The organism is Aquimarina mycalae (genome assembly GCF_029906345.1).
Classification (GTDB): Bacteria; Bacteroidota; Bacteroidia; order Flavobacteriales; family Flavobacteriaceae; genus Aquimarina.
The window spans coordinates 97,381-155,051 of the sequence record NZ_JARYGY010000002.1; the positions used below are offsets into that span (position 1 = coordinate 97,381).

The following is a 57,671-nucleotide window of genomic DNA, read 5'->3' on the forward strand; positions in this document are numbered from 1 at the left end:
ATCGAAATCATCACTACCAAGGATTTATCCTATACACAATATATAAAACACTTCCAATCCGCGCAGATTATTCTGGATCAGGCGCACGCACACGATCAAGGGTATAATGCGCTAGAAGCAATGGCTATGGAAAAAGTAGTATTTACAGGAGCAGGTTCAGCTTTCAGCAAATACTATAATTTAGATAATATCGTAGCTATTGACACAAGCCCAGACAGCACCAAAATTGCTGAAAAATTAGAATATTTAATCTTAAACCCTTTAGAGATTGTAAAAATTGGCAAAAGAGCCAGAGCTTTTATAGAAAAAGAACACCACTATATAAAGATTGCAAAAAAATATGAAGAAACATGGAAAAACCATAGCTAGCATCATACAATTATAAATCTAACTTATAAAAATCCTGAGTATAGATTTCACATCCCAACTCTTCTTTTTGTTTAAGCAATCCATAATTGTTATCCGTAACCGTACCCATATCAAAAAATGAATACCCTTCTTCTTTATATTTATAGATTAAAGAGATAAAGAGAAAATCCAGTGCTCTATACTTTTCACCCTTATTTGTAACCGCTCCATACTGAGATTTTACAACATCTTTAGTTTTAAAAACTGTTATTCCAGCCAGAATTTCGTTATCGATACTAATAACAAACTGTTTTATCGATTCTGGAAATTTCTTTTTAAGTGCATTTATTTCTTCTCGTGTGTGTACGGGTTTAGTATTATGTTTTTCTTCTAACCTAGGAACTAAAACTTCTTTCCAAAAAACATCACAATTCGCCACTTCATCAATACAAAAACCTACACCTTTTCTTTTTTCATAATGCTTTAATTTATTCTTATGAATACTTAAAGGCTTATTATAATCTATAGCCAGATTAAGATCTCTATTATATAACTGGGCTCCACGTTCTGAAAAGAAAAAAGCAAATTCATTAGATGGTTTTTGATGATAAAAAACGGGAATTGATTTTACATATAAATTCTGTATCCCTTGAGATCCGAGAAAATCCATCAAAGAAGACAACATTTTTTCAATTCTTTCTCCTCCTGTAGTATACGGTAGTATTAGTCCTCCGTATGTCAATCCCTGATGAGAATATATTGTCTTATCATTAATATTAGCTGGAAAAACGGCAACCAATTTTGTTTGATCATATATCAATAGAGAAAAATCCTGAAATCGATCTGAGTGATATTCCATAAAATCTCTATGAAAAAGAAATGTACCATTTTTAGCACTATCAATAAAACTATTCCACGCAGTATAATCGTCTCTTTGATATTTTTTAATCGAATACTTCTGCAAAATAATTATTTAGAAAAGTGAAAATAGTTAATTTGTTTGAGTATCTAGAATATAAGTCTTATTTTTAATTGCAAGAAAATAAGTTATGCTTCTTTTCTTACGAAAAGGTAATAAAAATTTATACCTGCAATTGCCGTATTAGTTATTATTATTGGTAACGACCAATTGAGTAATACCCCATAAATTACAAAAGCCACACACCCCACAGTATTTATTAGTCGAAGTTTTTTGATGTTACGCATTAGAAAAGATATTAGCACCATAAATGATGCGAAATACCCAACTAATTCTATTAAAAAATTTTGATCTGAAAACATATATTTTGCGTTTTTTATCGTTAAAAAATGTATTTTACCGATATTTTAAAAGAATTTACAAGTTAGTAATTGGTTTAATAAGCTATATTTGCCCAAGATTAAAAATATCGGAACAAACTAATTTTGCCCCTCAAAACGAATTGATCCCAAAACCATAATTACCCCAAAATTTTGACAAAAAATCCCGAGTTTCCTCGGGATTTTTTATGTCTATATAAATAAGATAGATTATACAATCTTATTTCTTTTACGCTCTACTTCTGTCAAGAATACTTTTCTTAACCTTAAGTGATTAGGAGTTACCTCTACGTATTCATCTTTCTGGATATACTCTAAAGCTTCTTCTAAAGAAAATTTAATTGCTGGAACAATCTTCGCCTTATCATCTGCACCAGAAGAACGTACATTACTTAACTTCTTCGTTTTTGTAATATTTACGGTCATATCATCTCCACGAGAATTCTCTCCGATTACCTGTCCTTCATAAATATCTTCTCCTGGATCTACAAAAAACTTTCCTCTATCCTGCAACTTATCAATTGAATAAGGTATTGCGGATCCTTTTTCCATAGAAACTAATGAACCATTGATACGTCCAGGAATATCACCTTTAAGTGGTTGGTATTCCTTAAAACGGTGTGCCATAATTGCTTCACCTGCTGTAGCCGTTAACAATTGATTACGTAACCCAATAATTCCTCTTGAAGGAATCAAAAACTCACAAATCATGCGCTCTCCTTTAGCTTCCATGCTTAACATTTCACCTTTACGCATAGTAACCATTTCTACAGCTTTACCAGATACGTGCTCTGGTAAATCGATAGTCAATTCTTCAATTGGCTCACATTTAACACCATCAATCTCTTTAATGATTACTTGTGGTTGTCCTATTTGTAATTCATATCCTTCACGACGCATTGTCTCAATCAAAACTGATAAGTGAAGTACTCCTCTACCAAATACTAAAAATTTATCCGCACTATCTGTCTCATTGACTCTAAGTGCTAGATTCTTTTCTAGTTCTTTTTCTAACCTTTCTTTAATATGTCTAGAAGTAACGAATTTACCATCTTTACCAAAAAACGGTGAATCGTTAATAGTAAACAACATACTCATTGTTGGCTCATCAATTGCGATCGTTTTCAATCCTTCTGGATTTTCAATATCTGCAACGGTATCACCAATTTCAAATCCTTCTAGTCCGACTAAAGCACAGATATCACCTGCTTCTACTTTAGAAACCTTCATTCTTCCTAAACCTTCGAATGTATGAAGTTCCTTTATTCTGGACTTCTTTATGGTTCCATCTCTTTTTACCAAAGAAACTTGCATTCCTTCAGTCAATATTCCTCTCTGCAAACGACCGATTGCAATACGACCCGTAAATGAAGAGAAATCCAAAGATGTAATTAACATCTGTAGTGTACCTTCTTCAACTTTTGGAGAAGGAATATGTTCCATCACCATATCTAATAAAGGCTCTATATTATCAGTTTCTTTTTTCCAGTCATCGCTCATCCAGTTATTCTTAGCAGAACCATATACTGTAGGAAAATCCAATTGCCATTCTTCTGCTCCTAATTCAAACATTAGATCAAATACCTTTTCGTGTACCTCATCTGGCGTACAGTTTTCCTTATCTACCTTATTTACTACTACACACGGTTTTAAACCAAGATCAATAGCTTTTTGTAGTACAAAACGTGTTTGTGGCATTGGCCCTTCAAAAGCATCCACTAGTAATAATACTCCATCGGCCATATTTAATACACGTTCAACTTCTCCTCCGAAATCGGCGTGACCTGGTGTATCAATAATGTTAATTTTTGTTCCCTTATAGGTAACAGAAACGTTCTTAGAAGTAATTGTAATTCCTCTTTCGCGCTCTAAATCATTATTATCCAAAATTAAGTCTCCTGTATTTTCGTTTTCACGAAACAGTTGACAGTGATACATAATCTTGTCTACCAAGGTAGTTTTACCGTGATCTACGTGAGCAATTATAGCAATGTTTTTTATAGCAGTCATATACGCCTGATTTTAAGGGTGCAAAGGTACACTATATTTTAACAGGTTGTATGTTAAAATGTAATTATTAAAAAAGCTTCAAAATCAAGGACTTAAATCTCTCTTATGAAGTTTTTAAAATTTTTAAGAATAATACTTGTTAAAGAAAACATAGTTCTATAATTGGATCATAACAGGAACTCACAATAGGCATTATAAAATTATTATACTCCTTACACTTCTTGCCAGATAATCTTTTTATTCGACTACTAAAAGATATATCTTTGCATTTCTAAAATATGAATATGGAACTTTCTAAGATTAAAAACATAAAAAATCTTGATGCGAATAATTTTTTCCTTCTTGCGGGCCCTTGTGCCATCGAGGGTGAAGAAATGGCATTACGAATTGCAGAAAAAGTGGTAGAAATCACTTCTAAGCTAAAAATACCTTATGTTTTTAAAGGTTCTTTTAAGAAAGCAAACCGTAGTCGTATAGATAGTTTTACTGGTATTGGAAACGAAAAAGCACTAAAGATTCTTAGAAAGGTAGCAGAAACGTTTGAAGTTCCAACTGTAACTGACATCCATGAAAATGAAGATGCTGAGATGGCAGCGGCATATGTTGATATTTTACAAATCCCTGCTTTTTTAGTTAGACAGACTGACTTAGTAGTTGCTGCGGCTAAAACAGGAAAAACAGTAAATCTAAAAAAAGGGCAATTCATGAGTCCCGAAGCCATGCAACATGCAGTTAGAAAAGTAAAGGATAGCGGTAGCGACCTTGCAATGATAACAGATAGAGGAACTATGTTTGGATATCAGGATATGATTGTGGATTTTAGAGGGATACCAACTATGAAACAATATGCTACCACCGTTTTGGATGTTACCCATTCATTACAACAACCCAATCAATCCAGTGGAGTAACAGGAGGAAGACCTGATATGATCGAGACTATTGCCCGTGCAGGAATTGTAACAGGTGTAGATGGATTGTTTATGGAAACTCATTTTGATCCAGCTAATGCAAAAAGTGATGGAGCCAATATGTTAGATCTTCAATATTTAGAAAAACTACTTAGTAATTTAGTAGCTATTAGACAAACGGTCAATTCGTTATAAATTTTTCGTTTCTAAAAACATAGGCTTGTTTTAAAATCTCTACAAAAACCTGCTCATCTATTTCATCCTGATTGCGATAGCGAAGAGATTTTACATATTTCCTTTTATCTGATTCTAGCTTTTCTATATGCTTCGTAAAATATTGAGCATTCCAGAATCCTACATCTACGTACCCTTTTGTTACATTTAAATAGCAAATCGGTGATTTACCTATATAATAAAAAGGCACTCTCCATTTAAATAATAGCTCAACTTCTGGCAATGTAGCTTCTATAATTACCTGTAAATGTAGCAATATAGTCCTAAATGGTTCTGGTTGATTAAGAATGTATTGTTCTGCAGGTTTCATATGGCATATAATCTATCTAAAATTATACTTTTTTCAACTAATAATTATACCCTAATTAATATTCTTTAAAATTAATTTACTTTCTAATAGTAACAAATTCTATATACCTGACATAAACATCTATATATCCTAATAAACGCTATAACTAATTAACCATGGAAAATCTTTACAAAAAAATTACCGTAGATATCCCTGAACATCTTACAAAACCAAGCCTTTCTTTCAAAAAACATACTTGGTTAGCAATGGCAGGACTTATATTATTTGTGATTTCATATATCGCTTTATCCTGGTGGTTTGGGTATACTGCGTATCGATTGTTTTCGGATTCACTAACAGGAGGAAAAGATGCATTTATGAACTTTCTAATAGGAATTCCTAATTTGTTTCTATTCATATTCATGATAAAGGCATTGTTCTTTATTAAACGAGGAGGTGATCCAAATCAACAACAAATCACCGAAAAAGATGAACCAATATTATTTAACTATTTATACCAACTTGCTGATGAAGCTGGAGCCCCAAGACCGCATAAAGTATTTCTATCAAGCAGAGTAAACGCAAGTGTATCTTACGATTTATCAGTACTTAATTTCTTTTTTCCTTCAAAAAAAAACCTAGAGATTGGTATTGGTCTTATAAACGTGCTAAACCTTGGTGAATTTAAGGCTGTACTTGCACATGAATTTGGACATTTTGCTCAGAGATCTATGCTTGTTGGGAGATGGGTATATATGTCACATCAAATTGCAGCACATATCATTGGAAGAAGAGATGCACTGGATAACATCCTTCAAACCATTTCTTATTTAGACCTAAGAATAGCCTGGATAGGATGGATTCTGTCAATTATTGTGTGGTCAATTAGAGCAGTCATAGAGATTTTCTTTAAAATAGTCGTTATTGCTCATAGGGCACTTTCCAGAGAAATGGAATTTCATGCGGATCTTATCGCTGTTTCTTTAACAGGAAGTGATGCTCTTATACATGCGTTGCATCGACTACAAGCCGCAGATGATGCATATGACAAATCATTAAACATGGTTCATCTTGCTCTTAATAAAGAAAAGGCAGTTGTAGATATGTTTGCTTTACAGACCAATGCAATAGAAAGAATGGCGTTTATCTTAAACGAGAAAGATTATGGAGCTTCTCCTGAAGTCCCGTTAAAAAATCCTGAGGAAAATAGAATATTCACATCAAAGTTAGCTAACCCACCAAAAATGTGGGCAACCCATCCAGCGGATCATGATCGAGAAAACAATGCTAAAAAAGTATACATAAAAGCTGCTATCGATAATCGTTCTGCTTGGGAGTTATTCTCAAATCCAGAAGAAACGAAAAAGAATATCACTGCGGCCTTAATAGAAACTGCAAACATAAAAACAACTCCTCTTCCTACAGAAGAGAGTATTATCGATCAGAATAAGATATTTGACAAAGTATATTATCATCCAAAATACAGAGGTGTATATCTAGATCGAGAGTTTCTTAGATATTATGAAAATCCAAATGATATTTATCTTCAAAATTCGACCTTCTCAGATTTAAAAAAAGAAATAAACGCTTTATATCCAGAATCTTTAAATGAGGATCTGGAAATCCTTAAGACCATCAATGAAGAGCAGGTAATGCTTACCGCATTAAAAGAAAAAATTCTTACCGCTCCTGGAGGAGTAATTATGTATCGAGGAGAACAAATCAACAGAAAGGATTTGCCAGAAGTAATCCAAAATGTCGAAAGAGAATTGACAGAAGCGCAAGAAAAAATTCAATCTCACGATAAATTGAGTCGATCGGTATCTCTAAAAGCAGCCAAACAAATAGGAAATGGATGGGATCAATACTTAAATAACTTGGTGAATATTATACACTATTCAGAACATAACAGAGCGAATGTTGAGGATTCTGAAAATGTACTTTATAACGTACTGAATGTTGTAATGGCGGATGGAAGAGTTACTTCATCAGAATTAGACAGATTATTAAGAGTGGCGAATGATCTCCATGGAGTTTTGCAAAAGGTATATTCAAATACCAATAGTATTAAATTGTCAAAAGAATTTTTAGACAAATTAGAAACCAAAAACTGGGAAGAATTTATTGGAAAATTTGATTTAGTCCATGCAGATAAGGATAATATCAACGAATGGATGAAAGTTATCGAAAGTTGGATAAATACTGCAAAGTCTTCGTTATTTACGCTACGTTCTTTAGCTCTAGAAAGTTTATTAAAAGGTGAAGAATATGTCAACAACCTAGTTCTTCTGGATGAAATTTCTAATGATTCAGCTCCTTCACTTTCCACATTACCCGAAAAATACAACCTACTCAAACCAGGCATGGAAAGACCTATACAAAAAAAGCTTGGATGGTGGGATCGTTTTCAGACATCAGATGGAATCATTCCCTCAATTGCCAAATTAGCAGTTGCTGGAGTAATTGTAGGAGCAACAGTTTTTGCAGGAAGTTATGTTGGCACTTCGTCTCTTGCTATTTATAACGGTTTAGCAAAAGATGTAATTGTTCAAGTTAATGATAAGGAGATTGAATTATCCCCTTATTCTTCAGAAAAAATAGAACTTACCATATTAGAAGATCTTAATATTCGAACAACTTCTCTTGATAATGGAACAGAAATAGAAACATTTTCTCCTGAAACAGAATCCACATCTAAGACCTATGTTTACAATATTGCTAACGCGGCAGCTTTAGTTAAATGGACAGCATTTTACGGAGGCCAATCCTATAACAACGATAAACGTTTAGGGGCTTCCAGATGGAGTATTACCAATGCAGATTATGTTTTAGAACAACCACCTAATACAGTTTCGACAAGCGGTGGATCTACGACAAGAGATGTACTGGAAGCTTACAGCAACTATGACCCTGTATCTTTGATCAACATGGTATCATCTGAAGATGAAATCAATGCTATGATATCGTCACACGCTATATGGGATAGCAGGGAATCTGTTCATATTATGACTTGGTTGGCAGTGGCACAAAAACTGGATAATTTTGATACTATTCTTGAAGAAAGACTACAAAAAAACCCTGATGATCCAATGCTACTTAGAATGCAACAAGAAGGAGCTGAAGGGGAAGAAAAGGAGAAAATATGTGCCAATCATAGTGATTTAGCAGTGTCTAATCCAAATAATGCTAATTATTATTACCTAAAAACACGTTGCTTACAAGAAGGATCTATACAAAATGATGCCTTTAAATCGGGTTATAAAAAATGGCCAGATAATCCGTGGTTAGCCTTTGCTTCAGGATATATATATGCAGCAGAAGAAAATTGGGAAATGGCCGAAAAAAGCATGAAAACAGCTATAACAAAAGAACCCGCTCTTAGCTATTACATTAGTATGGATTTAAAGAGAATTCAAAACATGTTAGGGAGAGATACCAAGAATTCTTTCAAGAGAAACTTTCAGGTAGACTATCTGGATTACGTGGAAAAACTGGAAAAAGCAAGTTTTGATATTAAATCTTCACCTGATTATGCATACAGTCTGTTAAACAAGGGACAGCTAAAGGAGGCCATCAATCACACTAGAAACGATAAATTACAAGATTTTATTATTAGATATGCTGCCGCCTCTGATGGCGCAGATCAATCTATTATAGAATCTGCACTTTCGCTAGGAATAGAAAAAGGAATCAATGCGTATACAATCTGGTCTGCATTGGGATTAGCGGTTAGAGAAAATAAAGATATAGCACTATACAGATCCAAAATCAAGGAATTTTATCCCGAAGATGAGAACAAAATATTCGAATTCATTGATTTAGTAAAAAGCAATAATCTAAAAGTAGCCAAACAAAAATTGGGAGATATAAGGCCTTTGGAACTGGGTTCTTTTTATTCTTTAGGAACTATCATTTTAAAAGACAAAGCACCGAAACAATGGAGAGCAAATGCTAAAGGATTATTGTTTCTTAACGAAGGTCCTTATTTTAAGTAAATAACAATACATATTTCTAAAAACGATGATGGTATACACTGTCATCGTTTTTTTTATTGTCTAAAAAACGAAGGAAAAACAGGTCATAACACGGGAAACAAAACTTAATTACTTTTAAAACTTGCACAATTCAATATTTTGATTTTACTTTGTATTTCAAAGTACTTTATAATATGAGCACAGAAGATTATTTAAAAGATATCACTGAAATCAAAGATATGATGAATAAGTCATCACGTTTTTTTTCGCTCAGTGGTTTATCAGGAATACTAGCAGGAATCTATGCATTGATAGGAGCAGCTGTTGCTTATTATCTGGTAAGTGTTAGCGGAAGAGAATATCTAATCTTAGATGGTAAAATATTTAATTACATTTTAATTGATCTAGCCGCAATCGCTTTTTTAAGTGTACTTACTGCTGCTATATTAAGTAGTAGAAAAGCAAAAAGAAACAATGAATCTTTATGGAATTCGGCTTCTAAGCGATTATTAAGTGCTTTTCTAATCCCGTTAATCACTGGTGGAATCTTTATCCTCATAAAAATCTACAACAATCATTATGGACTTACAGGTTCATTAATGTTGATTTTTTATGGATTAGCGTTAGTAAATGCTTCCAAATACACTATTGGCAATGTAAAATATTTAGGGTATATAGAAATTGTACTCGGTTTAATATGCTCTATATTTCCAACATACGGATTTTGGTTCTGGGTGGCAGGATTTGGAATCATGCATATCATATACGGCAGTCTCATCTACTTTACACACGATAGACATGGATAAGGTTTCAAAAATTATTATGATAGTACTATGTGCTACTATAAACTCTTGTACTTTTTTTAACAAAGAAGAGATTCAGTTTGAGATCATAAATAATTCAGATTTTGCACTTAAAAATGTAAAAGTATCTACTTCAGAAAAATTAACAACGCAAAAGTTTGATAGTATTGAACCTAAAGAAAATATAGTGGATTTTCTTTCTATGAAAAATAATACTCAGGATGGAAGTTACACTATAGAATTTACCAGAATTAATAACAACAAAGAAGAAAACAAGTATGGCTATTACACTAATGGAACGCCTTTAGAAGATAGTATAAAGTTTAATATTCAAAATGATACAATAATTGTTGAATTTAATTGAATTAGTTACACACAAATATTTATTTTGCCAATCATTGTAAAGGTCAAAAAGTCTCATCTACGATGAGAAATGATATGAAAAATATAATAGGAAATATAAATAAAGCTTTTGATCATAGAATTCGATTAGGGATTATGTCAATCCTTATGGTAAATGAATATGCAGATTTTAAAACACTAAAAGAACTCCTTGGAGCTACAGATGGTAATTTAGCAAGTCATACCAAAGCTCTGGAGAAAGAAGAATACATCATAGTAGAAAAATCATTTATTGGCAGAAAGCCAAACACCAAATATAGTACCACTAAAAAAGGGCGCGAAGCCTTTAAAAAACATGTAGAGGCTATTGAAAAGTTACTAAAACAATAGCTATATTTTTTTATTAATTTACTTTGAATTTCAAAGTACTTTTAAAACACAAAATGAGATCAATATTATTAGAATTTTTATATGAATGTAGTAAAATCCCTTACCAAAAATGGTTTAAGAAAGAGGAGCCTTGGGATATATCCATATCGCAATTATTGAAACACCCAAAATCCAGCCTGGGATTTCATTTAGGAACTTTCTTGCTACAACATGATTTTACTCCTCAACCTAAATTAGAAAATCACGATGTATTTCATGTACTCACTAAAACTGGAATCACAGTTCCTGAAGAAATATCTATGCAATACTATCTTATGGGTAATGGGAAAAGAAGTATATACCTATATACCGTAATTTTTATTGGCACGCTACTCTATCCAGACAAATTTCGATTATTTAAGACTGCATATAGAAAAGGCAGAAACGCGCTTACATTTCATCAACTGGATTTCAAGAAATTATTAAATCAATCACTAGATACTATACGAATAACATTTTTAATCACTATCAAATGAAAATAATACAATCCATAAATAAAAATGCACTTATTATAGCTACTATTAGCTTTTTAATAGGAACTATACTCCTATTATTACAATTGATTATAGGTTGGGAGCAACTGATCTTTATTGGTATTTTTTATGTACTAATTGCTAGCGCACTTAACGGAATTACCTTTATAGGATTATTAGCCAACACAATAATCAACTATCACTATTATAAAGAAAATCTAGTAACCATTTCTATATGCTTACTCAATATTCCTATTGCAATTGGATACATTTCTTTAGTAATCAACAATCCTTTTCATAATACTTTTTTATAATGAATACCATATATAAACAACTGCCTTTTATCAAAGGTTTTAGTATTGCTGTATTTTTCAGTATCCTTCTACTCTTCATCAGAATTGTAAGAGTTGAATCCACATTTTTTCTATTTCTAGTATGGAATCTATTTTTGGCCTGTATTCCTTATGTTATCACTACTGTACTAAGTTTTAAAAAAGTACATGAAAATCGGTTCTTATTTGGAATAGGATTCATGGCTTGGTTAGCTTTTTTACCTAATGCACCGTATATTCTAACTGATTTTCAGCATATTCGAGTAAGCACATTACATTCTGTATGGTTTGATGTACTGCTTATACTATCTTTTGCTATCAATGGTATGATCATCGGTTTTGCATCCCTAAAAACCATGCAACAATTACTTCAGAAACATTGCTCAGTTAAAACCACACATATTATAACATACTTAGTACTATTATTATGTGGTTTTGGTATCTATCTAGGCAGAGTACTGCGCTGGAATAGTTGGGATATCCTTCAGCATCCATTAGATATTTTGGCAGATATAGCCAAGCGTGTTTTATTTCCGATAGAACACATAAACACTTGGGGATTTACCATTGGATTTGGTGGATTTCTAATCATTACTTATCACCTAATTCAATATTACCACAAAGAAAATAGCTAAAAATATAATCACTATAAATTTTAAAAACTATGGAAACTCAAAAACAAAAAAAGTCTTTTGGACAATGGGTAAAAACATCAATTACTGTACGCATGCTTATGGTAGGAATACTAATCTTGGTATTATTAATTCCACTTTCGTACATTAAAAACTTAATTCAGGAACGTTCTATCAGACAAGAACAAACTGTAGTCGGTGATATCAATCAAAAATGGGGTAACGAAGTGTTGTTGTATGGCCCTATTCTTAAAATTCCTTATCAAACTCATAAGATCAAAAAAATATGGGATGAGAAAACTAAATCTTATAACGAAGAAGATATCATTACAATACGACATGCCTTCTTCTTCCCTAATCTTTTAGATATTAAAGCTAATGTCACTACGGATACATTAAAAAGAGGTATTTATAAATCTCCAGTATACACTTCTAACATGAAGATTAATGGTTCATTTGCTACTCCTTCTTTTGATACAAGAGATATTGCCGAAGAGGATATTTTATGGGATAAATCTACGATCATTCTAAACTCTACAAATCTAAAAGGAATCAAAAGCAATCTACAATTACAATTAGGCCCAGATAAATATATTCTTCAATCAAGGTATTCAAAAGACTCATACACCAATACATTAGAAACAAAATTTTTAAGTGAAAATTCCTGGCCAAAAGAAAAAACAATAGATTTCAATCTAGATCTTATTATTAACGGAAGTAACCAATTAAAATTCATACCTGTAGGTAAAGAAACTAATGTAGCCATAACCTCCGATTGGGCTTCACCAAAGTTCGATGGAAACTATTTGCCTGATCCAAAAACCAAGACTATTTCAGATGAAGGTTTTAAAGCAAACTGGAAAGTATTACAAGTAAACAGAGAGTTCGAACAAGAGTTTTTTGGCGAACTACCGTACATCAATTCATCGGCATTTGGAGTAAAATTTATAGTACCTGTAGATGAATATCAAAAGAGCGAGAGAACTGCTAAATATGGCTACTTAGTAATTGCATTGACATTTTTAGTATTCTTTTTAATACAAACCATTAGTAAAATAAGTATTCATCCATTTCAATACTTAATGATTGGATTAGCTTTAACGATGTTTTACACTTTACTAATTTCGATTTCTGAACATTCCAGTTTTTTAAACGCGTATCTTATTGCAGGAACATCCGTAGTCTTACTTATCTCCGTCTATTCTAAAGCGATTCTTAGGAGCTTCAAATTTATGGCAATGATATCGGCATCTCTAACCGCTTTGTATGCCTTTATATTTGTTATCATTCAGTTAGAAGATTATGCGTTATTAGTAGGAAGTATTGGATTGTTTTTAATACTGGGAACTATTATGATGGTATCTCGAAAGATTGATTGGGGAAATGACGGTGTTTAACTATAAAGCATAATATAATTAATACAGATATAGTGTAGAGAAAAGCTCAAAATTTTAAAATTTAAATTCATAATTCAAGAATGCTGGTTAGTTAGTTGAGAAAAGTCGTGCTTCGGATTTTTGAAGTTCGGCTTTTTTTAACAAAGATTTGTCTCCTTTCGAAATTGTGTTTAAAAAATAAAACTATTACTTTCCGATTCTAAATAGATCGACATACATTTAAAATGATATCATAAAAAACATACTAATGAAAAAGAACATTTTTATAACACTTCTGGCAGCTTCAACTATATCTATTTTCTCTTGTAAAAAAGAGGCTGATAAGAAGATCATCACCGAAGAAATAAAATTCACCAAAGAAGGAGAACTTTCTATACACAACTTAAAAGATTCTATTCCTAATCAAATTGTTGCTTTGGACATTGAAATTGCTGATAATGACTACGAAAGAGAAACGGGTTTAATGTACCGTAAATCTATGCAAGAAAACAGAGGTATGTTATTTATACAAGAAAATTTTAAACCTCAAAGTTTCTACATGAAAAATACTCTGATACCGTTAGATATCATTTATATAGATGATCAATACAAAATCGTGAGTTTTCAGAAAAATGCAAAACCATTAGATGAAACTTCACTTCCTTCAGGAAAGCCAGCAAAATATGTTTTAGAAATAAATGGAGGATTATCTGATCAATGGAATCTAAAAGAAGGTGATTCTATTTCCTTTAAGAAAAACTAAAGTATATAGCTAACAAATAAAAAACCCTTGAAAAGAATAATCTCACAAGGGTTTTATCTAAGGGTATCTTGGGAAAATTTATTTAATAATTTTCACAACTTTATGCATCGTTTTATTACTGAATTTCACAAAATACATTCCTTTAGCAACGTCAAGTGGTATTGATATCTTTCCATTCTTACTAGATATCATATCCGAGTAATACAAGGCACCTTTCAAATCTCTGATAGTAACGTTGAGTGACTTCACCTCTCCAAATAGATTAAAGTTAATTTCATTCTGAAAAGGATTAGGATATGGTGAAGAAATTCGAACAGTATTTGTACCTGATTCTTTATTTAATGGATTACTCACCCAACCATTATCATACCATCCTTCTCCACAGATTTCCAAATCGTCTGTTTGTTGTCCTCCATTGGTGCTAAAAATAACTTTTGCGCATTCTACGTCAGACAATGTGTATTCATACCATCCATCACCATCTGGATCTGTCATCAAAACACCGGGCCAAGAAGTGGTTAACGACACAGGAGTTGTTTGCCAATAATATAATGTTACAGGATTCCAGTTTGTATTTTTATTATTATAATGGATTACCAAATCATTACCAGAAACATCACCTGGGCAAACTGCTGGGCATTCATCATACCATTGATTTGTTAATGTATCATACCATCCATTTGTAGCTCTAGTTAAATCATCTGACTGTCCTCCATTGTTATTATTATTAAAAACAATCCCAATTTCCACAGTTTCTTCAACCAAAAATGAATACCATTGAGAAGATTGTTCTCTATTCATTGATCTACCTGGCCAATTCCATCCAGGTAATGGTTGATTTGTATTTTTATCATACAAATAAACATAGACATCATTCCAATTAGATACGTTTCGATAATAAATAGTGTATGATTGTATTTCAGTAATATTATAATTGTCAGAAATGATCTCTGATTGACCACTACTGTTATATGCAACAGCTTTTAACGTAGTATTTTCAGTAAAAACTAACTCATTCTGATATAAGGTACTAGAATCAGAAGGTTCTGTTCCATCAATAGTGTAATAAATAACCCCTTGATTCGTAGTAGTTAAATTGACTGATATACTTCCTTCATAAGATCCTCCTGGAGGAGTAACGGATAATTCGGGTAATCCCAAAACTCCTGGGCAATCCGAAGGACACTGGTCATACCAAATATTTTCTGAATATACGTACCATCCATCTCTATTTCTAAATTGATCATCCGATTGTTCTCCGCTTCCGTTTGTAAAAACTAGACCAACCTCTACTGATTCTGCAATTGTAGCAATATACCAAGGTGAATCTTGTTCTTTAGTCATTTGTTTACCTGGCCAATTCCACCCAGATAATGCGGTATTATTATTCTTATCAAATGCATATACGAATACCTGATTCCAATTAGAGGTATTTTTAAAATGAATATCGTAAGAAGGTAAATCGCCAAATGTATAATTCCTTGTAATTACCTCTGAAGCGTTTCCATCTGCGTCGTACGCTATAGCTTTTAGTGTGATAGGTTCACTATCACTGCTTCCAAGACTGAAAGTAGTGGTAAACTGCACGCTAGATTGGTTTGGTTCCGATCCATCCAGTGTATAATAAATAACTACTCCATCATTATCAGCTGTTGTAGAACCTTCCATCATAACAGTCACGGCATCATCATAATTTCCAGAATCTGGAGTAACAGTAAGAGTTACCTCATCACTACTATTAAATCCTCCAACATACACGTGCTGAATAGGTGTTTTAAACACATTCCCTTTAGTGTCTACAACTTCTACATAATAATCTACTAACACATCAGACAATCCTTTAATCTCTGCATAACATAAATCTGCAATTGCAGTAGGTTCTATAAAGAAATCAATTTCTGGATCTTGTGTTATATTTCCTTTAGGGAATTGTTTTTGAGTCATCGATTGACTATTCCAAGAACTTACTCCTTCTCCTCCTGAATAGGTATCATTAACAGTATCAGATATAGGGTTTTTACCATCATCGTCTGTTCTATATTTTAACTCTACAGATGCTAATCCACTCACATCATAAGCAAATGTCCAGACATGAAAATCAGAAGTATTTTGAACTTCTTGATATGCATATATAGGACCAAATCCTTTACCTCCTGGATTATACGGAAAACGCTGTGGTATAAATACAGAAGGAGCAGTATTATCCTGATTTGGTGTATCTCCTATTTCTTCTTTAGCATGTTCTATTGCAATATTACCTGCCAAGGTTTGTTTCACCTCCATATCAATTGCCTTCCCATAATACATATATCCACTAGTTAATGATGGTAAGAAAAAATGCCAAGCTTTTTCTGCATTTGATGCTCCAGAAGAAGGATCAATAACTTTAGCTATATCTACTCCTCCACTATTATCCTCTGCAGTTAGCACATAGTTCTCTGCAGCGGTAATTACTGCCCAATTTCTAGCATCTTCTGTCCATCCATCTGGATTAAATCTATAGTCTGTGGTATCATATAATGGCCATAACCAATTAATAAATTGAGGATGCCCCCAGTCATTAGCTGCATTTACCCATGATCCATCTTCTACTTTTACGATATCATTCTCTGGAACAGGATAAGAATTCAAGAATTGCTGAATTGTAGTGGGGTCGTATCCTTTAGAAGCTGCTGCATTAGCAAAACCTGGAACTGATTCTTGATAATAACTGTCTCCACCACTCCAAGCGTTATCTCCATCATGAGCAAGTAATACAATCGATGGCTGATTAGGATCACTAAAAGGAGCGATATTAGCATCAATCTCTCCTGTTCCCATAGAACTAAATCCATTTTGGTAGCTTAATAAATCTGCCATTGGCACTACATCCATTTTATATGCCTGACCAGTTTCAGGATCAACATATTGAGCTTTGTGTGCCTGATAACAATATGGAGCTGCAAAAGTACCTCCTCTTCCATCAATTTGACCTTTCCACCAATTCTGACCATTTGTGGCCACTTTATCAGCTCCGTTTGGTGGATCTATATTTACTCCAGATGTACCATAATCTAATGGATAATCATTCAATGTACGCGACAAGTGACTATTGGCAACTACAGACCACTGAAAACCTTCTTCTACCAAGACTTTAATAATCCTTTCTGAAAAGGAACACTCTGCTGGCCAAAACCCTTTAGAATACTCTCCTCCAAAAGTTTCGCTCATAATTAATTTATGTGTTTTTAGTTCCATTCTTAATGCACGTTCGCTTATCAATGGCGCCAATGCATGGTGAAACGTAAATCCAGTAAGATCCATTCTAGGTTGTCCACCAGATGTTTTCCAGTTTTTAGCCTCTATAAAATTGTTTTCCCAACCTTGACTATACCCCCAAACGCCAGCATTCCCTAAACTGTTTACGTTTTATATCAAACATCCTGAGTAATTAACTTGTGCGCCACCATTTGGTAATCCTAATAATGTTTGAACAGAATTCTTAGGTCCATATTGATATGCTTTTACACGATCATATTTTCCAAAAATTTCTTCTAGGTTATTTAGCGGATGGCTTATGCCGTCATCATATATATTCCAGGAATCGCCCGATATTTTTAAATTATGAGACTCTAAAACCGTTTGATATCGATTAGGGTTCTCTTTACTTTTTTCTGGCCAATAATTTGGCTGTTGCATATGCCACAAATAAGATGTGTGGACTTGTTGTCCTGCTATCCCAGAATAGATAAATAGCAGTAGTAAGAATAAGTTAGTGTTTTTCATGAATCTTGTGTGTTAAATATATAATTGTACTTCGCTGTAAAACAGCATTTATATATTCCAACAACAACTAACCCAAGCAAAAAAAGCTTCCCAAATCTTATATTTGCAAATTACTTATACATATTTCGTATCACTATGTGAACCAAAAATTAATGACTCAAATTTTAGATAACACATAATTATATGTTACTAAAAAGGATATATACCCCTTTTCAAAACAATATCTTCAACTATCAATAAATCAAAAAATTAACTAATTGATAATGATATTTTCAAATGTAAGTAATTAAAAAAGTAAACTTCTTACTCGATTATCACTCAAACGATATAGTGTTAACAAAAAAGACTAAGGTTGCCAAAACCACAACTTAATTAGTACAATGAAGGTTCATAAAACAAAAAATCCATCGCTAAAGCGATGGATTTTTTAATATTTAAAACCTAAAGGTTTCTACTCCTCAGTTTTTTTTTTCTCTTTCAATCCTACTTTCTTCACAGTATCATACATTACAGGTGTTGCAATGAATAATGAAGAATACGTACCTACAAGTACACCAATAATTAATGAGAACATAAATCCTCTTAATGGCTCTGCAAAAATAAATATAGCGATCAATACTAATAAGGTAGTTAATGAGGTATTTAATGTACGACTTAATGTACTATTTAATGCTCCATTAATATTCTTATCCAATGGCCACATTGTATGTTCTACAAAATACTCACGAATTCTATCAAATACTACCACCGTATCATTCAGTGAATATCCAATTACCGTAAGTATCGCTGCTATAAATGCCTGATCTATTTCCATATTAAATGGCATGAATTTCCAAGTTAATGAGAACACACCTAATACTACTAATACATCATGGAATACTGCCGCAACGGCACCTAAACTAAACTGCCATCTTCTAAATCGCAATAAGATATACAAGAATACTACAATTAACGAACCTATTACGGATACGAAAGCAGCTTGTTTAATATCATCTGCAATCGTTGGTCCTACTTTCATAGATGACATAATACCTACTTGTTTATCCTCTGCTCCATCAGAGAACTGCTCATAGGTTAATCCATCTGTTAGATATGGCTTTAATGCAGTAAATAATGAATTAGAGATTTCAGAATCTATCTCTTCACCAGTTTCATTTACTTTATACTTTGTTGTAATTTTTAATTGATTGTTCGCTCCTAAGGTTTTTGCCTGTGCGCTACCAAATACTGCTACCAGATCTTTTTCCACATCAGTGGGCACAACATCTTGAGCAAAACGAACAGTATATGTTCTACCTCCAACAAAATCAACCCCTTGATCAAGTCCTTGAGTAAACAAAGAAGCTATACCAGATACTACAATAACCGCAGAAATAGCATATGCAATCTTTCTTTTTGCAAGAAAATTAATATTTATATTCTTAAATAAGTTTTTAGTAGCAGCTGTAGAAAATGCTAACTCTTTACCATTCTTACCATATCCATCTATAAATAATCTAGTAATGAATATTGCTGTAAATAATGATGTTAGAATACCTATTAATAAAGTAGTTGCAAATCCTTTAATTGGACCTGTACCAAAGAATAAAAGTATCAAACCAGTAAGACCTGTAGTAATATTTGCATCCAATATCGACGATAATGCATTATTAAAACCATCTTTTATAGCATCTACTTGTGACTTACCTTTAGCTAACTCTTCTTTAATTCTTTCGAAGATAAGTACATTCGCATCTACAGACATACCAATGGTCAATACAATACCTGCAATACCTGGTAATGTCAATACAGCTTTTAATCCTGCTAAAACTCCAAAAATAAATAAGATATTCACCACCAATGCAACATCGGCAAATGCACCTGCTTTACCATAGTAAAACATCATCCAGATTAATATCAATACTAATGCAATTCCAAAAGACATGATTCCACTATCAATAGCTTCTTGTCCTAAGGATGGTCCTACTACTTCACTTTGAATAATATCTGCTGATGCAGGTAATTTACCAGCTCTCAATACATTTGCTAAATCCTGACCTTCTTCTACATCAAAGTCACCAGAGATTTCACTTCTTCCTCCACTAATCTTACCACTAGACACTCCAGGAGCAGAATATACTATATCATCAAGAACAATTGCAATCTGACTTCTTTGATTAAAGGCACGCTCAGTCATTTCTTCCCATTTCTTAGCTCCTTTACCATCCATTTGCATGGATACTATAACATTGTTTAGTTGACCATATGTCTGTGTCGCATCTGTAATCACTCCTCCACTTAACTCTGGAGTATTGTCACGATTTCCTTTAAGCGCGTATAGATCTACAACTTCAGAATCCTTTGCTTGTTTACCCCATACAAATCTAGCGTAACGTTGATCTCCTGAAAGTAATGATCTTACTTTAGGATTTCTAAGGTATGTATTAAATTGAGCTGTATCTCTAACTGCAATTGTAGCAAGAATAGGACCTCCTTGATATACGTTAGATTGATCAGACAAAAGATCAAAAATTGGATTTACTACAGTTTCTACATCAGTAGAATCTTCTGCATCTTCTAATAGATCAGCAATAGCATCATCTTCGCTCGTTTTAGTAGTATCTACTTGAGTAGAATCAGACGCTTTCTCAGCAGTTTCTTCTACCGCTTCTTTTACTTCTTCCTTAACTTTTTCAAGATCTTGTTTTAGCACATTATTAGCCGCTCCAAGAAAAGTAGACATGTCATTTATACTAAATACATCCCAAAACTCTAATTGAGCTGTACTCTGTAATAACTTCTTAACACGATCTACATCTTTTGCTCCTGGTAATTCAACCAAAATACGACCAGACTCTCCTAAACGCTGGATATTAGGTTGTGTAACTCCAAATTTGTCAATACGCTTACGTAATACTTCAAATGCTGAAGTTACAGACTCATCAATCTTTCTTTTCAGAACAGGCTTTACAACATCATTAGACATATCAAAAGTGATATCATCGCTCAAGTTTTTATTTGCGAAGATATCAGGAGAAGCAAATTGCGCATCTGGGATGTTCTCGAATTCAATAAAGAAGTCTTCTACATAAGTATTCTGACTATTCTTTTGAGTTTCATCTGCAGCATTTAATGCCTGAACAAATGCTGGATTTTTAGAATCATTTGCAAGACCTTCTAATATATCTCTTACAGAAATCTGAAGAATCACATTGATTCCTCCTTTAAGGTCAAGCCCTTTATTAAGTTCTTTACTTTTTGCATCGTTATAACTAAAACCAGCAAAAATTGGTTCTTTACCAATAGAATCAAGGTAATTACGTTGCTCTATTTCTCTTAGACTAGAAGCATCAGCTTCTGGGTATTTAGCTAAGGCATAACTCTCAGCTTCTTTCTCTTTTGTGTACGCTAAATATGTAAACGATAATTGATAAATACATACCAATCCGAATAAAATCGCAAACATTCTAACAACTCCTTTATTTTGCATTGTTTATTTGTTTTGGCCAAACCTATAATAAGAGTGTATATAAAACATACTCAAGGCCCGACAATTGTTTTTAATTATTGAATTTTATTATTGAATTTTGTGCTATCTCTATAGTTAAAACACCATATAAAAAGACAAAACATCTTCTTTTTTTGGTTAAAAAATTGAAATAGTTTTATGGAATTTCTTGTAAGTTTTAAATCCCAATTAAGAAATGGGTCCAGCTCTTACTTCTGGAATATTACGTGAAGTATTATCTATTGCAATTGCAATGTTTCTATTTACTTTTTGGGCTATTTTTACAAGCCTATCTAAATCATTAGTAGTTATCTCTGAAACATAACTATATGAATTTGTACTAGAATGTCTATTCTGCTTTTGTTTTATTTCTAAAACATATTTACCATTAAAGTCAGTATCAACATCTGTACTTTTGTAGATTTCGTATATGTCAAGATTATAATCTTTAGAACGTTCTTGTATAGGAAATTCACCATTATCTCCAGTTTGATTACTAAGGACATAATCAAGATTAGCGCTTTGTTCTTTAGAAAGGGTTTTTCTTATAAACTCTACATCAGCATCACTATAATATGTAATCTTTAGTGTACCTTCTTTTAGTTCTTTTGATACTCTTGTATTCTTAGCCCCAACAGATTGCAACTGTTTTTTTACAATTGCAATAGCATTTTGAGCTTCCAGAGAACTAACATCTACATTGGTAAACTCTAATACAATTTCTTGATTAGGTACAACGGCTTGTTGTTGCATTACAACTAGTAACGCAAACGCAGCAAGTAAAGTTCCGAAATACCATTTCTTCATCATGGGGGCAAATATAGAAAAATTAAAACTGCATTTCTAACGTCTTCAAATAAATATCTACAGCAAAAGATTAGATATTATAATGCTCAGACTTTTATTCTATCTTTTTTACCTCAAAACTTAACAATTTCATGCCTGGAATAGATCCTGAAACTAGGATATTTGCAAAATCCTGAGCTTCTTCAATAGTAAAATCACCAGATATTTCTGACTTCCCACCTACTATAGGTCCAGAAGAAACGCCAGGCGCACTATAAACTTCATTATTAAGAACGATTGCTATTTGTGACCTTTGCGCATATGCTTTTCCTGTTAAATCCCTCCATCTCTCTGCTCCTTCTTCATTCATTTGCATAGAAATCACTGGCATATTCAAGGTATTATAATTCATAAAGGCATCTATCACCACATCTCCGCTAAGTGCTGGCTTTCCTAATCTATTCTTCTTTAATGCATACAATGGAAAGTTACCCGTTTCTTCTTCCTTAACGCCCCATAAAAATTTCACAAATCGTTTTTTATCCAATAATGCCAATTCTGCTGTTTTTGAAGAAATATAAGTCTTAATCTGTGCAGTATCTTTTTCTTCTACATAAAACAAAACAGGTCCTCCTTGATATCCTGCATTTTTGATTAAATCAAAAAACGGATCAACTTCCGATTCTTCTTCTCTTTTTGCTTCTTCATTAACTTTCACTAAAAAAGTAGTAAAATCTTTAAGTCCATACGTTTCATAAAAATCCAGTTTACCAGGATTTAAAATATAATTTTTAAATCTTTCGGCCTCATAATAGGTAGCAACTTTAATCTTAATTCTATTTCCGTCTTGTATATGCACTACCTCAGCTTTATCTGTAATTTTTTGTAATCTCTTTTTTAAAACATCAACTACTGAATTAATTTTTTGAATAGAAGTATCACCATCGTTAAGTTCTATAGTGATTTCAATAATCTTATCAGGTTGTGGCCCAAAATTACAGGAACCTAGTAGTAACAAAAGAAAAAGGCTCGTAATTAAAATCGAAAAATTATAAGAGCAAATTTTAAGCATATATTTTTATTTTAAAAAACAAAGAGCTGCTATGTGATAGCAGCTCTTATTATATCTAATCAGAAAAGAAACTAATTATAATTCTAATAATCCATTAGTTTTCTTAACACCTTCAGCACTTTCAGCTAGTTTTGCCTTCTCTGCATCACTTAGTTCTATTTCAACTATTTTTTCAATACCATTTCTACCCAATACAACAGGAGCTCCAATACAAAGGTCATTTAAACCGTACTCTCCTTCTAATAGTGTTGAACAAGGGAATATTTTTTTCTGATCACAAGCAATTGCCTGAACCAATCCTGAAACCGCTGCTCCAGGAGCATACCAAGCAGATGTTCCTAACAATCCTGTAAGTGTCGCTCCACCAACTTTAGTATCAGCAGCCACTTGCTCTAAACGCTCATTAGAAATAAACTCTGAAACTGGCACACTATTTCTAGTCGCCAATCTAGTTAAAGGGACCATACCTTTATCACTATGTCCTCCAATCACCATTCCATCTACATCAGAAATAGGTGCTCCTAATGCTTCTGCTAGTCTATATTTAAAACGTGCACTATCTAAAGCACCACCCATACCGATAATTCTATTTTTAGGAAGATCAGTAGTCTTATGCACTAAATAGGTCATCGTATCCATTGGGTTACTAACAACGATAATAATTGCATTTGGAGAATGCTCTATTAAACTAGAAGAAACGGATTTTACAATCCCTGCATTAATCCCTATCAATTCTTCACGTGTCATTCCTGGTTTACGTGGGATACCAGATGTAATTACAGCAATATCACTTCCTGCAGTTTTAGAATAATCTCCTGTAGTTCCTGTAATTTTGGTATCAAACCCATTCAAAGATGCTGTCTGCATTAAGTCCATTGCTTTACCTTCTGCATATCCTTCTTTAATATCTAACAACACTACTTCTGAGGCAAAATCCTTTATGGCAATATATTCGGCACAACTTGCACCTACTGCACCAGCTCCTACTACTGTAACTTTCATTATATCTATATAATTTTGATTAATATTTTACTTAGATATTGAATTCCTTCAATATCAGCGCGAAAATACAAATTCTTTAAGGATTTTGTTTGTGAATTCTTAGTTAAATTACCAACCAAAATTCAATCCAATAGATAGATTTTGATAGTTCTGAAGTGTGTAATCCAAATTAGCTCTGAAGAATCCTAATTTCACATTAGCACCTATAGTTGCTTTGAGACCTGAAGTTTTATTATCTACCGAAATAGGATCTTCTACTGTTTGTGTTGCCAGCGGTCCGTTTTGTACTTCATATGTACCTAGAATATCTGCTTTACTGTTTCCAAAATAATATCCAAAACCTCCATAAAAGTTGAATTTAGAGAGCTTAGTAGAAATAATACCACTAACCAACCACGAATTGGTTTTTAATCGTATTTCCTGATCTGCTCCATCAGTTCCACTGTCTTCTGTAAAATCATAAAACCCTCTAACATTGGTATACCCTATTAACCCTGAAAATCTAAACGGAAGTCTTTTCCAAGAAAAAATCCAATCTGTTAACTCATGTTGTACCGCTAATCCATAAAGAAAAACCTCTGTATTTTCTCTTATCGCGATTTTTGGTAAAAACCTAGCTTTAATTTCTGTGCTTTTTGATATCCCCATAGAACCTTGTAAAAATCCTGTTGGTGCAATATTCACTTCTTTTTCTCCAATTCCATCAGGTAATGTCACTTCTATTTGTGCCAATTGGCCTTGATTAAGCAATACCACAATATCTCCGCGATCACCACCAAAAGCATTTGCAACTGTTTGACTAGAAGGACCTTCTCTAAATGTTACACCATCATATTCTGCGGTATTAAGTATAAACGATTGCTTTTCTTCTCTTACAAAGGAAAGGTTTCCAATAAAGCCAACCTCAAAACGCCATAACTTCTTAACCTTAGCTGTTTTATACCAACCATTAGACATACTATTCACTAATACTTCTCCAGCTGGCGCAAAATAATTCGAGCTAAAACGCTGTGCATTTGCGATACCTAATTCTAATAATTGATCCACATTGGTTTGAGAGTATGATACCTGCAGCAGAAGCATCATAAGAAGTATAATGATTTTTTTCATGAGATTTGGGTTTTATCGGCGCAACAATATATAAAAAAATCCGCTATACATTGTATAACGGATCTCTTTCTAAATTATTTAGCTATACTAGTTAAGCATCTATATTTGCGTATACAGCATTCTTCTCTATAAACTCTCTTCTTGGCGGTACCTCATCTCCCATTAACATAGAAAAAATTCTATCTGCTTCTGTTAAATTATCTATCGTTACCTGACGCATTGTTCTAAACTCAGGATTCATGGTAGTATCCCACAATTGCTCTGCATTCATCTCTCCAAGACCTTTATATCGCTGTATTTTAGAGTTTTCTCCAAATTCCTTAACAATTATATCTCGCTGATCATCATTCCAAGCATATTGTTTTTTTGCTCCTTTTTTCACCAAATATAATGGCGGAGCTGCAATATAAATATGTCCTGCTTCTATCAATTCTTTCATATAACGGAAGAAGAACGTAAGAATTAGTGTAGAAATATGACTACCATCCACATCGGCATCACACATAATCACAATCTTATGGTAACGCAGCTTAGAAAGATTCAATGCTTTACTATCTTCTTCTGTACCTATAGTAACACCAAGAGCAGTAAATATGTTTTTGATTTCTTCATTTTCAAAAACTTTATGATGCATTGCCTTTTCTACATTCAGAATTTTACCTCGCAATGGAAGAATTGCCTGAAACATACGATCACGACCTTGTTTAGCAGTTCCACCTGCCGAATCTCCCTCGACCAGGAACACTTCACACAAAGCAGGATCTTGCTCTGAACAATCCGATAGTTTTCCAGGAAGACCTCCTATACTCATTACAGTCTTACGCTGCACCATTTCACGAGCTTTCTTAGCTGCGTGACGTGCTTGTGCTGCCAAAATTACTTTCTGAACAATAGTCTTGGCATCATTAGGATTTTCCTCCAAGTAGTTTTCCAACATTTCAGAAACTGCTTGAGAAACTGCAGAAGTAACTTCCCTGTTTCCTAATTTAGTTTTAGTCTGACCTTCGAATTGAGGCTCGGCTACTTTTACAGATACAATAGCTGTAAGTCCTTCTCTAAAATCATCACCAGCTACTTCAAACTTTAATTTATCAAGCATTCCAGAAGCATCTGCATACTTCTTTAGAGTAGACGTAAGCCCTCTTCTAAATCCAGAAAGATGTGTACCTCCTTCGTGAGTATTAATATTATTTACATAAGAATGCAAATTCTCTGCATAAGAGTCATTATAAATCATTGCTACTTCTACAGGGATATCATTTTTCTCCCCTTCCATAGAAATAACATCACCAATAATTGCATTTCGACTTGTATCTAAGAATTTTACAAATTCTTTCAACCCTTCTTCAGAATGGAATGTTTCATTTACGTAATTACCTTCATCATCCTTATGTCGTTTATCTGTAAGAATAATTGTTATACCTTTATTAAGGTATGCCAATTCACGCATACGACTCGCTAAGGTGTCGTAGTTATATTCTAATGTTTGTTGGAATATAGTAGGATCTGGTCTAAAAGTAACAATGGTACCATTAAAATCTGTATCTCCTGTAGATTTTACAGGATACAATGGTTTTCCTTTTTCATATTCCTGCTCCCAAACCTTTCCATCTTTATGAACTATTGCATGCAAATGATCAGAAAGCGCATTTACACAAGAAACTCCTACTCCATGCAGTCCACCTGATACTTTATATGAATCTTTATCGAATTTACCTCCAGCTCCAATTTTAGTCATTACAACTTCCAGCGCTGAAACTCCTTCTTTTTTATGAATCCCTACTGGAATACCACGACCATTATCCTTGGTAGTTATAGAGTTATCTTCATTTATTGTAACATCAATTGCATCACAATGACCTGCAAGTGCTTCATCAATGGAGTTATCCACTACTTCATATACCAAATGATGTAAACCTCTAGTCCCTACGTCTCCAATATACATTGATGGACGCATGCGCACATGCTCCATTCCCTCTAATGCCTGAATACTATCGGCAGAATAATTATTTTTCTTTGCTTCTTCGCTCATAAATCAGCTTTATTTATTACAATTTTTGGTCAACAAACAAAGATAAAAAAAGAGTAAAATGTTCAAAGTATTTTATATAGTTTGATTTAAAGAGTTATCAACAATTAGTTAAGAACAATACCAGAAAAACAAAAAACACTCTTAAAAGAGCTAAAAATATCCTTAAAATCGATTTTGAATTAATTAACATTTCTGATTCAAATACTCAAAATCCACATAAAGCTTTGTAAACAAAAGTATTAAAACACTAAATCTTACAAAAATATGAATCTAAAGCTTTTTGTTTTAATCTTCAAAGAAGACAGTATTTTAAAATATTTATAGCCCTTTTTTAGGCTCTATAAATATTTATTAAAACGCTTTCTCAATCAATACTTACGAATAATAGGAGCTTAACAGAGCCTTAACTTTGTTTAAAAAATCATTAACACATTAGATTATACTAGCCTAATTACAAATCAGTTAACGGATTACAATAAAATCACAATTCAACTAACATTTAAAAAAAATGAAAACTAAAAATTTATTGAATTTAAGTAAAGCTGCATTTATATGTCTGGGAATCCTGGTAGGATCCTGTACAAATGAAACTTTTGAAGAAGCTGGTGTTAACGGAGATGACCAATTAATAAAGAAATTCTTTAATGATGACATCGTCCTAGTAAAAGACCTAGGAGACGGAACATACCTAGGAGGTGATATTATCTACACCGCTGAACAATTAACTGACAAGCGTGTTGGATATAGTAACGATCCAACTCCTGGCGAAGAATTAGATGAAAAACTAGGCTTATATCGAGGTATACAAAAATGGCCTAACAATACCATTATTTACGTGTTTGACAGCAATCTTAGCAACAATCAAATACAGGTATCCTTAAATTCTATGCAAGAATGGACAACCAAAACTAACATAAAGTTTAAGGAAAGAACTAACGAAAACTATTATGTAACTATAACTAGTAGTGGAGCAGGCTGTAATTGTGCAAGTGCAAACCTAGGAGTTAACGGTAATCGTGGAAGAATTAACATGGGAATCAGAACAAGTGAAGTTGTAATGATTCACGAAATTGGCCATACACTTGGTTACATTCATGAGCAAACTCGTTCAGACAGAGATAATCATGTAAGAATTCTTTTTGAGAATATTCAAGATGGAGCAGCAAGTCAGTTTAGAAAAAATAATAATTCTGTAAACATTGGTGAATTTGACATCAAATCAACCATGATGTATGGTGCATATACATTTAGCAAAAATGGACAACCTACTATTGTTCAGTTAGACGGAACAACACATCCAAGAAGAAGACCAGAATTATCTCCTGGCGATATCACTGGAACCAATCAAGTATATCCAGCTGGTGACGGTGATGGTGGCGGAGATGGTGACGGAGATGGCAACGGAAATGATATTTGCGAAGGTATTGATGAATGGGTACGTGGACAACAATATAGCGTAGGAGATAAAGTAACATATCAAGGGTTTCTTTATGAAAGAGATTTTAACAGATGGAATAGATTAGGAGAATGTGGAGATACACAAACAGCTGATATCTGCGAAGGTATTTCTCCATATAGCGGAAACACTAGTTATTCTCCTGGTGATCAAGTTACATACAACGGATACCTTTATACCCTACAAAGTAACAGAAGATGGTCTAACCAAGGAAGATGTGCCAACTAGATCAAGTACAAAAAACACTTGTTTTATTACACACAAAAAACCCTAAGAAATTAATTTCTTAGGGTTTCACATCTCAATTAACTCAACTTTCAGCGACTCAAGCTGATATCTTAAATTTCTTTATAATCTTTTACTCTACTATTTCTGCTTCTTCTAACAAATAAGCATCATCATGAACATTAGCAACTGCTCTTCCACTTGGATCGTTCATATTTTTAAAAGCCTCATCCCATTCTAACGCTATTTTCGTACTACAAGCAACCGATGGCTCTTGCGGAACACTTAATGCTGCAGCATCACTAGGAAAATGTCCTTCGAATATAGTTCTGTAATAGAATTCTTCTTTATTTTGAGGTGTTTGTATTGGGAACCTAAAATGTGCATTCGCCATTTGCTCATCCGTTACTTCAGTTTCCACCACTTCTTTTAAAGTATCAATCCAACTATACCCTACACCATCAGAGAATTGTTCTTTTTGTCTCCAAGCTACACTTTCTGGTAAATACGATTCAAAAGCCTTACGAATTACCCATTTCTCCATTCTTTCACCATTAATCATCTTATCCTGCGGGTTGATACGCATAGCCACATCCATAAATTCCTTATCTAAAAAAGGCACTCTTCCTTCAATTCCCCAAGCAGCCAGCGATTTATTTGCACGCAAACAATCATACATATGTAACTTATCCAACTTACGTACTGTTTCTTCATGAAATTCTTGAGCGTTAGGTGCTTTATGGAAATATAAATACCCTCCAAAAATCTCATCTGCACCTTCTCCAGAAAGTACCATTTTTACTCCCATAGATTTGATCACTCTAGCCATCAAATACATTGGGGTAGAAGCCCTGATTGTAGTTATATCATATGTTTCAAGGTTATAAATAACATCTTTAATTGCATCCAGTCCTTCTTGTATAGTAAACTTAATCTCGTGATGAATAGTACTAATGTGATCCGCTACTTTTTGTGCAGCAGCAAGATCAGGAGAACCTTCTAATCCTACAGAAAAAGAATGTAATTGTGGCCACCAAGCTTCTTTAGTATCGCCAGATTCTACGCGTTTCTCCGCATATTTTTTTGCTATAGCAGATGTAACTGAAGAATCCAAACCTCCTGACAACAGCACCCCATATGGCACATCAGACATTAACTGTCTATGCACAGCAGCTTCAAGAGCATCTCTAACTTCATCAATACTTGTTTGATTATCTTTTACGGCATCAAAATCAGCCCAATCTCTAACATACCATTTCACTAATTCTCCTTTTCTACTATCAAGATAATGTCCAGGCGGAAATAATTCTATCTTCGTGCAAACACCTTCTAGCGCCTTCAATTCTGAAGCTACATAAAAAGTACCATTCTGATCCCATCCCATATATAAAGGAATAATACCCATATGATCTCTAGCCACCAAATAAGAATCTTGTTCCACATCATACAATGCAAAGGCAAAAATACCACTCAGTTCATCTAAAAAATCTGCTCCTTTTTCTTTATATAGTGCTAAAATAACTTCACAATCAGATGCAGTCTGAAAATTATATTTACCATCAAATTGTTGACGAATCTCACTATGATTATATATTTCTCCATTCGCCGCTAATACCAGTTTATTATCTTCACTAAACAATGGTTGTTTACCCGATACCGGATCCACTATCGCAAGCCTTTCATGAGCCAAGATTGCTTTTTCATCCGCGTAAATCCCACTCCAATCTGGTCCTCTATGACGTATTTTTTTAGACATTTCTAACAACTGAGGTCTTAACACCTCTGCTTTTTCTTTCAATTCAAAAGCGCAAACAATTCCACACATACTCTTCTTTTTCTATTAATTGAGAAGTCAAAATTGCAATTATAGTTACACTATACAAAGCATTATAGTATTTATGCTTATAACATGAAACTTATTATCAATTATTTAATTATAACTATTACTATTTATGTAAAAAAAACTAATAAAACTATCAAGTTGTTATTTAGCTCTTTTAACAGAACTTAAGGACTGGATTAACATTTCGTATATATGTTCACATTTATCTTTACAACGGTTAAAAAATAAAAATCAAGTATTATGAAAAAATCACTCTTACTAGTAGTTATAATGTGTATGGCCACCATTACTGGTATACAAGCACAAAAATTTGCAGGAATGCAAAAAAGCCCAACCGATATTTCTTACGCAAAAGCAGACAGAAATTCGAAACCAGAAATTAAAGTTGTATACAGTAGACCACAGAAAAAGGGAAGAACCATATTTGGTGAATTAGTCCCTTACGGAAAAGTATGGAGGACTGGAGCAGATGAAGCTACTGAAATCAAGTTATTTAAAGATATGAAACTAGGAGATGGAACTGTAAAAGCTGGAACATACTCTTTATATACAATACCAGGAGAAAAAGAATGGACCGTTATTTTAAACTCTGATTTGGATGCTTGGGGCGCATATTCTTATGATAAAAGCAAAGACGTAGCAAGAATAAAGGTAACACCTGCAAAAGGAAAAGAACTGGAAGCTTTTTCTATTGCCTTTAAAAAAGTAGACAAAGGATATCATATGGTATTAGGTTGGGACACGACTATGATAGAAGTTCCTTTTTATATGTAAAACGTATTTATTACAAAAAGCAAAACGAGGTTTCAAATTTGAACCTCGTTTTTATTTTGTTAATTACCCTGACTAAAGGTATAATTATTTCACTGAAATAATAACTATCGATGGATAGCGTGACTAGACGCTCCTGGTAATTCTTTAAGAAAGTCCATGACAATCCTAAAAGTTAATCTGAATTTAGTGTAAAATAGCCCCATAATAATTTCCAATTTATTTACCTACAATATAATACCTAAAACCCTTAAAGTCAACATTTTTAACATAAGAAATTTGAGGTTTTAGACGTAAAACTTAATTTTATCGATCAAAAGCACAAATGTTATTTATACAAGTATAATGTGCTTTAATCGTATAAAAGACCTTTTTTTAATTAAAAAAAGTAAAAATTCTCCTTCATTTTCAAGAGATAGATGAACAAGTTGTATTGATATATTTCTCGATTCATATTAACTCATCAGAAACCAATATCTTATCTATGAATTGCATTGCTACTAGCCGCAGGAAGTTGTCTTAAAAAAGTCTTTAACGCTTTAACATCTATAACAAAAACACCGTAAAATAATTTCATAATGGTTTGATTTTTAATTTGTTATGCAAATATAACTCCTGTATTCACATTTGTAAAAAAAATTAACATTTAGGAATTAAGATTTTAGACGTACAGCATTTATATATCGATATGAGTATAAAAATTCACTTTCGATTGTTAAATAACGAAGAATTAACTTACAAAAAACACAACAATTTAAGGGGCTTTACCCCCTATTTTTATTAGATAAGAATGACATTCTAATATTAAAAACTAATAAAAAAGGGGTAAAACCAACAAAAAGCATCATTTAAGGAAAATAATCACATAAAATAGAAAAAGAAGATCGTATGATGGGTACAAGAATGTCATACAAACATTATCTTTTTTCTACTAAGATATATGATCTTACGTTATTCCTATTTACGAATAGCATAGCCACTTGCTTGAGGTAAATCTTTTAAGAACTCAATAATAACAGTATAATCAAGTCCAATTATCGAAGTAATAAAGTCCATAGTATTATATTTTAAAACAAATATAAAGGGTAGATAAGCATACAAACGGTGACAAAAGTTACCCTATACTGTTAAAGAAGTGTTAGATTCTAAAGGATAAAATATACTGAGGATGTGCAAAACGGTATTATTACGCTCATTTTTTCGAAAAGCATAAATATTGCATATAAAAACATAAATATTGCATATAAAAAAGAGATTATCAACTAGATAATCTCTTTTACAATATTGTAAAATACATAGAATAGGGGTTTATGTATAATAATAAATAATTAATGTCTGATTACATAGCTCGAAGCAGAAGGTAGCTCCTTAATAAAACTAATAAAAGACTTAAATTGTGAACCTAAAATTGTGTAAAAATTTCTCATAGTATATTGTTTTTTAATTATTTACATAAAATTAACAACTACTTTGCGAATTTTCAAATTAAAATGTTAAAAAACATGTGGTTTTAGACAAGAAACCATAATAACCGACAAAAAACACACAAACTTTGAAGTGATTAAAAAATTTAAGGGAAATATCCCACTTTTTTAACATACAGATCAGGGGATATTTCCCTATTTTTTACGGATTTACCGTAATTAACTAATTTTCAATACCTTATGTTTTATCAAAAAAGGAGGAAAACCGTAATTAAAATGAGCGGTTTATGGAATATTTAGGTACTTATGAGTCTGTAAAGACACCTTCCATTTAGGGTTTTCCATCACATAATCAACTATTAACGGAATTACTTTATCTCTTACACTCCATTCTGGTTGTAAATACAGTACACAATCCTCAGAAACTAGAGCAGCTTGTTTTTCTGCAAAATCAAAATCACTCTTATTATAAACAATGCATTTAAGTTCGTGTGCTTTATTATATATTTCTTGTGTTGGTGGTTTTACTTTTTTTGGGGAAAGACATATCCAATCCCATTCACCGCTTAAAGCATATGCCCCAGAAGTTTCTATATGAGTTTGGGCTCCTTTATTTTTAAGTCCTTTAGTAAGCTCCGTCATATCCCAAGTTAAAGGTTCACCACCTGTAACGACAACTACATTGCTATATTTCATTGCATTTTCAACGATAATTTCTGTAGTTGTAGGAGGATGTAAATCTGCATTCCAACTTTCTTTTACATCACACCAGTGACATCCAACATCACAGCCGCCAATTCTTATAAAATAAGCGGCAGTACCTTTATGATATCCTTCTCCCTGAATTGTATAAAATTCTTCCATAAGCGGAAGCATCTTACCTTCATTCACCAATTTTTCCGTACTTTCTTGCATAAGGCTGCAAAGGTAGATATAAATTACGAATGAAACCCGAACGTATCACGAATCTTAAAAGAAGATGTATAGACAACTAAACAGCTTCCATAGTTATTCATAAGATAGAGTTTACACAACATTTATGCTTACTTAGGCTTTGCTGCTATACATTCTATTTCGATCTTTGCGCCTACTGCAAGTCCTTTTGCTGCAAAAGTGGTTCTTGCTGGTTTATTAGGGAAATAAGTTTTATAAATATTATTAAAAGCTGCAAAATCATTAATATCCGCAAGCACAACGGTACACTTTACCACATTATTCATATCCATCTTATGATGTTCTAATACTGCTTTAATATTTTCAAGAGTTTGCTTTGTTTCTTTTTCTATACCTCCAGAAACCAATGTACGCGTAGTATGATCCATTCCTATTTGACCAGAAAGAAAAAACAAATTACCTACTTGTACTATATCAGAAAAAGGAGCATTCGCTTTTTTGGGCTCATGAGTTTCGTGAAAAACAATTGCAACATCCGAGTTTGTATTACACCCTGTTAAAACAACTATTAAGATTGTTAATAATATTTTTTTCATTATTAAAAGTATTATAATTACGACTCAATAAAATTAGCTTATAATTTACAACACCATCCCATATTCTCATAAAAATTATACATTTACTTCAAAACAAAATCATATTCATTTCGATAGAATAGTTAAGATTCCTATTTTTATCAAAATTTACATTCACTATGAGTAGCAATCAGGAGTTCTTGGATCATATTAACAAAGGGTATATTACTAAAGGTGATTTTATAACCTTGGGAGCAGCAATGCATAACGGAGAAACGATAACAAACGCACATGTTAAGGTTCCTTTAAAAACATTAAATAGACATGGTTTAATTGCTGGAGCAACTGGAACTGGTAAAACCAAGACACTTCAAGTTCTGGCAGAAAATCTAAGTGAACAAGGGATTCCCGTTCTCTTAATGGATATCAAAGGTGATCTTAGTGGTTTGGCAGCAGCAAGTCCAGGTCATTCTAAAATTGACGAAAGGCATGAAAAAATCGGTATCCCATTTGAGGCAAAAGATTTCCCTGTAGAAATCCTCTCTTTATCCGATCAAGATGGAGTTCGTCTTAGAGCTACTGTAAGTGAATTTGGTCCTGTACTTTTTTCAAGAATTCTTGATGTTACAGAAACACAGGCAGGTATTATTGCTATTATCTTTAAATATTGTGATGATAATAAATTACCACTACTAGATTTAAAAGATCTTAAAAAAGTACTTCAATTTGCAACTCGAGAAGGAAAAGAAGAATTAGAAAAAGATTACGGAAGAATCTCTACAGCTTCTACAGGTGCCATACTAAGGAAAATTGTTGAATTAGAACAACAAGGAGCTGAATTATTTTTTGGAGAAAGATCATTTGAGGTTCAGGATCTATGTCGAGTTGATGATGATGGTAGAGGATTTATTAATATCATACGATTAACGGATATTCAGGACAAGCCAAAATTATTTTCAACATTTATGCTAAGTCTTCTGGCAGAAGTTTATAGTACATTTCCCGAACAAGGAGATAGCGGTAGACCTGAATTAATAATCTTCCTTGATGAGGCACATTTAATTTTTAAACAAGCCTCAAATGCATTAATGGATCAGATAGAAAGTATTGTGAAATTAATTCGTTCTAAAGGTGTTGGGCTATATTTTGTGACACAAAACCCAACTGATGTTCCAGATGGAGTATTGGGACAATTAGGACTTAAGGTACAACACGCCTTAAGAGCATTTACAGCAAAGGATCGTAAGGCTATTAAATTAACTGCAGAGAACTACCCTATTTCAGAGTATTATAACACTACAGAAGTTCTCACATCATTAGGTATTGGAGAAGCCTTAGTGTCTGCTCTTGACGAAAAAGGGCGCCCTACTCCACTTGCAGCTACTATGCTTAGAGCTCCAATGAGCAGAATGGATATTCTTTCGGAAAATGAATTAAAAGATTTATTAAAAAAATCTAGTCTTTCTAAAAAATACAATAAAGATATTGATCGAGAAAGTGCCTACGAGATTCTTAATGAAAAGATAGAAAAAGCTGAAGCCGAAGAAGCTAAAGCTGCTGCTAAAAAGGAGAGAGAAAAATTAAACAAACGTTCTTCAAGTTCGCGTTCCAGAAGCAGAAAATCAAGCACAACAGAAAAAGCTGTCATTAAAGTATTAACCAGTGCTACATTTATTAGAGGAGCACTAGGAGTATTGAATAAATTATTACGCTAAACACAATATCAAACTTTCTTTAACCTTAGTATAACTAACCTATCATGCTAAAAAAAATAAACTACTTATTACTTCTTTGCTTATGTATTGTAAGTTGTCAGAAAGAAAAAAAACAAGATCCTTTCGAAATTTCCTATAATAGAATAGGAAATTTGACCAATACGGTTAAGGTTAAACAACTAGATTCAATTTACGCAAATGATTCTGTGGTAAGATTATCTAAAACAGATCGATTTCTTAGTGCTACAAATACTATTGAAATCTATGAAAAAGGTGGTGCTAAATTGCTAGCATTGGAACCTCGAGAAGAAAACGATCCTGAATCTTCTATCGAAAGTATCCAAGTTATTGACTCCAGATATAAAACAGCAACGGGATTATCAGCAAATAGTGTTTTTAAGGATATCAAGGATAATTACGCTATCACCAAAATCAACAATACCTTAAGTACAGCGGTCATATTTGTGGATAGCATACAAGCATCTATAGCCATTGACAAAAAAGAATTGCCCAGTGAATTAAGACTCAATACCGATAAAAAAATTGAAGCCTCACAAATTCCTGATACAGCTAAAATCAAACACTTCCTGATCAGTTGGGATGAACATTAAACTTTGAGTAAGAATAATATGAGTACTAATTATCAAATTCAGAAAACCCCTTTTGTTGTTCCTACGACAGATGGAAAACTAATTGAAGAGCATTTTGGCAAAGCCACTGATGGTAATTCTGAAATAAGTATTGCTCACATGATTGCTCCTCCAGGTTGGAGTGAACCTTTTCAAACTCCTGAATTTGATGAATACACCTATATCATTCGCGGAAAAAAACAGTTCATTATTGATGATGAAAAGGTAATCTTAACATCGGGACAATCCATTAAAATCAAAAAAAACACTAGAGTTCAATACGCTAATCCTTTTAAAGAAGAATGTGAATATCTTGCTATTTGTCTCCCTGCATTTTCTATTGAAGCTGTACACAGAGAAGAATTATGAGAGAAAAATTAAAAAAGTATCTACCTATTTTTATTGGAAAACGTCTTTTATTTATTTTCTTTTTCAATAAAAAAAAGGCGCTACATAAAGCATATCTTTTATTTTGCACGCCTCAAAAAGGAAAAGTATTACCCGATCAAGAATATTTTCTTGAAGAAGCAGAAGATGAAATTATTTCTGTAAACGGAAATCATATACAGACCTATCGTTGGTCAAATATGGGCGAAACTATATTAATGGTCCACGGATGGGATAGTAATAGTCATCGTTGGAAAACATTAATAGAAAAATTACACCAACAAAACTATAATATTATTGCATTTGATGCACCTGCACATGGTAATTCCTCTGGAAAAATTCTTAATGTTCCGTTGTATGCTGAGTGTCTGCAAAAAATTGTAGAATTATACCGTCCTAATCATATTGTAGGTCATTCGGTTGGAGGAATGACTACGATATTCCATCAATATACCTATCCAAATCCAGAGATTGAAAAACTCGTTGTTCTGGCTGCACCAACCGAATTATCAGTTATCATGGATGGCTATCAAAAAACACTTAAGTTATCTGATAAATTTATGGATGCCTTAAGTCTCTATTTTAAAGATAAATTTGGTTTTAATTTTGAAGAATTTTCTATTGCGACATTTGCAAAAAAAATAACGCATCCAGGTCTATTAGTTCATGATAAACACGATGATGTTGCGCCATATGATGGCGCTATAAAGATTCATAAAAACTGGTCTAATGCAAAATTTGTTACTACAGAGGATTTTGGGCATTCCTTATTCTTTGATGAAGTGGATGATATAATCATCGATTTTTTGAAAGATTAAATTTTATGATCACCTTTGCATTGTGGAAAACTCTAATCTTACCAGACTCAACAAATTCTTAAGTGAAGTCGGATACTGCTCTCGTCGTGAAGCAGACAAACTGATTGACCAAGGTCGTGTTACTATAAACAATAAAGTTCCTGAGATGGGTACTAAAGTTGCTCCAGGAGACGAAATTCGAGTTGATGGTGAGTTAATTCACAAACCAAAGGAAAAACATGTATATCTTGCTTTTCATAAACCTGTTGGAATTGTCTGTACTACTGCTCAACATGAAAAAGATAATATCATTGACTTTATTAATTATCCAAAACGTATTTTCCCTATTGGTCGATTAGACAAACCCAGTGAAGGCCTAATTCTATTAACCAGTGACGGCGATATTGTCAATAAAATACTTCGAGCAAGAAACAATCACGAAAAAGAATATATTGTAACCGTAAATAAGTTGATCAGTCCTCAGTTTATAAAAAGAATGGGGAATGGTATTCCGATCTTAGATACCATTACGCGTAAATGTGAAGTAGAACAGATCAATAAATACGATTTTAGAATAGTACTTACACAAGGGCTAAACCGACAAATCAGAAGAATGTGTGAACATCTAGGATATGAAGTTATTAGACTAAAGAGAATTCGTATTATGAATGTTAATCTGGATACTCCTCTAGGCGAATGGCGTTATCTAACCGAAAAAGAGCTACAGGTACTTAATAATGATATAGGAGATTCTAGTAAAACCGAAGAAGCATCCGTTATTGAAGACGAAAGATCTGTAAGAAACAGAAACACGTCTAAACGTTTTAATCCTAAAAACAATAACAGAAAAGCCTCAGCAAACAACAATTCATCTACTTCAAAAAAAAGAAAACGAAGCGACCGTAAACGTTAACCTTACATACATATGAATACACTGTCTCCTTTTCATTTAGCAATTCCAGTAGACAATTTAAGTCTAGCCAGAGATTTTTATCACAACACTCTTGGTCTTGAAGAAGGCCGAAGTAGCGATCATTGGGTTGATTTTAATTTTTTTGGTCATCAGTTGGTAATTCATTATAAACCTAAGCAAGAAACAAACAGTGACCATCATAATAATGTAGATGGTAAGCAAGTTCCTGTACCGCATTTTGGGGTAGTATTGGAGTGGGAAACTTGGCAAAACTTTGCCAATATGCTTTCAACGAAGAACGTTCAGTTTACAATCGAACCTTATATTAGGTTTAAAGGAGAAATTGGTGAACAAGCTACCATGTTTTTCTATGATCCTTGTGGGAATGCTTTAGAATTTAAATCTTTCAAAGATCCTTCTCAGATTTTTGCTAAGTAACTTTATATCCCTTGTTTTAAAGATTGTATTTTCAGCAACAATTCAAGCTTTCTAAATAAACAATCGTTAAAAACGCATTTTTTTTATTTAAAAAGGCAAAATGCTAAAGTTATACTACAAATTCTTATTATATTCTGCCCCAATTAGAATACAACAAAAAAAGAAATGGATTTTATTGAACCTCTAAAATACGGAGTACCCTGTTTTTTAGCCTTAATATTAGTAGAGTTAACATATAGTAAAACACACGACCATAAAGATTTATATAATTGGAAGGATTTACGAGCTAGTTTAACAATGGGGGTAGGATCTGCTATTCTAGGACCATTAATCAAAACGGTTTTCTCGATAATTCTTTTTCATTTTGTATATAATTTTTTTAATCCAGAAATAGATGGCATACGAACCAATATTATGGGATGGAAATCTTTTGGTTTTGCTTGGTATGTATGGTTATTATGTCAACTTGCAGATGATTACACCTATTATTGGTTTCATAGACAAAATCATATGATACGTGCCTTATGGGCAGCACATATAGTTCATCATTCTTCTGATAATTTTAATTTAGGTACTGCTGTTCGCAATGGTTGGTTTACCCTGTTATACAAACCACTATTTTATATGTGGATGCCAGCTATTGGATTTGATCCTAATATGGTTATCGTATGTTTGGGTATTGAAGCATTATGGCAATTTCAATTGCATTCGGTATATATTCCAAAAATGGGGTTTATCGAAAAGATTTTCAACACCCATACTATGCACCAAGTACATCATGCTAAGAATGTAGAGTACATGGATAAAAACCACGGAGGGTTTCTAAATATCTTTGATAAAATATTCGGTACATGGAAAGAACTTGATGACAATATTGAGGTACAATATGGTGTAACACATGCTCCCAATTCTTATAACCCATGGGTTATTCTTACTCACGAATATTCTGACATTTGGAATGACACTAAAAAATCTAAAAACTGGTATCATAAATTTATGTATATTTTTGGACCTCCAGGATGGAGTCATGATGGAAGCACTTTAACTGTAAAACAAATGCAAAAAGAACTGGAACTAAAGAAGATTGCAGCGGACTTGAAATCATCATAAGTTTTTCATAACAACCCCCAAAATGTATCGCTATGAATTACCAGGAAATTATAAATACACAAAGGAAGTTTTTTAATACAAATGCTACTAAAGACATCTCTTTTAGGATTAGAGAACTAAAGCGGTTAAAAAATGTATTACAAAAAAATGAAGATTCTTTATATAAAGCTATTTATAGTGATTTTAAAAAATCTGAATACGAGACATATACTACAGAATTAGGTATTATTTATCATGAAATTGATTTGGCCCTAATCAAAATCAAAAAATGGTCTAAGAAAAGAAGAGTCTCTACGGGTTTAGCAAACCTACCAGCAACCAGTTATATTATTCCAGAGCCTTTCGGAACTGTTTTAGTAATGGGAGCCTGGAATTATCCTTATCAAATATCTTTGGTTCCTGTTGTAGCTGCAATTGCTGCGGGTTGTACTGTAATTCTTAAACCAAGTGAAATTCCATCGCATTCTTCTGAAGTTATGGCTAGGATTATAAATCAAAGCTTTAATCCTGAGTTTTTGAAAGTTATTGAAGGTGGTGTAAAAGAAACGACAGAGTTATTAAAAATAAAATTCGATAAAATATTTTTTACAGGAAGTGTGCAGGTAGGCAAAATCATCTATCAAGCTGCCGCCAAGCATTTAACTCCTGTAACTCTAGAATTAGGAGGTAAAAGTCCAGCAATTATAACCAAAGATGTAAATATTGACATGACAGCAAAACGTTTGGTTTGGGCTAAATTTTTAAATACTGGCCAGACGTGTATTGCACCAGATTATATAATGGTGGATTCTGCAATAGAGGATCAATTATTAGCTGCCATTAAAAAACATATAGAAATAGCTGATTATAAAGTAGAAAATCAAAATTACACTCAAATTATTAATCAGAAAAACTTTGAAAGGTTACAAGATTTTATAGAGAAAGATAAAGTGTTTTATGGAGGAGATTGTAATACTGATGATAGAGTTATAACTCCAACAGTAATGACAGGGGTTACATTTGAAGATAAAGTAATGCAAGAAGAAATTTTTGGTCCAATTCTACCAGTGTTATCATTTAATACCATAGAAGAAGCGATTGCTAAGATCAAGACTTTATCAAAACCTTTATCTTGTTATATTTTCACAAAAAATAAAGCTGTAAAAAACAAGGTTCTTAATGAGATTTCTTTTGGTGGCGGTGCGATAAATGATGCAGTGATGCATTTTATGGAGCAAAACTTACCTTTTGGTGGTGTAGGTGATAGTGGTATCGGTAATTATCACGGAAAAGCAGGATTCGAAGCTTTTTCTCACTATAAAAGTGTGCTACAAAAATCCTTTTTAATTGAACTAAATCTTAAATACGCCCCTTATTCGAGTGTTAAGCTAAAATGGTTAAAAAGACTTATTGGATAGTACTATTAATTTTAGTTTTATCTTTCTTTAATCTATTTATTATGTGTTGTTCCACCTCATCTGTATCCCAGATATCTGCAATGTTATCCAATTGCATTATTTCATCCATAATAGCAGCTTGATGATCACCGATCTCCAATGCCTCTGCATAAGGTCTATGCGTAAACGTAACTCTGGTATACAAAGGAATCCACTTTTCGGGATGTTTTTCAGAAAATCGTTTTTCTATTTTCTTTCGTAGAAGAAACTCAGCGTCTGCAGTCTTACTACTCATTTCCATGAAATTACGATAAGAAAGCTCTGCAATGGCATCTGTACTTGGTTTTCTGGATTCTTGATATTTTTCAAAAATATCCTGCCAATTATCCCCTTGATATGCTTCGATGATATCATCCAGCACAGAAATATCTTCAAAACCTGCATTAATTCCTTGTCCATAAAAAGGCACAATTGCATGTGCAGAATCTCCAACCAATGCTACTTTATCCCAATAGGACCAAGGATAACATTTCATAGTAACCAATGCACTTGTTGGATTATTCTTAAAATCGTTAAGTAAGGTCGGCATTAACGATATCGTATCAGGAAAATGTCGTTCCCAAAATGCTTTTACTTCTGCATCATTTGTCAAACTTTCAAATGAATTTTCTCCTTCATGAGGCATAAACAATGTACAAGTAAAACTTCCATCCAGATTTGGCAATGCAATCAACATAAACTTTCCTCTAGGCCAAATATGAAGTGAGTTTTTATCTAGTTTATGCGTTCCATATGAATTAGCAGGAATACCAAGTTCTTTATATCCAGCATCCAAAAAGTCTTGAGAATAATCAAACCTACTTCTTCGTTGCATTTTATGCCTTACTCTAGAGAAAGCACCATCACATCCAAAAATCATGTCATATTGATACTCTTTCCAGGCTCCTTTTTCTGATGCTCCAGTATAAATCTTAGCTTCAGGTAAGTTAACATCCCATACTTTTTCATTAAATCTGAATACTACACCTGATTCTTCTGCAAGTGTAATCATCTTACGATTTAATACTCCTCTTGAAATTGAATATATGGCCTCACCTTCTTTACCATAATATTGATGATATTCGGGTTGATCATTTATATGCATCGCTCTTTTGTGCATAGGAATGGCTAATTTTCTAATTTCACCTCCAATTCCTACTCTATCCAATGCTTTCCATCCACGAACGGACATGGCCAGGTTTATAGAACGACCACTAAATTCTACCTTTCTAATATCAGGTCTTCTGTCAAACACTGTTACCTGATGCCCTCTCTTTTTTAGATAAATAGCTAATAATGAGCCTGCTAATCCACTTCCTACAATAGCTATGTTTTTCGTTTGCATATATTTTTTATCATACTAAGCTTGCCTAAATATAAAAGGGTTACAAAACCCGAGTCTTAATGTTCTAGGCAAACCAGCTCTATATTTAGCGCTTATGCAAACATTAAAACCTCCAACAAATGTAAAAAAATTATCAATGAATTGTTATTTTATAACTTTTATAGCGAACAGTAATGGAAATAATTTATCCGAGCTCTCGAACATTCCATTTTTATTCTTTATCAAACCTGGAAAAATATCATACGGAGATGCATCATATTCTTTTAGATACTCGATAGTCAATCCTGCTTCAGACAAAGATGAAATCACTTCTCCCAATCCATGATTCCAACCATATTCTTTACTTATCATATTAGCATTGGTATTAGCATAAGTACCTTGATATTCTTCATATATCACTTCTTTTTGATGATATCCATACTTAAGTATTGGCTTGTCTTCTAAATAATCAAACATCCATGCTATTGGATGAAATTCTATCATATAAAAAGTTCCTCCAGGTTTTAACCTTTCTGCAATCATTCGAGCCCAAGGTTTTAAATCAGGTAACCAACCAATCACTCCATAACTAGTAAATACAATGTCAAACTGATCCTTTACATGATCAGAAGTATCCAAAACATTACAGCATACAAATTCGGCATTTAATTTCAACTCAGCATTTAATTCTTTCGCTAATTCAATTCCTTTTTCAGAAAGATCTACACCAGTACATCTTGCTCCCATCCTACTCCAACTCAATGTATCTTGTCCAAAATGACATTGTAGATGTAATAATGATTTTCCTGACACATCTCCTAAAGCTTCTAATTCATATTGTTTTAAGGAAGTTATTCCTTTTTTAAAAGTTTCAAGATCATAGAACTTACTAGATGCATGAATCTGTACTTTTTCATTCCATGTAGCAGCATTCGTATCAAAATATTTTTGAAATTCCTCAGACATTATTATTGCTATTAATAGTTTCTAAATATAATAAGGTTTATTAATTGTTATAGAAATATGAATATAACAATTAGACTTTTTATAACACATTTTAATATAATTAATAAGTAAATTAGATGGAAAATTACTGATTGCTAGTTGTGTGATCCAGAAAATTCAATACTAACAGAACTGATTTCTTTTTTAGCACAATATAATTTGTAATGTTTTTGAAGCAATAACGACTTATTAGCCATGATAAAAGAGTTCAAAGAATTTTCTACAGATGCAATTTTAAGAATAGGAAACGAAGAATTATTAAGTACTTATTCTGTATCCAAAAATGTTGAATTATTTACTTTTATTTGGGCTAAGGACAGTACAGCATTTATTGAAGTAGATGGGATTTCTGTAACTTTGGAACAGCATAAAATAATTGTACTTACTCCTAATCAATATTTTAAATTTATCGAAGGATATAATCTTATTGTATATCAATTTAACAGAGAGTTTTATTGTATCAAAGATCACGACAAAGAAGTAAGTTGCCATGGTGTATTATTTTATGGCAATAGTATAATTCCTATTATCGAGTTAGATTCAGAAAATCAAAAAAAATTAGATTTTTTACATCAGGTTTTTCTTGATGAACTAGAAACTGTAGATAACATTCAAGCAGAAATGTTGCGCATGTTGATGGCACGTTTTATCATCACTACTACGAGACTCATTAAACAACAGAGTCATTTCGAAAATATTTATAATGATCAGGTAGATCTCATTAGAGAGTTTAATGTGTTGGTAGAATATCATTTTAGAAAAGAACATTCTGTAGCATTTTATGCAGAAAAACTTTTTAAATCCCCAAAAACACTTTCTAATAGTTTTTCAAAATTCATAAAAAGCCCTTTACAAATAATTCACGATCGAATTATATTAGAAGCTAAAAGATTACTTATATACACGGATAAATCCGCCAAAGAAATAGCCTATGAGGTTGGTTTTGATGATGCCTCTCATCTTAGCCGTATGTTTAAAAAACACACATCCCTTTCGCCTTCAGAATTTAAAAAACAACTTAAACCTGAAACTGTAGGGAAGTATTGACAATAAAGAAGGAAAAAGATCCCTTCTACTATATTTATTTTTGCCCCAAATTTGTAGTATGATTAACCATTTACCAAATGCCGAAATTATTTTCGGGTAAAAATATACAGATATGAAAACTTTATACACACACAGCATTACAATATTCGCATTAATATTTTTTGTAGGTTTCTTTTCTGGGTATTCACAAGAAAAAATGTATGAAACTCAATTGGAGACTGTATACTTACAAAATGCTAAAGAAATAGTTTATAAAAATACTTTTAGCGATTATAATCAAAATTTGATCGATGCAAAACATATTAATTTCAAAAAAGAGATAAAAAATTTAACGGGAAAAAACACCTCTTTATTTTTTGTATCCAACAAATGTCAAGTAGAAGTAATAAAGTCTTCTTACCTGAAAACCATACGAAAAGCAGCAAACAGAAGTAGAAATCCAGAAGCATTCCAGGCATTTCTATATGACAATTTACCGCAGTTAGGCCATCAATTTTCTTTAGATAACAACCTTAAAGAATTGTATTTTATTTCTAGAAAAGATACCTTTAATGGCAGAATAGACGCGTTACCCAGTGTTCTATAAAAACTAACACAAACTCTAACTAAAAAAATGAATAAAATCAAGAATGCCTTACCCCTGGTATTAAGGATTGTTGTTGCTATTATCCTAATACAAACACTTAGATTTAAATTTACTGCACATCCCGATAGTGTGTATATCTTTTCTAAAGTTGGCTTAGAGCCATATGGTAGAATAGGGATTGGGATCGCAGAATTAATTGCCGGAGTTTTACTGCTTGTACCTAAAACCGTATGGATCGGAGCTATGTTAACACTTGGTGTCATCGGAGGTGCTATTTTTATGCACATTACAAAATTAGGAATTGAAATCAATAATGATGGTGGAGTTCTTTTTATTACAGCTATGACAACATTTGTTTTAAGTGCTATAATTCTTTGGATTAAACGAAAAGAAGTCAAATTTTTCTAAATAAAAATATTATAAAAATTGAAGTTATAAAAACCTCCAAATATGGAGGTTTTTTTATACTCAGGAAAAATTGACAAGTCATCGGGAAAAAGGAACATTCCTAGAACGTTGGTATTAACTCATCTTTGCATTGTTAATGTAAAACAATATAAGATGAACACTAAAAATAAATCAATATTCAATTTAATCGAAATTTTCCGTCAAGGAAAACAACGAATCTCCAGAGCAATAAATGCAAAAGCGCATTGTGATCAAAGAAGTCATCATGATTTCTATTGTGATGCAGAAAGACCATTTATACAAGACCAAAAATAAGGCAAAGGAAAAATTGACATGTCTTCGGGAAAAACAAACATTTTATTGCTCGTATCCTGATCGCATCTTTGCCCTGTCAATATAAATGACATTAAAAACAAAATATAAACGCTTCCTGAGAATAAATTCAGGATATAAAAAACAATAATTATGGCAACAATCAATGTTCTAACAAGAGAAGAAGTAAATCCAACAAACCAAGCAATATTCGACAACCTTAATAAAGCTCTTGGTTTTGTACCAAATTTATTTGCAACCTATGCACATAGTGAGACTGCATTAGAAAACTATTTAAATTTATCAAATGCAAAAACTTCATTAAAAGCAAAAGAAAAAGAAGCAGTTAATCTTGCCGTTAGTGAAGTAAACAACTGTACATACTGTTTATCTGCACATACAGCAATTGGTAAAATGAATGGCTTTACCGACGAACAAATATTAGAATTAAGAGCAGGAAAAGCTTCATTTGATACAAAATTAGATGCTTTAGCAAAGCTTGCTAAAAACATTACAGAAAATAGAGGTCGTGCGGATAAAGAAGTAATAGACAACTTTTTTAACGCAGGATACAATAAAGGAAATTTAGTAGACACTATTGTTTTAGTAGGAGACAAAACTATCTCTAACTATTTAAATAATGCAACAGACATTCCTATTGATTTCCCTATTGCGCAACCATTAGAGGCCGCTACAGTATAATTCCAAAAACAATAATCAAAATCATTAAACCATTAACATATAAATATTTAAAATCATGAAAAAGTTAATCGCATTATTTACATTTATTTTTGCTATCACAATAAGCACAACTGCTCAAGATGTTAAAACCGTTTCTCTTGAACAAACTAAAGGAGAATTTACTCAAAAACAAGTTACACTATCTGAAGGTAGTTATGTTTTTAACATCTCTAACAACAACTCTGGAACTGATGTAGGTTTTGTATTGGTTCCTGCAGGAAAAGATGCTTCTAATCCTAAGAATCACATTCAAGAGGCATATGTTACTAAAGTTGTGGCTGAAGGAAAAACAGAAAGCTCTAAAACTGTAACATTACAAAAGGGAGAATACAATTATTTTTGTCCTCTAAACAAAACACCTCAATATAAATTGATTGTAAAGTAGTTACATAGATCAATTTTTAAAACCTAAAACCTTGTTAATTCAATTTAACAAGGTTTTTGTTTTCTATATTTTAGCCAAAAACTATTTCAGCATGAAAAATATTGTCATATTAACCTTCACTTCTTTGTTATTATTTGCCTGCAAGCAAGAACCTAAAAAAGAATATAAGTATGACGATGATACTGAAATAAAAGGTCCTGAGACTGAAAAAAAGAAAATCCCAACAACGGCAGAAGCAATTGCTAATGCAAATGGTTTTGAGCATTGGAAAAAGGTTGAAGAAATAAGATTTACTTTTAATGTAGATCGAGATAGTAGTCATTATGAGCGTTCCTGGACTTGGAGACCCAAAAAAAACGAAGTTACTCTAACTACCGCAGAAGATACTATATCATACAATAGAACGAATATCGACAGTACAGCAATAAAAGCTGATCAAGGTTTTATCAATGATAAATATTGGTTACTAGCACCTTTTAATTTGATATGGGATCAAACTAGTTTTACCTCAGAACATCAAGTACAAGCTATAGCACCTATCAGCAATAAAGAAATGCAAAAATTCACTATCATATATAATAATGAAGGCGGTTATACGCCTGGTGATGCCTATGATTTTTATTTCGAAGGTGATTTTAAAATAAAAGAATGGGTGTTTCGAGAAAAGAATAAAGCAGCACCTTCATTAATTACTTCCTGGGAAGATTATGAAGACTTCAACGGAATCAAAATTGCCAAAACCCATATGCGTAACGAAGGTAACTGGAAACTTCATTTCACTAATATCCAAGTTACTACTGAATAAATATTATTTGATATTGAAAGTTATTTAGAACGTTTTTTAGAAATTACGAACGTAACCAATAAAGCCACAATCGTAGCTAATAACAAAGCTGTAAAGCTCAGTTTTAAACTATCGATCTTGGATAAAAACCCAAGAAATGGCGGGCTTATTAAAAAACCCAGATAACCAAATCCTGCCACAAAGGATATTCCTTCTGCAGAAGAGATGCCTTGAGTTTTTCCTGCTAGCCTAAAAAGTTCTGGGATAATTACAGAAAAACCTAACCCAACGAATCCAAATCCAATAATAGTAATTATTAATCCAGAAGCCAATACGGCAATAAATCCAAAAATACTTATTAAACAACCGCTAATAATTATTACCAAAGATCCAAAATGCTTACTAACACTGTCACCAAAAAAACGACCTAACGTCATCATTATTGAAAAAGCCACAAACCCAAATCCAGAAATTTTTTCTGAAGAAATCATTACCACATCCTGCATATACAGTTTACTCCAATGTTCTATTGCTCCCTCACTTCCCATTATCAAAAAAGCAATAACTGTAAGTCCTAATAGAGGTTTTATTAAGGTTGCATCAAAAGATTTTTTTGAGCGATCTTCTTTTTTTCCTTTAATATTGATATACCCTTTACAGACCATTATATTAGATACGATCACGAAAATCGCAGCACATAACATATGTACCAATGGTATATTAAAATAAGTAATCAAAAAACTTCCAACACCAGCACCAATAACACCTCCCAAACTAAAAAAACCATGAGAAGCAGACATAATATGAACCGTATCTTCTTGCTCTATTTCAGATACTAATGCATTCATAGCTACATCTGTTAAACAAGCAAATAATCCCACAACAAACAACACGATACATAGCATCATATAATTCTGAGCAATTAAAGGCATTAAAAAAGCAAGTGAAAAAAGAGTAATCCCGATACTGGTAATTTTACCAACACCAAACCTACCTATAATTATAGAAGATAATGGGATCATTACTAATGTTCCCAATGCAAAACAAAAAAGTGCAATTCCTAGTTGAGCATCATCAATAAGTAGTTTTGATTTTATTTTAGGAATATACAATACCCATGTACCTGTCATGATATTAAGTGAGGCAAAAACCCAGGCAGGTCCAAAATATCTGAGTTTACTGATAATCAAGCATAAAGAATTCAAGATACGTTGTTTAACTATTAATTGATATCAAAATTAAACACAAAATCACCTCTATATTAACACAAAATATTCAAATATTAAGACAATATATTCTTTAGAGATACATATAGTTAATTTTAATGGTAATTTTGTTATATGAAATTGTCATATGAGCAGATTTATCTAGAGCAATCAAAATCTTTAAAAATAGAAAGCTATACTAAAGATTCTCTTTGCCACGAAATAAACTGGCACTTACATCCAGAGTATGAAATAGTATTTATCAGAAACGGTTCAGGAACTCTTCAGGCAGCATCAACCATAAAAAATTATGATGATGGGCTGCTGATTTTTATAGGCCCTAATATACCACACATGCCATTTGGTAATAAACAGTTTGGAAATAATGTAGAGGTAGTTATTCAATTTTCTGAAAGTTTTATTCTGGAAAAATTAGGTTATTTTCCTGAATTCTATTCTATACTAGAGTTTATTCGAAAACTTCCTAAAGGGTATATTTTTTCTAAAGAAACAAAGCAAGAATTAACTGATTCTTTTTTAAAGTTAGCTAACCAAAATAATACTGAAAAATTATTAACCTTCATTCATATATTGTATCATCTCTCTATAGCAAGTCATAAAAATCCAATTACAAAGTCTAATCATAATTTAGAAATCAATAAAAATTCTTTGGAGCGAATATCAAAGGTCTTTGAATACATCAATAAGAATTACGCAAAGAGAATCCAATCAGAAACTATAGCTAAAGAATTAGGATTAACTCCTAATTCTTTTTGTAGAATGTTTAAATCTTCTACAAATAAGAGTTTTATTCATTTTCTCAATGAATTTAGAATCAAAAAGGCACAGGAGTTATTCGAAAATAAAAACACTTCGATATCTGATGTTTTATATAAATGTGGATTTAATGATCATTCCTACTTCTGTAGACAATTCAGAAAATATACTGCTATGAGTCCATCTCAATATATTAAAAAATTAGAGTAACCTATTAACCCTTATCTAAAATGCCTTTTTTCAATATCCGACCAAACTCATACATATCTTCATAAGAACAATAAAAAGGAGCAGGTGCTAATCTGATTACATTTGGTTCTCTCCAATCTGTAATCACTCCGTTTTTCATCAAATAATCAAATAATTTTCTCCCTTCACCATGAAGAAAAACCGAAAGTTGCGTTCCTCGTTCTTCAGGATTTGATGGAGTTATTATTTCGAAAGTACTTTCTACTTCGGCATCAATTTCTGTGAGAATATATTCTAAGTATGCGACAATTAGATTCCGTTTTTTTATCAAAGCATCCATTCCTACTTCATCAAATAATTCTAATGATGCTAAATAGGGAGCTAACGATAAAATTGGTGCATTACTTAGCTGCCAGGCATCTGCATTTGGCATAGGTTCGAATTCAGGTTTCATTAAAAACCGGGATTCTTTTTCTGTTCCCCACCACCCTTCAAAACGCGGAATATCTTTCTTATTATGATATCGCTCGTGGACATAACATCCTGAGGCATTTCCAGGGCCACTATTCATGTATTTATAACTGCACCAAGCAGCAAAATCCACATCCCAATCATGAAGTTCTAGTGCAACATTACCAGCGCCATGGGCAAGATCCCAACCTACAAAAGCTCCAATATCATGACCCGCTTTTGTAATGGTTTTCATATCAAAAACCTGTCCTGTGTAATAATTAACTCCTCCAATCAAAACCAATGCACATTCTTCTCCAACGGTTTCAATAGTTGCAAGGATATCCTCTATTCTAAAGTTATGTTCTCCTTTTCTTTTCTTAATTTCTACAATAGCATCATCGGGATCATATCCATGAAAGCGCACTTGACTTTGTAGCATATATTGATCACTCGGAAAAGCCTTTTCTTCACAGATAATCTTATACCTTTTTCCTTCTGGTCTATAAAATGAAACCATTAACAGATGCAAGTTAACGGTTAGCGTATTCATCACTGTAATTTCTGAAGGTTTTGCACCTACAATTTTACTTAATGGATTTGCTAGACGTTCATGATAATCCCACCAAGGTTTATTTGCGTAAAAATGACCTTCTACGGCAAGTTCAGACCAATCATTCATTACCTCATCTACATATTCCTTTGTATTTTTGGGTTGAAGTCCTAAAGAATTCCCAGTAAAATAGATAACCTGTTTGTCATTCACTTTAGGAAAAAGAAACTTATCTCTATATGGGTATAAAGCATCTTGCTGATCTAATTTCTTAGCAAATTCTCTGCTATTCTCGAATTGCATTCTTGTGTTTTGATCCAAAAATACATATTAGAACTGAGATTATATAATCTTTTAAAAACCATGCGAAAATAAAAGGGAAAATTCCGCATAAATTATTATCTTAATGCCATCAAAAAACTATTCAACCTTCCAATTTAAATGCATAGACATATATCCTAAGTGTCTCTAAATGTTTAGGTGAAATAATCTCTTAATACTATATCCTTATGAAAGAATTAAAAAAATTAGCTGGAGTGAAAACGTTGAGTAAAAAAGTTCAAAAAACGGTAAATGGCGGACATTGTCCTCCTTGCCCTCCTGGTCAGTGCGGGCAAATACATCCATTAACCGACTTATGGTTTTGCACTCCTTGTTAGTTATTGAATAGTAAAGTTTTTTTTACTTAAAAAAACTAAGGAATAATTGCAGTAGTTATCTAATAAGATCTACTGCAATTTTTTTAGCAAGGTTTCGGCTTCTTTAAAGTTATAATTCTGACCATCTTGCGTAATAATCTCTAAAACCTCTATTGCCTCCTTCTTTTTACCTTGTTTTAGATATACTAATACTTTATACCAATACCCTTTAGACTGATCAATTGCATCAGAGTCTATCAATTGATCAAAATATGAAATAGCCTCTGTATACTTATCCAACTCTAACGCAGAAAGTCCAGAATATATCAATACTGGTGGTAACACTTCGTTGTTATTTTCAACAAAATCTTTAAACAGTTTATAACTGTCTTTATATTGCTTCTGTTCGAACAATAGCTGCCCTTCTGCCAATTGATTCTCATCACTTCTACTTGTCAAAGAAGGTAAATCCTGCCATTGATTATATGAAGCATATAAATCCTGTGGAGAATCACCAGAACTCATGGTGTATAATACTACGAATAAAGCAATTGAGGCGGCGACCAACAAAGGCATCCATAATTTTCTATTAAAAGAAGGTGTTTGTTTTCTTTTTTTATAATTGGATTGTGCTCTAACTAATAGATCTTTAAATTCTTGCGCTTCTTTACTTATAAAGTATTTTTCAACTTCTTGCACATCTTTTTTGTCTGGACTAAAAGATTCATTGATCCATGTAGATTCATCTGCTTGCGCGAATAATTCTTGGTGTATTCTGAATTCTTTTAACAATTCAGAATTATTTTGTAATGACTCTTCAAAAAATGCCTTATCTTCAGTAGAAAGTTCATCTCTGAGATATGCATCAATCTGATCATGATATATTGATTGGTTAGTATCCATTACGATATCAGATTTTTAAATCGGTTATCCGTTTTTATGTGTTCAATAAGTTTCGCTTTACATTTAAATACTCGTTGTCTAGCAACAGTTTCTGAAGCATAAGACAATTGTTTTACCATATCCGCATAAGATACTTTTTTCAGGAACAATGCCAGTATTTGCTTACAATTATCTGACAACTGATCTAGTTTCTCCTTAAAAAGCTCCCATCGTTCTTGTTCTAATAAAGCATATGCCATATCGGACTCATCACTTACTAGTTCAGTGACCTTATCATTTGTTACCCTATTTTTTCTTTTATTTAACTCTCTTCTCCATAAATTTTTACATGCAGTAAATAAATATCCTTCGAATGTAGAATGGATAGCTTCTAGTTTCTTTAATTTTATCCTAGCGGAAATTTGCATCAACGCTTTTTGAAAAACATCTTCTGCATCTGTTTGTTGTCCTTTATTTTGAAGTACAAAATTTAACACCTTAGGGAAAAAAGATCTATATATAGTTGCTACAACTCTTTCATCTGAGTCTAGTATTCCTTGAATAAAATATTTATTATCTGGCATTAAAATTGATTAAAAAAAGTAATTCTATTGGGTAACAAAACTAAGCAATTTTACACTTACTATTGAGTTTAAACTTTTAACAGTTTATAAACTCCTAAAATAATAGTAATATTGCAAAACAAAAAAAGTAAATCATGAGAAAAATTTTAACCTTATTAATTGTTGCTGTCACATTTTCGGTATTCACAAACTGCGCAAATGACGACGGTGTTGGATTAGAAGTAGTAGAAAAACAAGAAGAAGTTTCATTTCAAAAAAACTCTCCTATATTAATAGAGACTGGTGATGAAGCACAAAACGGTGATTGTCAAATTATTTTTAATTTTGATGACCCAAATATAACTCCTGCCGAAAGAGCTACAATAAGGCAATTTTATAATGACAATTATTTTACAATTTTAGGATATGATGTCATTGATCAGGATTCTGAACAATGGTATTTGGATTGTGACTCCTTTAATGCTTGGTTAGAATTACAAGGAATAATCTTAGTGCCAGGTCAAGTAATTTGTGATGTACCATATGGATGCATAGAAGGACCTAATTGCATTGTAATAGGTTGTGATGAAGAAACAGAAGAGGAAGAAGAGGAAGAAGAGGATAATACTCCAGGACCTATTGGCACTCCAGGACCAGATGGTTTCGGAAGTGATCCTTCATCAACAGGAACTACTGGGAATTTATGAAATTTTATTTTTAATAACAATAAGCACATCTAAAATGATTAAAAAAAATATTTTAGGTGTGTTTATTACCTTTCTTTTCTATTATACACCTTTAGTTGCTCAAGAAAATTTTCAAGAAATAGTTTCTTCTAAGGAGTTAGAAAATTTCCAAAAAGAAGAAAGAGTTGAAGAATTATTAAAGGAACATTTAACTTCGAAAGATAGTTTAAATTATGTAAGAGATATAATTCAATATAGTAATTGGCTATACAATACAAATCCAAAAAAAGCAATCTTATATGGAGAGGAAATAGTTTTTTTAAGAAAAACACAAATTCCATTTAATCCTTCACTACTTTCTGAAAGTCTTTACAATCTAGGGTTTTATTACAATAAAACCGAAAATCATATTAATTCTATTAATGCTTATAAAGCACATATTAGAATTAAAGAGTCTAAAAACGTATATGTGGCTCATGCTCATTTCTACATCGGTAAAAATCTAAGGAAAATTGGTGATTTTCAGGCATCATTAGAATATTTTGAAAAGTCTATCCAACTATACAAAAAACTGAAACTCTATAAATATCAATACAAAGCTTTGATAGAATCCGCTTCCATCTATCAACTACTTAGAGATAAAAAAAGTATTCAAAATGGGATTAAAAACATTGAACAGGCATATGCACTAGATTCACTTATTAATTTAACCCCATATCAACGCTTTACAATAAATCAAAGATTAGCAAATTTTTATAATACTGATAAAGCGTATGATGTTAATATTTGTATAAAATATTATAAAAAAGCTCTTGAAATTGGGATTAAATCGAATAAACCAATCTGGATGGCTAATACCTATAACAATATTGGGAACATTTATCTTCATAGGAAAATTAATGTAGATTCTTCTATTTATTTTTTTAAAAAAGCACAAACATTTCCTCGTAAAAACAAAACAGCAAAAGCTCGAGTATTCCATAATATCGGCTCTTATCACATGCTTAAAAAAGAGTATCAAAAAGCCATTTATTCTTTTGAAAAAGCTTTAGACACTCTTCAATTACCTATCAACAAAAACACTGATTCATTTGTTGAATCTATCGCATTTAAAAACAAAATTGAAATCTTATACATTCTAAAAAAATATGGAAATGCGGTCACAAAAAAACACGAAACATTTAAATTAAAGCAAACCGATTCTTTGTTAAAAAAATCCATTTTATTTTTTAAGTATGCTGATTTATTGGTTGACAACATTAGATTGGTCAATGGAGATTTCCAATCAAAATTATTTTGGAAAGAGCATACTTTTGATTTATACTCGAATATGGTAAGAACCTATTCGTTATTAAATCAACCGGAAAGAGCTTATTATTTCATGGAAAAAAACAAAGCATTATTGCTTCTTGAAGATGTAACGAATGAACAACTAAAAAGAATAGCAAACATCCCTGATAATATCATTGAAAGAGAATTTTCATTAAAAAGAAAGATTGCAAAAACCCAAAATCTACTTTCTAAAAGTTCTATAGATTCTTTAAAAACTAGATTATTTGATCAAAAAAAAAATTATGGAAGATTCATTGATTCATTAGAAATCACCTATCCTCAATATACCAGTACAATGAGTAAGCCCAACATTACATCATTAAATAACGTACAATTATATGCAGATAGCAATAACTCTTCTTTCATACAATATATAATAGATGATGAACAAGGCTTTGGTTTACTTATTAATAAAAACAAAACGGAGCTTTTCCAAATTGAAAATATAGAGAACCTTAGAAAAGATATTTTATCTTTTGGTAACCTAATTACTTCTCCTTTTTCTTCAAAAAAAGATCGAGAAGAATACAAAACAGTTAGTAATAACATTTATAATGCTTTAGTTCCTAAACATATTAGATCATATCTAACAGAAAAAATTACCATTATACCTGATTATGGTTTACATAACATTCCGTTCGAAGCCCTATTTACGAGCAATAATCAATATCTAATTGAGCATCACGAAATAAATTATGCCTATTCTATTTCTTTCCTAATTCAAAATAAAGAACTTATACGTACTCCAGAAAAAGAGTTTTTAGGATTTGCGCCTGTTCAATATTCTGGTAAGCTTGCTACATTATCTAATAGTAAGATAGAAGTAAATCAAGTTTCCACTGGTTTTGATAGCACTATTTTATCCAATGATAAAGCAACTAAACAAAATCTTATAGATCATTTATCCAATTATGAAGTGATCCACTTGTCAACTCATGCAAATGCAAATGATTCTATTACTCCATGGATTGCTAGTACAAAGGAAAAAATAACACTTAATGATATTTATGCCACTAAAAATAATGCAGAGCTTGTAGTTTTAAGCGCATGCAACACCTCTATTGGATCTATTAAAAAAGGAGAAGGTGTTATGAGTCTTGCTCGTGGTTTTTTTAATACTGGTGCTAACAGCGTAATTTCTACTTTATGGAAAGCAGATGATCAATCTACTTTAGAACTTACTACCGATTTTTATAAATTTCTAAAAAAAGGGATGTCTAAATCAGAGGCTTTGCGAAAGACCAAATTAAACTATCTTACTAATCATTCGTTAAGTGAAGCTTCTCCTTATTATTGGTCTTCTCTAATACTTATTGGGGATCCAGATCCATTACCTTCTATTTCGAGATTCAACATTTGGATGTTTATCCTTGGATTTATACCACTAACATTCTTAATCATTTTATTCTTTTATAAAAAAAGAGTAAATAATTTCTTTTTCTGGGTAACAGAATATTTTTTCCTGAACTTCTTTATGTAAAACAAAATATTTAAGAACAAAAGATTGATTAAAAAATCTTAGATAAGTTTTACTAAAAATATTCTTTCGCGAAGAATTGCCTAAAATCCTGAGGGAAAATAAATCAGGATAATTAACAAATAAAATTTAAAAACAATGAAAACGAAATTAATCACTTTACTTTTTTTAAGCACTATAGCTTTTGTTAGCTGTAATAAAGATGACATTGATGAAGAGTTAAATTTACAATCAGAATCTAAAATGTTTCCTGTGGTTGAACAGGCTCC

52 protein-coding genes (2 of these 52 only partly in view) are annotated in these 57,671 nt (G+C 32.4%); 32 read left to right on the plus strand and 20 right to left on the minus strand.

Translation table 11 applies throughout. From position 1 onward, the window contains the following. A protein-coding gene (locus QBK95_RS05100) for a glycosyltransferase (RefSeq protein WP_280931242.1) crosses the window boundary here: on the plus strand, positions 1 to 369 show its end. The gene continues 777 nt to the left of window position 1, outside the view; 369 of the gene's 1,146 nt are visible here — the last part of the coding sequence; its start codon lies off the left edge, out of view; its stop codon occupies positions 367 to 369. A gap of 10 nt (positions 370 to 379) precedes the next feature. Here the strand turns inward: QBK95_RS05100 and QBK95_RS05105 are convergent, their stop codons facing one another. Both QBK95_RS05105 and typA read right to left on the minus strand, forming a co-directional pair. Then, positions 380 to 1,312, minus strand: a complete 933-nt coding sequence (locus tag QBK95_RS05105; protein ID WP_280931243.1) for a GNAT family N-acetyltransferase — start codon at positions 1,310 to 1,312, stop codon at positions 380 to 382. Between the two features lie 545 nt (positions 1,313 to 1,857). Next, a complete protein-coding gene (gene typA / locus QBK95_RS05115; protein ID WP_280931248.1) occupies positions 1,858 to 3,657 on the minus strand; it encodes a translational GTPase TypA in 1,800 nt (599 codons plus the stop codon). Between the two features lie 284 nt (positions 3,658 to 3,941). Between typA and kdsA the strand changes: the two genes are divergently transcribed. Further along, entirely contained in the window at positions 3,942 to 4,760 is an 819-nt protein-coding gene (gene kdsA / locus QBK95_RS05120) for a 3-deoxy-8-phosphooctulonate synthase (RefSeq protein WP_280931250.1), read from the plus strand. On the opposite strand, the gene QBK95_RS05125 is transcribed toward kdsA, so the two are convergent. Next, the gene (locus tag QBK95_RS05125; RefSeq protein ID WP_280931252.1) at positions 4,747 to 5,109 is read right to left on the minus strand and encodes a DUF1801 domain-containing protein; all 363 of its coding nucleotides are present in this window, start codon (positions 5,107 to 5,109) and stop codon (positions 4,747 to 4,749) included. The two genes, kdsA and QBK95_RS05125, sit on opposite strands and share 14 nt — an antisense overlap. A 155-nt stretch (positions 5,110 to 5,264) precedes the next feature. On the opposite strand from QBK95_RS05125, the gene QBK95_RS05130 reads away from it, so the two are divergent. From QBK95_RS05130 to QBK95_RS05170, 9 genes are all read left to right on the plus strand, one after another. Next, positions 5,265 to 9,083 (plus strand): M48 family metallopeptidase, encoded by a 3,819-nt coding sequence (locus QBK95_RS05130; protein WP_280931253.1) that lies wholly within the window; start codon positions 5,265 to 5,267, stop codon positions 9,081 to 9,083. Positions 9,084 to 9,256: 173 nt separating this feature from the next. Next, positions 9,257 to 9,868, plus strand: a complete 612-nt coding sequence (locus QBK95_RS05135; protein WP_280931255.1) for a hypothetical protein — start codon at positions 9,257 to 9,259, stop codon at positions 9,866 to 9,868. Next, positions 9,861 to 10,229: a hypothetical protein gene (locus QBK95_RS05140; RefSeq protein WP_280931258.1), complete on the plus strand. Its 369-nt coding sequence runs from the start codon at positions 9,861 to 9,863 to the stop codon at positions 10,227 to 10,229. Before QBK95_RS05135 ends, QBK95_RS05140 begins: the two co-directional genes overlap by 8 nt. Before the next feature lie 74 nt (positions 10,230 to 10,303). Continuing rightward, the gene (locus QBK95_RS05145; protein WP_280931262.1) at positions 10,304 to 10,597 is read left to right on the plus strand and encodes a winged helix-turn-helix domain-containing protein; all 294 of its coding nucleotides are present in this window, start codon (positions 10,304 to 10,306) and stop codon (positions 10,595 to 10,597) included. Between the two features lie 53 nt (positions 10,598 to 10,650). Beyond that, entirely contained in the window at positions 10,651 to 11,112 is a 462-nt protein-coding gene (locus QBK95_RS05150; protein WP_280931266.1) for a Coq4 family protein, read from the plus strand. Next, positions 11,109 to 11,423 (plus strand): hypothetical protein, encoded by a 315-nt coding sequence (locus QBK95_RS05155; RefSeq protein WP_280931269.1) that lies wholly within the window; start codon positions 11,109 to 11,111, stop codon positions 11,421 to 11,423. The genes QBK95_RS05150 and QBK95_RS05155 overlap by 4 nt, the downstream gene beginning before the upstream one ends. Beyond that, positions 11,423 to 12,076 carry a DUF1361 domain-containing protein gene (locus QBK95_RS05160; RefSeq protein ID WP_280931271.1) on the plus strand — a complete coding sequence of 218 codons (654 nt, stop codon included), beginning with the start codon at positions 11,423 to 11,425 and terminating at the stop codon, positions 12,074 to 12,076. Before QBK95_RS05155 ends, QBK95_RS05160 begins: the two co-directional genes overlap by 1 nt. Before the next feature lie 29 nt (positions 12,077 to 12,105). After that, positions 12,106 to 13,470: a cell envelope integrity protein CreD gene (gene creD / locus QBK95_RS05165; protein ID WP_280931272.1), complete on the plus strand. Its 1,365-nt coding sequence runs from the start codon at positions 12,106 to 12,108 to the stop codon at positions 13,468 to 13,470. A gap of 247 nt (positions 13,471 to 13,717) precedes the next feature. Beyond that, positions 13,718 to 14,212 (plus strand): DUF192 domain-containing protein, encoded by a 495-nt coding sequence (locus tag QBK95_RS05170; RefSeq protein WP_280931274.1) that lies wholly within the window; start codon positions 13,718 to 13,720, stop codon positions 14,210 to 14,212. Positions 14,213 to 14,290: 78 nt separating this feature from the next. Here QBK95_RS05170 and QBK95_RS05175 read toward each other — a convergent pair whose 3' ends face one another. The 8 genes from QBK95_RS05175 to gyrB form a co-directional block, all read right to left on the minus strand. Then, positions 14,291 to 17,515, minus strand: a complete 3,225-nt coding sequence (locus QBK95_RS05175; RefSeq protein WP_348637322.1) for a starch-binding protein — start codon at positions 17,513 to 17,515, stop codon at positions 14,291 to 14,293. Positions 17,516 to 17,620: 105 nt separating this feature from the next. Further along, complete coding sequence (locus tag QBK95_RS05180) at positions 17,621 to 17,977, minus strand: hypothetical protein (RefSeq protein ID WP_280931275.1); 357 nt, start codon at positions 17,975 to 17,977, stop codon at positions 17,621 to 17,623. 451 nt (positions 17,978 to 18,428) lie between these two features. Further along, positions 18,429 to 21,446, minus strand: coding sequence for a protein translocase subunit SecDF (gene secDF, locus QBK95_RS05185; protein WP_280931277.1), 3,018 nt, complete (start codon positions 21,444 to 21,446; stop codon positions 18,429 to 18,431). Positions 21,447 to 21,653: 207 nt separating this feature from the next. Continuing rightward, positions 21,654 to 22,274, minus strand: coding sequence for a hypothetical protein (locus tag QBK95_RS05190; protein ID WP_280931279.1), 621 nt, complete (start codon positions 22,272 to 22,274; stop codon positions 21,654 to 21,656). A 91-nt stretch (positions 22,275 to 22,365) separates the two neighbouring features. Next, a complete protein-coding gene (locus tag QBK95_RS05195) occupies positions 22,366 to 23,322 on the minus strand; it encodes a SecDF P1 head subdomain-containing protein (RefSeq protein ID WP_280931281.1) in 957 nt (318 codons plus the stop codon). A gap of 75 nt (positions 23,323 to 23,397) precedes the next feature. After that, the gene (gene mdh, locus QBK95_RS05200; protein ID WP_280931283.1) at positions 23,398 to 24,324 is read right to left on the minus strand and encodes a malate dehydrogenase; all 927 of its coding nucleotides are present in this window, start codon (positions 24,322 to 24,324) and stop codon (positions 23,398 to 23,400) included. A gap of 108 nt (positions 24,325 to 24,432) precedes the next feature. Continuing rightward, positions 24,433 to 25,434 (minus strand): DUF6588 family protein, encoded by a 1,002-nt coding sequence (locus QBK95_RS05205; RefSeq protein ID WP_280931284.1) that lies wholly within the window; start codon positions 25,432 to 25,434, stop codon positions 24,433 to 24,435. Between the two features lie 91 nt (positions 25,435 to 25,525). Beyond that, positions 25,526 to 27,466, minus strand: coding sequence for a DNA topoisomerase (ATP-hydrolyzing) subunit B (gene gyrB, locus QBK95_RS05210; RefSeq protein ID WP_280931286.1), 1,941 nt, complete (start codon positions 27,464 to 27,466; stop codon positions 25,526 to 25,528). A 508-nt stretch (positions 27,467 to 27,974) separates the two neighbouring features. Here gyrB and QBK95_RS05215 point away from each other — a divergent pair. Next, positions 27,975 to 29,150 (plus strand): M12 family metallopeptidase, encoded by a 1,176-nt coding sequence (locus QBK95_RS05215; protein WP_280931288.1) that lies wholly within the window; start codon positions 27,975 to 27,977, stop codon positions 29,148 to 29,150. 130 nt (positions 29,151 to 29,280) lie between these two features. On the opposite strand, the gene asnB is transcribed toward QBK95_RS05215, so the two are convergent. Beyond that, positions 29,281 to 30,972 (minus strand): asparagine synthase B, encoded by a 1,692-nt coding sequence (gene asnB / locus QBK95_RS05220; RefSeq protein ID WP_280931290.1) that lies wholly within the window; start codon positions 30,970 to 30,972, stop codon positions 29,281 to 29,283. Positions 30,973 to 31,230: 258 nt separating this feature from the next. Between asnB and QBK95_RS05225 the strand changes: the two genes are divergently transcribed. Further along, entirely contained in the window at positions 31,231 to 31,764 is a 534-nt protein-coding gene (locus QBK95_RS05225) for a DUF2911 domain-containing protein (protein WP_280931292.1), read from the plus strand. Positions 31,765 to 33,470: 1,706 nt separating this feature from the next. Here the strand turns inward: QBK95_RS05225 and QBK95_RS05230 are convergent. Together QBK95_RS05230 and QBK95_RS05235 are read right to left on the minus strand one after the other, a co-directional pair. Next, positions 33,471 to 34,100, minus strand: a complete 630-nt coding sequence (locus tag QBK95_RS05230) for a 7-carboxy-7-deazaguanine synthase QueE (RefSeq protein WP_280931294.1) — start codon at positions 34,098 to 34,100, stop codon at positions 33,471 to 33,473. Positions 34,101 to 34,228: 128 nt separating this feature from the next. Continuing rightward, positions 34,229 to 34,675 carry a RidA family protein gene (locus QBK95_RS05235; RefSeq protein WP_280931296.1) on the minus strand — a complete coding sequence of 149 codons (447 nt, stop codon included), beginning with the start codon at positions 34,673 to 34,675 and terminating at the stop codon, positions 34,229 to 34,231. Between the two features lie 158 nt (positions 34,676 to 34,833). Here QBK95_RS05235 and QBK95_RS05240 point away from each other — a divergent pair, with 158 nt between their 5' ends. From QBK95_RS05240 to QBK95_RS05275, 8 genes are all read left to right on the plus strand, one after another. Next, a complete protein-coding gene (locus QBK95_RS05240; RefSeq protein ID WP_280931298.1) occupies positions 34,834 to 36,369 on the plus strand; it encodes a helicase HerA-like domain-containing protein in 1,536 nt (511 codons plus the stop codon). A 44-nt stretch (positions 36,370 to 36,413) separates the two neighbouring features. Further along, a complete protein-coding gene (locus QBK95_RS05245) occupies positions 36,414 to 36,980 on the plus strand; it encodes a hypothetical protein (protein ID WP_280931299.1) in 567 nt (188 codons plus the stop codon). Positions 36,981 to 36,998: 18 nt separating this feature from the next. After that, complete coding sequence (locus QBK95_RS05250) at positions 36,999 to 37,367, plus strand: cupin domain-containing protein (RefSeq protein WP_280932280.1); 369 nt, start codon at positions 36,999 to 37,001, stop codon at positions 37,365 to 37,367. Then, positions 37,364 to 38,203, plus strand: coding sequence for an alpha/beta fold hydrolase (locus QBK95_RS05255; RefSeq protein ID WP_280931301.1), 840 nt, complete (start codon positions 37,364 to 37,366; stop codon positions 38,201 to 38,203). Before QBK95_RS05250 ends, QBK95_RS05255 begins: the two co-directional genes overlap by 4 nt. A 22-nt stretch (positions 38,204 to 38,225) precedes the next feature. Then, the gene (gene rluF / locus QBK95_RS05260; RefSeq protein ID WP_280931303.1) at positions 38,226 to 39,095 is read left to right on the plus strand and encodes a 23S rRNA pseudouridine(2604) synthase RluF; all 870 of its coding nucleotides are present in this window, start codon (positions 38,226 to 38,228) and stop codon (positions 39,093 to 39,095) included. 12 nt (positions 39,096 to 39,107) lie between these two features. Continuing rightward, complete coding sequence (locus QBK95_RS05265; RefSeq protein WP_280931305.1) at positions 39,108 to 39,533, plus strand: VOC family protein; 426 nt, start codon at positions 39,108 to 39,110, stop codon at positions 39,531 to 39,533. A gap of 165 nt (positions 39,534 to 39,698) precedes the next feature. Then, a complete protein-coding gene (locus QBK95_RS05270; RefSeq protein WP_280931307.1) occupies positions 39,699 to 40,643 on the plus strand; it encodes a sterol desaturase family protein in 945 nt (314 codons plus the stop codon). Positions 40,644 to 40,675: 32 nt separating this feature from the next. Next, complete coding sequence (locus tag QBK95_RS05275) at positions 40,676 to 42,040, plus strand: aldehyde dehydrogenase (RefSeq protein ID WP_280931310.1); 1,365 nt, start codon at positions 40,676 to 40,678, stop codon at positions 42,038 to 42,040. On the opposite strand, the gene QBK95_RS05280 is transcribed toward QBK95_RS05275, so the two are convergent. Together QBK95_RS05280 and QBK95_RS05285 are read right to left on the minus strand one after the other, a co-directional pair. Then, positions 42,030 to 43,403, minus strand: a complete 1,374-nt coding sequence (locus QBK95_RS05280) for an FAD-dependent oxidoreductase (RefSeq protein WP_280931312.1) — start codon at positions 43,401 to 43,403, stop codon at positions 42,030 to 42,032. The genes QBK95_RS05275 and QBK95_RS05280 overlap by 11 nt on opposite strands. Positions 43,404 to 43,547: 144 nt before the next feature. Beyond that, positions 43,548 to 44,348: a class I SAM-dependent methyltransferase gene (locus tag QBK95_RS05285; RefSeq protein ID WP_280931314.1), complete on the minus strand. Its 801-nt coding sequence runs from the start codon at positions 44,346 to 44,348 to the stop codon at positions 43,548 to 43,550. A 234-nt stretch (positions 44,349 to 44,582) separates the two neighbouring features. On the opposite strand from QBK95_RS05285, the gene QBK95_RS05290 reads away from it, so the two are divergent. From QBK95_RS05290 to QBK95_RS05320, 7 genes are all read left to right on the plus strand, one after another. Further along, positions 44,583 to 45,434, plus strand: coding sequence for a helix-turn-helix domain-containing protein (locus tag QBK95_RS05290; RefSeq protein ID WP_280931318.1), 852 nt, complete (start codon positions 44,583 to 44,585; stop codon positions 45,432 to 45,434). A gap of 112 nt (positions 45,435 to 45,546) precedes the next feature. Continuing rightward, positions 45,547 to 46,020, plus strand: coding sequence for a hypothetical protein (locus QBK95_RS05295; protein ID WP_280931320.1), 474 nt, complete (start codon positions 45,547 to 45,549; stop codon positions 46,018 to 46,020). A gap of 27 nt (positions 46,021 to 46,047) precedes the next feature. Further along, a complete protein-coding gene (locus tag QBK95_RS05300; RefSeq protein ID WP_280931322.1) occupies positions 46,048 to 46,428 on the plus strand; it encodes a DoxX family membrane protein in 381 nt (126 codons plus the stop codon). Between the two features lie 42 nt (positions 46,429 to 46,470). Then, entirely contained in the window at positions 46,471 to 46,743 is a 273-nt protein-coding gene (locus QBK95_RS05305) for a hypothetical protein (RefSeq protein WP_280931324.1), read from the plus strand. Positions 46,744 to 46,893: 150 nt separating this feature from the next. Beyond that, positions 46,894 to 47,442, plus strand: a complete 549-nt coding sequence (locus QBK95_RS05310) for a carboxymuconolactone decarboxylase family protein (RefSeq protein WP_280931326.1) — start codon at positions 46,894 to 46,896, stop codon at positions 47,440 to 47,442. A 55-nt stretch (positions 47,443 to 47,497) separates the two neighbouring features. Next, complete coding sequence (locus QBK95_RS05315; RefSeq protein WP_280931329.1) at positions 47,498 to 47,866, plus strand: cupredoxin domain-containing protein; 369 nt, start codon at positions 47,498 to 47,500, stop codon at positions 47,864 to 47,866. A gap of 91 nt (positions 47,867 to 47,957) precedes the next feature. Then, the gene (locus QBK95_RS05320) at positions 47,958 to 48,671 is read left to right on the plus strand and encodes a hypothetical protein (protein ID WP_280931331.1); all 714 of its coding nucleotides are present in this window, start codon (positions 47,958 to 47,960) and stop codon (positions 48,669 to 48,671) included. Positions 48,672 to 48,691: 20 nt separating this feature from the next. Here the strand turns inward: QBK95_RS05320 and QBK95_RS05325 are convergent, their stop codons facing one another. Then, positions 48,692 to 49,855 carry an MFS transporter gene (locus tag QBK95_RS05325; protein WP_280931333.1) on the minus strand — a complete coding sequence of 388 codons (1,164 nt, stop codon included), beginning with the start codon at positions 49,853 to 49,855 and terminating at the stop codon, positions 48,692 to 48,694. A 135-nt stretch (positions 49,856 to 49,990) separates the two neighbouring features. On the opposite strand from QBK95_RS05325, the gene QBK95_RS05330 reads away from it, so the two are divergent. After that, on the plus strand, positions 49,991 to 50,842 hold the full coding sequence (locus QBK95_RS05330) for an AraC family transcriptional regulator (protein ID WP_280931335.1): 852 nt from the start codon (positions 49,991 to 49,993) through the stop codon (positions 50,840 to 50,842). A gap of 4 nt (positions 50,843 to 50,846) precedes the next feature. Here QBK95_RS05330 and kynU read toward each other — a convergent pair whose 3' ends face one another. The 3 genes from kynU to QBK95_RS05345 form a co-directional block, all read right to left on the minus strand. Then, complete coding sequence (kynU, locus tag QBK95_RS05335; RefSeq protein ID WP_280931336.1) at positions 50,847 to 52,127, minus strand: kynureninase; 1,281 nt, start codon at positions 52,125 to 52,127, stop codon at positions 50,847 to 50,849. Between the two features lie 425 nt (positions 52,128 to 52,552). After that, positions 52,553 to 53,365 (minus strand): tetratricopeptide repeat protein, encoded by an 813-nt coding sequence (locus QBK95_RS05340; protein ID WP_280931339.1) that lies wholly within the window; start codon positions 53,363 to 53,365, stop codon positions 52,553 to 52,555. After that, on the minus strand, positions 53,365 to 53,928 hold the full coding sequence (locus tag QBK95_RS05345) for an RNA polymerase sigma factor (protein ID WP_280931341.1): 564 nt from the start codon (positions 53,926 to 53,928) through the stop codon (positions 53,365 to 53,367). Before QBK95_RS05345 ends, QBK95_RS05340 begins: the two co-directional genes overlap by 1 nt. Positions 53,929 to 54,062: 134 nt before the next feature. Here QBK95_RS05345 and QBK95_RS05350 point away from each other — a divergent pair, with 134 nt between their 5' ends. The 3 genes from QBK95_RS05350 to QBK95_RS05360 form a co-directional block, all read left to right on the plus strand. After that, the gene (locus QBK95_RS05350; protein WP_280931343.1) at positions 54,063 to 54,614 is read left to right on the plus strand and encodes a hypothetical protein; all 552 of its coding nucleotides are present in this window, start codon (positions 54,063 to 54,065) and stop codon (positions 54,612 to 54,614) included. Positions 54,615 to 54,648: 34 nt separating this feature from the next. Next, entirely contained in the window at positions 54,649 to 57,405 is a 2,757-nt protein-coding gene (locus QBK95_RS05355) for a CHAT domain-containing protein (RefSeq protein WP_280931345.1), read from the plus strand. A 135-nt stretch (positions 57,406 to 57,540) separates the two neighbouring features. Further along, positions 57,541 to 57,671: the start of a hypothetical protein gene (locus tag QBK95_RS05360; RefSeq protein WP_280931347.1), read on the plus strand. Its footprint extends 490 nt past the window's final position; only the first 131 of its 621 coding nucleotides appear in the window; the start codon lies at positions 57,541 to 57,543; the stop codon falls past the right edge of the window.

Bases quoted from the DNA above. Each gene is read 5' to 3' on its own strand.
- typA (WP_280931248.1), bottom strand. From the start codon at position 3,657: ATGACTGCTATAAAAAACATTGCTATAATTGCTCACGTAGATCACGGT.
- kdsA (WP_280931250.1), top strand. From the start codon at position 3,942: ATGGAACTTTCTAAGATTAAAAACATAAAAAATCTTGATGCGAATAAT.
- QBK95_RS05125 (WP_280931252.1), bottom strand. From the start codon at position 5,109: ATGAAACCTGCAGAACAATACATTCTTAATCAACCAGAACCATTTAGG.
- QBK95_RS05130 (WP_280931253.1), top strand. From the start codon at position 5,265: ATGGAAAATCTTTACAAAAAAATTACCGTAGATATCCCTGAACATCTT.
- QBK95_RS05135 (WP_280931255.1), top strand. From the start codon at position 9,257: ATGAGCACAGAAGATTATTTAAAAGATATCACTGAAATCAAAGATATG.
- QBK95_RS05140 (WP_280931258.1), top strand. From the start codon at position 9,861: ATGGATAAGGTTTCAAAAATTATTATGATAGTACTATGTGCTACTATA.
- QBK95_RS05145 (WP_280931262.1), top strand. From the start codon at position 10,304: ATGAAAAATATAATAGGAAATATAAATAAAGCTTTTGATCATAGAATT.
- QBK95_RS05150 (WP_280931266.1), top strand. From the start codon at position 10,651: ATGAGATCAATATTATTAGAATTTTTATATGAATGTAGTAAAATCCCT.
- QBK95_RS05155 (WP_280931269.1), top strand. From the start codon at position 11,109: ATGAAAATAATACAATCCATAAATAAAAATGCACTTATTATAGCTACT.
- QBK95_RS05160 (WP_280931271.1), top strand. From the start codon at position 11,423: ATGAATACCATATATAAACAACTGCCTTTTATCAAAGGTTTTAGTATT.
- creD (WP_280931272.1), top strand. From the start codon at position 12,106: ATGGAAACTCAAAAACAAAAAAAGTCTTTTGGACAATGGGTAAAAACA.
- QBK95_RS05170 (WP_280931274.1), top strand. From the start codon at position 13,718: ATGAAAAAGAACATTTTTATAACACTTCTGGCAGCTTCAACTATATCT.
- QBK95_RS05175 (WP_348637322.1), bottom strand. From the start codon at position 17,515: ATGGATCTTACTGGATTTACGTTTCACCATGCATTGGCGCCATTGATA.
- QBK95_RS05180 (WP_280931275.1), bottom strand. From the start codon at position 17,977: ATGAAAAACACTAACTTATTCTTACTACTGCTATTTATCTATTCTGGG.
- secDF (WP_280931277.1), bottom strand. From the start codon at position 21,446: ATGCAAAATAAAGGAGTTGTTAGAATGTTTGCGATTTTATTCGGATTG.
- QBK95_RS05190 (WP_280931279.1), bottom strand. From the start codon at position 22,274: ATGATGAAGAAATGGTATTTCGGAACTTTACTTGCTGCGTTTGCGTTA.
- QBK95_RS05195 (WP_280931281.1), bottom strand. From the start codon at position 23,322: ATGCTTAAAATTTGCTCTTATAATTTTTCGATTTTAATTACGAGCCTT.
- mdh (WP_280931283.1), bottom strand. From the start codon at position 24,324: ATGAAAGTTACAGTAGTAGGAGCTGGTGCAGTAGGTGCAAGTTGTGCC.
- QBK95_RS05205 (WP_280931284.1), bottom strand. From the start codon at position 25,434: ATGAAAAAAATCATTATACTTCTTATGATGCTTCTGCTGCAGGTATCA.
- gyrB (WP_280931286.1), bottom strand. From the start codon at position 27,466: ATGAGCGAAGAAGCAAAGAAAAATAATTATTCTGCCGATAGTATTCAG.
- QBK95_RS05215 (WP_280931288.1), top strand. From the start codon at position 27,975: ATGAAAACTAAAAATTTATTGAATTTAAGTAAAGCTGCATTTATATGT.
- asnB (WP_280931290.1), bottom strand. From the start codon at position 30,972: ATGTGTGGAATTGTTTGCGCTTTTGAATTGAAAGAAAAAGCAGAGGTG.
- QBK95_RS05225 (WP_280931292.1), top strand. From the start codon at position 31,231: ATGAAAAAATCACTCTTACTAGTAGTTATAATGTGTATGGCCACCATT.
- QBK95_RS05230 (WP_280931294.1), bottom strand. From the start codon at position 34,100: ATGCAAGAAAGTACGGAAAAATTGGTGAATGAAGGTAAGATGCTTCCG.
- QBK95_RS05235 (WP_280931296.1), bottom strand. From the start codon at position 34,675: ATGAAAAAAATATTATTAACAATCTTAATAGTTGTTTTAACAGGGTGT.
- QBK95_RS05240 (WP_280931298.1), top strand. From the start codon at position 34,834: ATGAGTAGCAATCAGGAGTTCTTGGATCATATTAACAAAGGGTATATT.
- QBK95_RS05245 (WP_280931299.1), top strand. From the start codon at position 36,414: ATGCTAAAAAAAATAAACTACTTATTACTTCTTTGCTTATGTATTGTA.
- QBK95_RS05250 (WP_280932280.1), top strand. From the start codon at position 36,999: ATGAGTACTAATTATCAAATTCAGAAAACCCCTTTTGTTGTTCCTACG.
- QBK95_RS05255 (WP_280931301.1), top strand. From the start codon at position 37,364: ATGAGAGAAAAATTAAAAAAGTATCTACCTATTTTTATTGGAAAACGT.
- QBK95_RS05265 (WP_280931305.1), top strand. From the start codon at position 39,108: ATGAATACACTGTCTCCTTTTCATTTAGCAATTCCAGTAGACAATTTA.
- QBK95_RS05270 (WP_280931307.1), top strand. From the start codon at position 39,699: ATGGATTTTATTGAACCTCTAAAATACGGAGTACCCTGTTTTTTAGCC.
- QBK95_RS05275 (WP_280931310.1), top strand. From the start codon at position 40,676: ATGAATTACCAGGAAATTATAAATACACAAAGGAAGTTTTTTAATACA.
- QBK95_RS05280 (WP_280931312.1), bottom strand. From the start codon at position 43,403: ATGCAAACGAAAAACATAGCTATTGTAGGAAGTGGATTAGCAGGCTCA.
- QBK95_RS05285 (WP_280931314.1), bottom strand. From the start codon at position 44,348: ATGTCTGAGGAATTTCAAAAATATTTTGATACGAATGCTGCTACATGG.
- QBK95_RS05290 (WP_280931318.1), top strand. From the start codon at position 44,583: ATGATAAAAGAGTTCAAAGAATTTTCTACAGATGCAATTTTAAGAATA.
- QBK95_RS05295 (WP_280931320.1), top strand. From the start codon at position 45,547: ATGAAAACTTTATACACACACAGCATTACAATATTCGCATTAATATTT.
- QBK95_RS05300 (WP_280931322.1), top strand. From the start codon at position 46,048: ATGAATAAAATCAAGAATGCCTTACCCCTGGTATTAAGGATTGTTGTT.
- QBK95_RS05305 (WP_280931324.1), top strand. From the start codon at position 46,471: ATGGAGGTTTTTTTATACTCAGGAAAAATTGACAAGTCATCGGGAAAA.
- QBK95_RS05310 (WP_280931326.1), top strand. From the start codon at position 46,894: ATGGCAACAATCAATGTTCTAACAAGAGAAGAAGTAAATCCAACAAAC.
- QBK95_RS05315 (WP_280931329.1), top strand. From the start codon at position 47,498: ATGAAAAAGTTAATCGCATTATTTACATTTATTTTTGCTATCACAATA.
- QBK95_RS05320 (WP_280931331.1), top strand. From the start codon at position 47,958: ATGAAAAATATTGTCATATTAACCTTCACTTCTTTGTTATTATTTGCC.
- QBK95_RS05330 (WP_280931335.1), top strand. From the start codon at position 49,991: ATGAAATTGTCATATGAGCAGATTTATCTAGAGCAATCAAAATCTTTA.
- kynU (WP_280931336.1), bottom strand. From the start codon at position 52,127: ATGCAATTCGAGAATAGCAGAGAATTTGCTAAGAAATTAGATCAGCAA.
- QBK95_RS05340 (WP_280931339.1), bottom strand. From the start codon at position 53,365: ATGGATACTAACCAATCAATATATCATGATCAGATTGATGCATATCTC.
- QBK95_RS05345 (WP_280931341.1), bottom strand. From the start codon at position 53,928: ATGCCAGATAATAAATATTTTATTCAAGGAATACTAGACTCAGATGAA.
- QBK95_RS05350 (WP_280931343.1), top strand. From the start codon at position 54,063: ATGAGAAAAATTTTAACCTTATTAATTGTTGCTGTCACATTTTCGGTA.
- QBK95_RS05355 (WP_280931345.1), top strand. From the start codon at position 54,649: ATGATTAAAAAAAATATTTTAGGTGTGTTTATTACCTTTCTTTTCTAT.